This window comes from Paenibacillus sp. J22FR5 (assembly GCF_059691975.1).
The window spans coordinates 1-57,671 of sequence record NZ_JCAUAN010000007.1 but is presented as its reverse complement, the minus strand read 5'-3'; the positions used below and the strand labels follow the sequence as shown (position 1 = coordinate 57,671).

Annotated in this window: 56 protein-coding genes, 1 rRNA gene and 1 riboswitch (1 of these 58 running past the window's edge); of the genes, 34 read left to right on the top strand and 23 right to left on the bottom strand. The window is 45.3% G+C overall.

The window, feature by feature from the left end; all coding sequences use genetic code 11:
• Both AC58P7_RS12215 and dnaI read left to right on the top strand, forming a co-directional pair.
• A protein-coding gene (locus AC58P7_RS12215) for a replication initiation and membrane attachment family protein (protein ID WP_497343135.1) crosses the window boundary here: on the top strand, nt 1-1,248 show its 3' portion. The gene continues 246 nt to the left of window position 1, outside the view; 1,248 of the gene's 1,494 nt are visible here — the last part of the coding sequence; its start codon lies off the left edge, out of view; the stop codon is at nt 1,246-1,248.
• A 66-nt stretch (nt 1,249-1,314) separates the two neighbouring features.
• Nucleotides 1,315-2,268 carry a primosomal protein DnaI gene (gene dnaI / locus AC58P7_RS12210; RefSeq protein ID WP_497343133.1) on the top strand — a complete coding sequence of 318 codons (954 nt, stop codon included), beginning with the start codon at nt 1,315-1,317 and terminating at the stop codon, nt 2,266-2,268.
• A 120-nt stretch (nt 2,269-2,388) separates the two neighbouring features.
• Here dnaI and AC58P7_RS12205 read toward each other — a convergent pair whose 3' ends face one another.
• Nucleotides 2,389-2,529 carry a YqzM family protein gene (locus tag AC58P7_RS12205; protein WP_497343131.1) on the bottom strand — a complete coding sequence of 47 codons (141 nt, stop codon included), beginning with the start codon at nt 2,527-2,529 and terminating at the stop codon, nt 2,389-2,391.
• Between the two features lie 212 nt (nt 2,530-2,741).
• Between AC58P7_RS12205 and AC58P7_RS12200 the strand changes: the two genes are divergently transcribed.
• The 3 genes from AC58P7_RS12200 to uvrC all read left to right on the top strand — a co-directional run bounded on the left by AC58P7_RS12200 (nt 2,742) and on the right by uvrC (nt 5,612).
• Nucleotides 2,742-3,125: a MerR family transcriptional regulator gene (locus AC58P7_RS12200; protein WP_056613610.1), complete on the top strand. Its 384-nt coding sequence runs from the start codon at nt 2,742-2,744 to the stop codon at nt 3,123-3,125.
• Nucleotides 3,126-3,284: 159 nt separating this feature from the next.
• Nucleotides 3,285-3,599: a thioredoxin gene (gene trxA, locus AC58P7_RS12195; RefSeq protein WP_056613612.1), complete on the top strand. Its 315-nt coding sequence runs from the start codon at nt 3,285-3,287 to the stop codon at nt 3,597-3,599.
• A 114-nt stretch (nt 3,600-3,713) separates the two neighbouring features.
• On the top strand, nt 3,714-5,612 hold the full coding sequence (uvrC, locus tag AC58P7_RS12190) for an excinuclease ABC subunit UvrC (RefSeq protein WP_497343129.1): 1,899 nt from the start codon (nt 3,714-3,716) through the stop codon (nt 5,610-5,612).
• On the opposite strand, the gene AC58P7_RS12185 is transcribed toward uvrC, so the two are convergent.
• Entirely contained in the window at nt 5,572-7,212 is a 1,641-nt protein-coding gene (locus AC58P7_RS12185; protein ID WP_497343127.1) for a CPBP family intramembrane glutamic endopeptidase, read from the bottom strand. The genes uvrC and AC58P7_RS12185 overlap by 41 nt on opposite strands.
• 207 nt (nt 7,213-7,419) lie before the next feature.
• On the opposite strand from AC58P7_RS12185, the gene AC58P7_RS12180 reads away from it, so the two are divergent.
• The 3 genes from AC58P7_RS12180 to AC58P7_RS12170 are packed head-to-tail and all read left to right on the top strand — an operon-like array spanning nt 7,420 to nt 10,264.
• Nucleotides 7,420-8,772 carry a TrkH family potassium uptake protein gene (locus AC58P7_RS12180; protein WP_497343125.1) on the top strand — a complete coding sequence of 451 codons (1,353 nt, stop codon included), beginning with the start codon at nt 7,420-7,422 and terminating at the stop codon, nt 8,770-8,772.
• A gap of 12 nt (nt 8,773-8,784) precedes the next feature.
• On the top strand, nt 8,785-9,447 hold the full coding sequence (locus AC58P7_RS12175; RefSeq protein ID WP_497343123.1) for a potassium channel family protein: 663 nt from the start codon (nt 8,785-8,787) through the stop codon (nt 9,445-9,447).
• 55 nt (nt 9,448-9,502) lie between these two features.
• Nucleotides 9,503-10,264 carry a response regulator transcription factor gene (locus AC58P7_RS12170; protein WP_497343121.1) on the top strand — a complete coding sequence of 254 codons (762 nt, stop codon included), beginning with the start codon at nt 9,503-9,505 and terminating at the stop codon, nt 10,262-10,264.
• A gap of 11 nt (nt 10,265-10,275) precedes the next feature.
• Here the strand turns inward: AC58P7_RS12170 and AC58P7_RS12165 are convergent, their stop codons facing one another.
• A complete protein-coding gene (locus AC58P7_RS12165) occupies nt 10,276-11,172 on the bottom strand; it encodes a LysR family transcriptional regulator (RefSeq protein ID WP_497343119.1) in 897 nt (298 codons plus the stop codon).
• A 275-nt stretch (nt 11,173-11,447) separates the two neighbouring features.
• On the opposite strand from AC58P7_RS12165, the gene AC58P7_RS12160 reads away from it, so the two are divergent.
• From AC58P7_RS12160 to AC58P7_RS12130, 7 genes are all read left to right on the top strand, one after another.
• On the top strand, nt 11,448-12,104 hold the full coding sequence (locus tag AC58P7_RS12160; RefSeq protein WP_497343429.1) for a succinate dehydrogenase cytochrome b558 subunit: 657 nt from the start codon (nt 11,448-11,450) through the stop codon (nt 12,102-12,104).
• 16 nt (nt 12,105-12,120) lie between these two features.
• Nucleotides 12,121-13,884, top strand: coding sequence for a succinate dehydrogenase flavoprotein subunit (sdhA, locus tag AC58P7_RS12155; protein ID WP_497343117.1), 1,764 nt, complete (start codon nt 12,121-12,123; stop codon nt 13,882-13,884).
• Between the two features lie 2 nt (nt 13,885-13,886).
• On the top strand, nt 13,887-14,651 hold the full coding sequence (sdhB, locus tag AC58P7_RS12150; protein WP_497343115.1) for a succinate dehydrogenase iron-sulfur subunit: 765 nt from the start codon (nt 13,887-13,889) through the stop codon (nt 14,649-14,651).
• 490 nt (nt 14,652-15,141) lie between these two features.
• Nucleotides 15,142-15,251: riboswitch (guanidine-I (ykkC/yxkD leader) on the top strand.
• Nucleotides 15,252-15,317: 66 nt separating this feature from the next.
• Nucleotides 15,318-16,337 (top strand): ABC transporter substrate-binding protein, encoded by a 1,020-nt coding sequence (locus tag AC58P7_RS12145; protein ID WP_497343113.1) that lies wholly within the window; start codon nt 15,318-15,320, stop codon nt 16,335-16,337.
• A 118-nt stretch (nt 16,338-16,455) separates the two neighbouring features.
• Nucleotides 16,456-17,274, top strand: coding sequence for an ABC transporter permease (locus tag AC58P7_RS12140; RefSeq protein ID WP_497343111.1), 819 nt, complete (start codon nt 16,456-16,458; stop codon nt 17,272-17,274).
• A 2-nt stretch (nt 17,275-17,276) separates the two neighbouring features.
• Entirely contained in the window at nt 17,277-18,095 is an 819-nt protein-coding gene (locus tag AC58P7_RS12135; protein ID WP_497343109.1) for an ABC transporter ATP-binding protein, read from the top strand.
• A gap of 159 nt (nt 18,096-18,254) precedes the next feature.
• Nucleotides 18,255-19,316, top strand: coding sequence for a LacI family DNA-binding transcriptional regulator (locus AC58P7_RS12130; RefSeq protein WP_497343107.1), 1,062 nt, complete (start codon nt 18,255-18,257; stop codon nt 19,314-19,316).
• 102 nt (nt 19,317-19,418) lie between these two features.
• Here the strand turns inward: AC58P7_RS12130 and AC58P7_RS12125 are convergent, their stop codons facing one another.
• Nucleotides 19,419-20,387, bottom strand: coding sequence for a cation diffusion facilitator family transporter (locus tag AC58P7_RS12125; RefSeq protein ID WP_497343106.1), 969 nt, complete (start codon nt 20,385-20,387; stop codon nt 19,419-19,421).
• 377 nt (nt 20,388-20,764) lie between these two features.
• A complete protein-coding gene (locus AC58P7_RS12120) occupies nt 20,765-22,030 on the bottom strand; it encodes an erythromycin esterase family protein (protein ID WP_497343427.1) in 1,266 nt (421 codons plus the stop codon).
• Between the two features lie 98 nt (nt 22,031-22,128).
• On the opposite strand from AC58P7_RS12120, the gene AC58P7_RS12115 reads away from it, so the two are divergent.
• Nucleotides 22,129-22,392 carry a hypothetical protein gene (locus tag AC58P7_RS12115; protein WP_497343104.1) on the top strand — a complete coding sequence of 88 codons (264 nt, stop codon included), beginning with the start codon at nt 22,129-22,131 and terminating at the stop codon, nt 22,390-22,392.
• A gap of 18 nt (nt 22,393-22,410) precedes the next feature.
• Here AC58P7_RS12115 and AC58P7_RS12110 read toward each other — a convergent pair whose 3' ends face one another.
• The 3 genes from AC58P7_RS12110 to corA form a co-directional block, all read right to left on the bottom strand.
• Nucleotides 22,411-23,019: a hypothetical protein gene (locus tag AC58P7_RS12110; RefSeq protein ID WP_497343102.1), complete on the bottom strand. Its 609-nt coding sequence runs from the start codon at nt 23,017-23,019 to the stop codon at nt 22,411-22,413.
• A gap of 45 nt (nt 23,020-23,064) precedes the next feature.
• Entirely contained in the window at nt 23,065-23,202 is a 138-nt protein-coding gene (locus tag AC58P7_RS12105) for a hypothetical protein (protein ID WP_497343100.1), read from the bottom strand.
• A 90-nt stretch (nt 23,203-23,292) separates the two neighbouring features.
• Nucleotides 23,293-24,243: a magnesium/cobalt transporter CorA gene (gene corA / locus AC58P7_RS12100; RefSeq protein WP_497343098.1), complete on the bottom strand. Its 951-nt coding sequence runs from the start codon at nt 24,241-24,243 to the stop codon at nt 23,293-23,295.
• Between the two features lie 89 nt (nt 24,244-24,332).
• Between corA and AC58P7_RS12095 the strand changes: the two genes are divergently transcribed.
• Together AC58P7_RS12095 and AC58P7_RS12090 are read left to right on the top strand one after the other, a co-directional pair.
• Nucleotides 24,333-25,091, top strand: a complete 759-nt coding sequence (locus tag AC58P7_RS12095; RefSeq protein ID WP_497343096.1) for a hydroxypyruvate isomerase family protein — start codon at nt 24,333-24,335, stop codon at nt 25,089-25,091.
• A 284-nt stretch (nt 25,092-25,375) separates the two neighbouring features.
• Complete coding sequence (locus AC58P7_RS12090) at nt 25,376-25,741, top strand: group I truncated hemoglobin (RefSeq protein WP_497343094.1); 366 nt, start codon at nt 25,376-25,378, stop codon at nt 25,739-25,741.
• A 48-nt stretch (nt 25,742-25,789) separates the two neighbouring features.
• On the opposite strand, the gene AC58P7_RS12085 is transcribed toward AC58P7_RS12090, so the two are convergent.
• The gene (locus AC58P7_RS12085) at nt 25,790-27,496 is read right to left on the bottom strand and encodes a glycoside hydrolase family 2 protein (protein ID WP_497343092.1); all 1,707 of its coding nucleotides are present in this window, start codon (nt 27,494-27,496) and stop codon (nt 25,790-25,792) included.
• A 119-nt stretch (nt 27,497-27,615) separates the two neighbouring features.
• On the opposite strand from AC58P7_RS12085, the gene AC58P7_RS12080 reads away from it, so the two are divergent.
• From AC58P7_RS12080 to AC58P7_RS12070, 3 genes are all read left to right on the top strand, one after another.
• Entirely contained in the window at nt 27,616-28,428 is an 813-nt protein-coding gene (locus AC58P7_RS12080; RefSeq protein WP_497343090.1) for a helix-turn-helix transcriptional regulator, read from the top strand.
• Nucleotides 28,429-28,446: 18 nt separating this feature from the next.
• Nucleotides 28,447-28,938, top strand: a complete 492-nt coding sequence (locus AC58P7_RS12075; RefSeq protein WP_497343088.1) for a CYTH domain-containing protein — start codon at nt 28,447-28,449, stop codon at nt 28,936-28,938.
• A gap of 253 nt (nt 28,939-29,191) precedes the next feature.
• On the top strand, nt 29,192-29,461 hold the full coding sequence (locus AC58P7_RS12070; protein WP_497343425.1) for an Hpt domain-containing protein: 270 nt from the start codon (nt 29,192-29,194) through the stop codon (nt 29,459-29,461).
• A gap of 71 nt (nt 29,462-29,532) precedes the next feature.
• On the opposite strand, the gene AC58P7_RS12065 is transcribed toward AC58P7_RS12070, so the two are convergent.
• The 3 genes from AC58P7_RS12065 to AC58P7_RS12055 are packed head-to-tail and all read right to left on the bottom strand — an operon-like array spanning nt 29,533 to nt 32,185.
• Nucleotides 29,533-30,387: an SDR family oxidoreductase gene (locus AC58P7_RS12065; protein WP_497343086.1), complete on the bottom strand. Its 855-nt coding sequence runs from the start codon at nt 30,385-30,387 to the stop codon at nt 29,533-29,535.
• Nucleotides 30,371-31,477, bottom strand: coding sequence for a mannonate dehydratase (uxuA, locus tag AC58P7_RS12060; protein ID WP_497343084.1), 1,107 nt, complete (start codon nt 31,475-31,477; stop codon nt 30,371-30,373). Before uxuA ends, AC58P7_RS12065 begins: the two co-directional genes overlap by 17 nt.
• A gap of 30 nt (nt 31,478-31,507) precedes the next feature.
• Nucleotides 31,508-32,185: a GntR family transcriptional regulator gene (locus AC58P7_RS12055; protein ID WP_497343082.1), complete on the bottom strand. Its 678-nt coding sequence runs from the start codon at nt 32,183-32,185 to the stop codon at nt 31,508-31,510.
• Between the two features lie 192 nt (nt 32,186-32,377).
• Between AC58P7_RS12055 and AC58P7_RS12050 the strand changes: the two genes are divergently transcribed.
• Nucleotides 32,378-33,859, top strand: coding sequence for an amidase family protein (locus AC58P7_RS12050; protein WP_497343080.1), 1,482 nt, complete (start codon nt 32,378-32,380; stop codon nt 33,857-33,859).
• Nucleotides 33,860-33,899: 40 nt separating this feature from the next.
• On the opposite strand, the gene AC58P7_RS12045 is transcribed toward AC58P7_RS12050, so the two are convergent.
• On the bottom strand, nt 33,900-34,979 hold the full coding sequence (locus tag AC58P7_RS12045; protein WP_497343078.1) for a ParB/RepB/Spo0J family partition protein: 1,080 nt from the start codon (nt 34,977-34,979) through the stop codon (nt 33,900-33,902).
• 94 nt (nt 34,980-35,073) lie between these two features.
• On the opposite strand from AC58P7_RS12045, the gene AC58P7_RS12040 reads away from it, so the two are divergent.
• The gene (locus AC58P7_RS12040; protein ID WP_497343076.1) at nt 35,074-36,330 is read left to right on the top strand and encodes an MFS transporter; all 1,257 of its coding nucleotides are present in this window, start codon (nt 35,074-35,076) and stop codon (nt 36,328-36,330) included.
• A gap of 98 nt (nt 36,331-36,428) precedes the next feature.
• The gene (locus AC58P7_RS12035) at nt 36,429-38,744 is read left to right on the top strand and encodes a bifunctional diguanylate cyclase/phosphodiesterase (protein WP_497343074.1); all 2,316 of its coding nucleotides are present in this window, start codon (nt 36,429-36,431) and stop codon (nt 38,742-38,744) included.
• 78 nt (nt 38,745-38,822) lie between these two features.
• Here the strand turns inward: AC58P7_RS12035 and AC58P7_RS12030 are convergent, their stop codons facing one another.
• Nucleotides 38,823-39,629, bottom strand: a complete 807-nt coding sequence (locus AC58P7_RS12030; RefSeq protein WP_497343072.1) for a histidinol-phosphatase — start codon at nt 39,627-39,629, stop codon at nt 38,823-38,825.
• 53 nt (nt 39,630-39,682) lie between these two features.
• Entirely contained in the window at nt 39,683-40,585 is a 903-nt protein-coding gene (locus AC58P7_RS12025) for a LysR family transcriptional regulator (RefSeq protein ID WP_497343070.1), read from the bottom strand.
• A 265-nt stretch (nt 40,586-40,850) separates the two neighbouring features.
• On the opposite strand from AC58P7_RS12025, the gene AC58P7_RS12020 reads away from it, so the two are divergent.
• Entirely contained in the window at nt 40,851-42,377 is a 1,527-nt protein-coding gene (locus tag AC58P7_RS12020; protein ID WP_497343068.1) for an MDR family MFS transporter, read from the top strand.
• Nucleotides 42,378-42,389: 12 nt separating this feature from the next.
• Nucleotides 42,390-42,968 (top strand): PadR family transcriptional regulator, encoded by a 579-nt coding sequence (locus AC58P7_RS12015; RefSeq protein ID WP_497343067.1) that lies wholly within the window; start codon nt 42,390-42,392, stop codon nt 42,966-42,968.
• A 230-nt stretch (nt 42,969-43,198) separates the two neighbouring features.
• On the opposite strand, the gene AC58P7_RS12010 is transcribed toward AC58P7_RS12015, so the two are convergent.
• Both AC58P7_RS12010 and AC58P7_RS12005 read right to left on the bottom strand, forming a co-directional pair.
• Nucleotides 43,199-43,978, bottom strand: a complete 780-nt coding sequence (locus AC58P7_RS12010; RefSeq protein ID WP_497343065.1) for a TIGR01457 family HAD-type hydrolase — start codon at nt 43,976-43,978, stop codon at nt 43,199-43,201.
• Complete coding sequence (locus AC58P7_RS12005; protein ID WP_497343063.1) at nt 43,975-45,654, bottom strand: PAS domain-containing sensor histidine kinase; 1,680 nt, start codon at nt 45,652-45,654, stop codon at nt 43,975-43,977. Before AC58P7_RS12005 ends, AC58P7_RS12010 begins: the two co-directional genes overlap by 4 nt.
• Nucleotides 45,655-45,937: 283 nt before the next feature.
• Between AC58P7_RS12005 and AC58P7_RS12000 the strand changes: the two genes are divergently transcribed.
• Nucleotides 45,938-46,396 (top strand): chemotaxis protein CheX, encoded by a 459-nt coding sequence (locus AC58P7_RS12000; protein WP_497343061.1) that lies wholly within the window; start codon nt 45,938-45,940, stop codon nt 46,394-46,396.
• Nucleotides 46,397-46,467: 71 nt separating this feature from the next.
• Nucleotides 46,468-47,244 carry an SDR family NAD(P)-dependent oxidoreductase gene (locus AC58P7_RS11995; protein WP_497343059.1) on the top strand — a complete coding sequence of 259 codons (777 nt, stop codon included), beginning with the start codon at nt 46,468-46,470 and terminating at the stop codon, nt 47,242-47,244.
• On the opposite strand, the gene AC58P7_RS11990 is transcribed toward AC58P7_RS11995, so the two are convergent.
• Both AC58P7_RS11990 and AC58P7_RS11985 read right to left on the bottom strand, forming a co-directional pair.
• A complete protein-coding gene (locus AC58P7_RS11990; RefSeq protein ID WP_497343057.1) occupies nt 47,230-47,385 on the bottom strand; it encodes a hypothetical protein in 156 nt (51 codons plus the stop codon). The genes AC58P7_RS11995 and AC58P7_RS11990 overlap by 15 nt on opposite strands.
• 10 nt (nt 47,386-47,395) lie before the next feature.
• On the bottom strand, nt 47,396-47,653 hold the full coding sequence (locus tag AC58P7_RS11985; protein WP_497343055.1) for a DUF2573 family protein: 258 nt from the start codon (nt 47,651-47,653) through the stop codon (nt 47,396-47,398).
• Nucleotides 47,654-47,852: 199 nt separating this feature from the next.
• On the opposite strand from AC58P7_RS11985, the gene AC58P7_RS11980 reads away from it, so the two are divergent.
• The 3 genes from AC58P7_RS11980 (at nt 47,853) to AC58P7_RS11970 (ending at nt 50,545) form a co-directional block, all read left to right on the top strand.
• Nucleotides 47,853-48,428 (top strand): RNA polymerase sigma factor, encoded by a 576-nt coding sequence (locus AC58P7_RS11980; RefSeq protein ID WP_497343053.1) that lies wholly within the window; start codon nt 47,853-47,855, stop codon nt 48,426-48,428.
• A gap of 86 nt (nt 48,429-48,514) precedes the next feature.
• Nucleotides 48,515-49,954 (top strand): DEAD/DEAH box helicase, encoded by a 1,440-nt coding sequence (locus AC58P7_RS11975; protein ID WP_497343051.1) that lies wholly within the window; start codon nt 48,515-48,517, stop codon nt 49,952-49,954.
• Nucleotides 49,955-49,999: 45 nt separating this feature from the next.
• Nucleotides 50,000-50,545 carry a hypothetical protein gene (locus tag AC58P7_RS11970; RefSeq protein WP_497343049.1) on the top strand — a complete coding sequence of 182 codons (546 nt, stop codon included), beginning with the start codon at nt 50,000-50,002 and terminating at the stop codon, nt 50,543-50,545.
• 166 nt (nt 50,546-50,711) lie between these two features.
• On the opposite strand, the gene AC58P7_RS11965 is transcribed toward AC58P7_RS11970, so the two are convergent.
• The 4 genes from AC58P7_RS11965 to AC58P7_RS11950 form a co-directional block, all read right to left on the bottom strand.
• Nucleotides 50,712-51,893: an MFS transporter gene (locus AC58P7_RS11965; protein ID WP_497343047.1), complete on the bottom strand. Its 1,182-nt coding sequence runs from the start codon at nt 51,891-51,893 to the stop codon at nt 50,712-50,714.
• Nucleotides 51,890-52,714: an HAD family hydrolase gene (locus AC58P7_RS11960; protein WP_497343045.1), complete on the bottom strand. Its 825-nt coding sequence runs from the start codon at nt 52,712-52,714 to the stop codon at nt 51,890-51,892. Before AC58P7_RS11960 ends, AC58P7_RS11965 begins: the two co-directional genes overlap by 4 nt.
• A complete protein-coding gene (locus AC58P7_RS11955) occupies nt 52,707-53,483 on the bottom strand; it encodes a DeoR/GlpR family DNA-binding transcription regulator (RefSeq protein ID WP_497343043.1) in 777 nt (258 codons plus the stop codon). The genes AC58P7_RS11960 and AC58P7_RS11955 overlap by 8 nt, the downstream gene beginning before the upstream one ends.
• 151 nt (nt 53,484-53,634) lie before the next feature.
• Entirely contained in the window at nt 53,635-55,290 is a 1,656-nt protein-coding gene (locus tag AC58P7_RS11950) for an FAD-dependent oxidoreductase (protein ID WP_497343041.1), read from the bottom strand.
• A 211-nt stretch (nt 55,291-55,501) separates the two neighbouring features.
• Here AC58P7_RS11950 and AC58P7_RS11945 point away from each other — a divergent pair, with 211 nt between their 5' ends.
• The 3 genes from AC58P7_RS11945 to AC58P7_RS11935 form a co-directional block, all read left to right on the top strand.
• The gene (locus tag AC58P7_RS11945; protein WP_497343039.1) at nt 55,502-56,701 is read left to right on the top strand and encodes an S-layer homology domain-containing protein; all 1,200 of its coding nucleotides are present in this window, start codon (nt 55,502-55,504) and stop codon (nt 56,699-56,701) included.
• Between the two features lie 160 nt (nt 56,702-56,861).
• Complete coding sequence (locus AC58P7_RS11940) at nt 56,862-57,140, top strand: hypothetical protein (protein ID WP_497343037.1); 279 nt, start codon at nt 56,862-56,864, stop codon at nt 57,138-57,140.
• A gap of 336 nt (nt 57,141-57,476) precedes the next feature.
• A 16S ribosomal RNA gene (locus AC58P7_RS11935) occupies nt 57,477-57,671 on the top strand; the annotation flags it as partial.

The following is a 57,671-nucleotide window of genomic DNA, read 5'->3' as shown; positions in this document are numbered from 1 at the left end:
CGGAAATATTTGATTGAACAATCCTCCAAACTGGAAGCGATTGGTCTCCTTCAGACGACTCGCAAGTTTATACCGGAAGAAGAGGATTATGTTTTCGTCTATACGCTATTTGCCCCCCTAGGGCCGAATGAGTTTTTCCGAAATCAGCATTTAACGCTGTTACTGCGCGATAAGGTTGGCAAATTCATGCTGCTGTCGCTCCGAGAAGACTTGCTTTCGCCTGAACCTGAGGAGTGTCGTGAGGCGACCGAGGAGAACTTATCGGTTCCTTTCTATGAACTATTCCGCTTGAATACGCAGGTCGTGGATTATGAGCTGGAACAAGCGCTTTATGAGGCTTCTGCGAGCAAGCAAGGGGACGCTCGGATGGACGTGACGACCAAGGGCTTTAAGTACGCGGATATTATTATGAGATTTCCGCGTGGAGCGAGTAATCGCGTATTTGTTGAAGCACTGAAGCACAAGCCAGAGCATATGGTAGCCATCAATATCGTGGCGAAGAAATACAACCTTTCCCTGCAAGAAACGTGTCGCTTGCTGGATGAGGATGGCGTGTTCACCGAAGAGGGTGAGCTTGTCATGGACCTTATGCAGTATAATGCGAATCTGTTCTACAGACAGAGCAAGAAACGGGATGAGGAGCGGGAACGGACGACAACGAAATCCGAGGATGGCGCCCAAACGACGGAGGAACAGTCCGTTGAGATGGCGTATTACTTAGAAGTTCCTCAGCAGCTGCGCGGCGAATGCACAGATCATCAGTACAATTACATCATGCGAAATGAGCCATACACGGCTGTGCTGAAAATGTTTTTCACACAGGGTTCGATACCTGATGGCGTACTTAATATTTTCGAGAAAATAGATTTAAATTATAAATTGAAAGAGGAAGTCATCAATGTTCTGATTCACTTTCTGCACATTGATCGTCGCTCTTGGGCGAAATCCTCGATTGAGGCTGTAGCCTCAGATATGCTAGGAAAGCAAATTAATACGTATGAACAAGCGGTTGAGTATGTACGTGAGAAGATTAATTATAAACTGAAGGCAGCATCTAAGGTGGAAACAGCGAAGGCAAGCGGGGGCTCGGCAACGCGCGGACGTCAGGGTAAAACGCAGAAGCCTCATATTCCTATTGTATTGCCTGATACGGGAACAACATCGTCAACAAGGCTGTCTGCTGAGGAACTCGAGGCTGCTAGGCGTATGGCACAGAAGTTGGATGAGCGATTTAACCGTAAGAGCTAAAGCTTAGTACTGGGGTCTTCGGATTTGAATATGGAACTGTAAGAACTGTAAGGAGGTGCCAAACGGATGGAATCCTTGTCGCATTTACTCAAATCATTGCCGGATACAGAGTGGAAAAGAAAAGCTGAAGCGAAAATACAAGGGGTTCTCGTGGATCCTTTGATTGTTAAATTTCGTCAAAAGTATACGTTCGTCGATGATTATGCGATTAAAATAAATATGAACAAGCTGTATCAGCATGTAACGGAATTTAAACATTGTTCCAACTGTCCAGGCTTGGACAAATGTCCTAATGATATGACCGGGCATTATACGATGCTCTCGGCCGAATCCGTGGAAGGACAGGCAGCTTTTATCCATGAGGAGAAGGTTGCTTGTAAAAAGTTCATTGCCAAGGGGCAACAGGATGCCATAAGCAGCCGGATTCGCACCTTCCATGTGGATCCGCGGATGATTTCGCGAAGCTTCTCTTTTGGCGATATTCTGGAAACGGATCTTGATCGTGCGAAAGCTGTTATGCAGATCAATGATTACGTGAGCTTGACTATTGAAGAGGGGCTCCAGACACGCGGACTATACTTATCGGGATCATTTGGCACAGGGAAAACGTTCTTAATGGGGTACATGCTGCATCAGCTCGCAAAGGTTGGGATGACGGGTGCAATCGTCTATATGCCAGACTTTGCTGAGGACTTGAAGGGGATGTTCCAAGAGCCCTACAAGCTGAAAGAGACGATAGACCTTCTAAAGGAAACGGATCTGCTTGTTTTTGATGATATTGGGGCAGAGAATTTGAACCCATGGTTGCGAGATCATGTGATCGGTGCGATCGTCAATCATCGGATGAATCGCAAACCCACATTTTTCACTTCGAATTATACGTTGTCTGGCCTGGAGAAGCATTTCAGCTTCACGAACAAAGACGGTGACGAGGAGTATAAAGGACAGCGGATTATGGACCGTATACGTCCATTCGTAGATGTGGTTGAAGTGACGGGGACGAACAAACGGGGGATATGACGAAAGAGCTGTACAAATGGGGGTGTGAATCAGCCCACGTTGGTACAGCTTTTTGTGCTAAGAAGACATATGAAAAACTGCCTTGCACAATGTGCAGGGCAGTTCATGAAACGTTCATGCTTATTTCATCACTTGGATGACGGTAGCAATGGCTGCAATGACGAACAATACGCCAAAGAATGCGCCAAAACCGATGCCTACATCCATGAAATCATTACGCGGTTCTTCGTACACGTGATGCTCAGGGTGTTGATTGCTCATGTGGTTACCCCCTAACGTCCGACATTCGTATTTGTAAGCCTAGTATACCCAAATTCGTCGAAAGTTGTAAAGCTTATCAAAGTGACAATTATGCAAACAATCGCAATAACACACAGAACAGGCAAAATATCACTTGACTCTGACATTAGTGTTATGGTTTACAATAAAGACATCCCCACCACGCAAGTAGGAACAAGAAAGAAGTGAAGTCCATGCGGATTAGTGAGTTATCCAAGCTTACCGGAGCAAGCATTCGGTCCTTGCGCTACTACGAAGCCAAAGGGCTGATCGCAACCCAGCGTGAAGAGAATGGCTATCGGGTTTACAATCAAATGGTTGTTGAGCGTGTGAAGACCATTCAATTTTATTTGAGTCTTGGCTTTACAACAGAGCAAATCGAAAGTTTTCTCAACTGTGTGATGAAGAATCAGGAGTCACAGTGTGATGATTTGCTGCCGCTCTATACCGAGAAGCTGCAAGAAATCGAGAAGCAAATGGAGATGCTGCAGCTGCTCCAAGCGAATCTCAAGGATCGTATTTCCTATATTGAGGAACAGCGACGCCAAGGGCTGCCTGTCGGACTACCCTCGATATAGACCAAAGGATACCCGTTTTACTAACTTATGGCTTGGTTGAAAAGGCACATGAGTGTGGTATACTTTGTATGTTGACGTGATGCGAAGCAAGTTAAGTGACTAACTTAATCTTACTTTTCACCTTATAAATCAAATTCATTCTTAGAAGGAGGAACTATCATGGCAATCGTGAATGTTTCTGACAACAGTTTTAAAGCAGAAGTTGAAGGAGAAGGTACAGTACTTGTAGACTTCTGGGCACCTTGGTGCGGACCTTGTAAAATGATCGCTCCTGTATTGGAAGAGCTGGATAAAGAAGTTGAATCTTTGAAAATCGCAAAAGTAAACGTGGATGACAATCCGGAATCCGCTGCTCGCTTTGGCGTTATGAGTATCCCAACCCTGATCGTTTTCAAAGACGGACAACCGGTTGATAAAGTGGTTGGCTTCCAATCTAAAGATGCGTTGAAAAACGTCGTTTCCCGTCATCAATAATTGGTACCTGTTACAAACTAGAAACAATTGTTCGTGAGAAAAAGCTCTTTTTCTGCTATGCTGAGAAAGAGCTTTTTTTCATGCAACGATTTTTTCTGAAAGGAGATTGGAGTTATGACTGACTTTGAGCAAGAGGACGCTGACGTCCGCGAACAAAGCCTGGAAACGATCAGGCACAAGCTATCTTTACTACCGGATAAGCCGGGCTGTTATATTATGAAAAACCATCAAGGCACGATTATTTATGTGGGTAAGGCCAAGGTATTGAAAAATCGTGTGCGCTCCTATTTCACAGGGAGTCACAGCGCAAAAACGCAAAAGCTAGTCAGCGAAATTCGCGACTTTGAATATATCATTACCTCCTCGAATATGGAGGCTTTAATTCTCGAGTGTAACCTGATTAAGCAGCATCATCCTCGTTATAACGTGCTTCTGAAGGATGATAAGACGTTTCCGTACATCAAGATTACACATGAAGAGCAGCCGCGTCTGGAAGTCACGCGGCGCGTGTACAAGGATAAGGGAAAGTACTTCGGCCCTTATCCCAATGCCTTTGCGGCCCAGCAGACGAAGAAGCTGCTGGACCGGTTGTATCCGCTGCGCAAGTGCAAGACCATGCCCGATAAAGTATGCCTATACTATCATATGGGGCAATGTCTTGCGCCCTGCGCATTAGAGGTATCCGCGGAGACGAACGAGCGGATGGTGCAAGAGATCAGTCGTTTCCTGAACGGGGGACACGACATCATTAAGGAAGAGCTGACGACCAAGATGTTGGCGGCAGCGGAAGAACTGAACTTCGAGCGCGCGAAGGAGCTGCGCGATCATATCATGAGCATCGATGCGCTCATGGAGAAGCAGAAGATTACGACGGCCGACGCGCTTGACCGCGATGTATTCGGCTATGCCGTGGACAAAGGCTGGATGGCTGTGCATATCCAGTATATGCGTCAGGGCAAGCTGATCGAGCGGCACGTTTCCCTATTCCCTTACTACGGGGATGAGTACAATGATTTCATGACATATGTCACGCAGGTATACAGCGATAATCCCGCATTGCCAAAGGAGATTTTCTTGCCAACGATGCCGGAGCCCGAAGCTCAGCAAGAGGCTTCAGAAGATGTGTTAAGGCGTACGGAGGGTGACGAGAAGGAGATTCGCGAAGCCTTGGAAGGTTGGCTCAAGGTGAAGGTACACATGCCTCAACGTGGGCTGAAGAAGCAAATGGTCGATATGGCCAGGGACAACGCAGTGAACGCATTGGATGAGAAGTTCCGTTTGGTCGAGCGCGATGAGCGTCGTACAACGAAAGCGGTCGAGAACCTCGGTGAATGGCTTGGGATTGGTACAATACGCCGAATTGAGGCGTTTGATAACTCCAATATTCAAGGAACGAATCCGGTATCGGCGATGGTTGTTTTCGTAGATGGTAAGCCGGATCGCAAGGAATACCGGAAATATAAGGTGAAGACCGTTGTCGGACCCGATGATTATGAAACGATGAGGGAAGTTATCAGACGACGCTATGAGCGTGTCCTGAAGGACAATCTGACGATGCCTGATTTGATCGTTGTCGATGGCGGGAAAGGGCAGATTTCTGCCGCGATCGACGTTCTTGAGAATGAATTAGGTTTGTATATTCCGATTTGCGGTCTTGTGAAGGATGCTAAGCATAAAACAGCTCAGCTCATGATCGGCGATCCTGCCGAAATTGTTCCGTTACCGCGGGATAGCCAGGAGTTTTATTTGCTGCAGCGCATTCAAGACGAAGTCCATCGCTTCGCGATCACGTTTCATCGGGAAACGCGGGCCAAATCGATGGTCGTCTCGCAGCTTGATGCGATTCCAGGCGTTGGTGAGAAGCGACGTAAGGCGTTGTTGAAACATTTTGGCTCCGTGCGAAAAATAAAAGAGGCTGAAGTCGCGGACTTCAAGCCTCTGGGTATTGGTGAGAAATTGGCAAACGACATTATCAAAGCACTTCAAGGCGAGGCGGCGGCTCCCCAGGAATAAGGGGCCTTCGCCTTTTTCCGTGTAACCAAGCTAATCCCCATCCAACCAGACCGGGTAGAACGAGATACAGAATACCGGCGAGTATATTGCCAACATGCCCCAAGGAGAAGAGTGACAATCCCATCAGGATGCTATCCATACACGCGTGAGCGAATACGGCCGTAATGAAACCAAACTTAAGGAATACATAGCCAAGTATAATGCCGATAATGGTGACCTCTATGAGACGAGTGTAGACAGGATAGATCGGATATTGCGTATGACTGGCCGCCCAGATCACACTAGGGAGCAGGATAGCAATAAAGTTGTTGCGGAACAGCTTTTTGAAAAGGATGATACCCAGCAGTCTGAAGGTTGCCTCCTCGGAAATGGCAGCAACCCACGCCATGAGGGGGAAGAAGCGCGGCTCTAGCATATTAAGAACCGAATCCGTCGGATCATTGACGGACCACACATCAAATTTCACTTCACCTGCGTAAAATAACACCTGCTGGATGCCGAGGATGAAGAGTGCAAGTAAATATCCCCGTCCCATCCCATAGTAGACCTCATGACCGAAAGTGTCATCTTTCCAAGTTGGCCATTTTCTTTGGCCGATGGCTCTCCAAAGTCCAGCGCCAGCGACCAAAGAAAGGTAGAGTGAGATCCCTAGCAGGACAGTTACTACGCTCATGAAAATAATGGTGAACCTTACGGTCAAGTCACTGTTCGTATCACCGCTCATGGCACGGAAAGCTGGATACATATTTACATTATTTACAATATAAATGATGAGGAAGATTGTTGTTAAAAGCAAACCTCTACTGAATTTCATATGTTTCCTATATATAATGGCAAAAACAATCGCAGCAAGCGTCATCAGGGCTGTGAAGCCCATGGAAATCCAAGTCATGAGTGAGGCGGAGTCGTCCTGCTCCGTAAGCCATTCTAAGTGAGACGCAGGGAGCTGAAAGCTGACATAAAAACCGGTGAGATTTACTTGATCGAAATCCGTGTGAACTTGAAGCTTGGCTTCACCAATTGGATTTGAGAGCTTTTCATATTGAAGCGTCGTTTGTCCTTCGGAATTTTCATTATCGGTATGCTCTACAAGGGTAAAGTCCTGAGGATCAAACCCCATCTGACGAAGTTCCAGCTTCGCTAGCGTATCTGCCTTTGTCTGACTCATCGGCGATACCTGCCTCGTTTTGGAGATCGCTAGATTTTCATGCCAACCCATGATCTTCGCATTTGTGTAATTGACATCCACTTCAAACTGCCGTTTGGTAAGGGGGTCTTTTACACTGACTTGATAATAGTCGATTGGAAACCGTTCCCCATACTGCGTCGTATAAGCTTTTAGTAAATGCTCTTTTTGAAGATAACCATTTCGTTCTTTTTTGGATTGATAGACTACGTAGGTTTGCGGGTTGTGCAGCTCGTAGCGTTGACGGATGAAATCGGCTGCACTGTCTGCTGCTTGCTGTTTCGTGATAGATGGATGGTCCGCTGTTGGCGGTTCTTCTGCTCGCAGTCCATAAAGGAGTGAAATACCGATATATAGGGACATACCGATGCAAGCCAAGAGGAGGAGAAAACGATTTAACTTCAGCCTTAGCATAGTGAGTTCCCTTCTGAATTCTTGATTCTCAAATCACTTCTTAACGTTATCATAGATTAAAAAGAAAGCCAATTTACTGGTAAAGATTCAGAAACAATTATATAATACCTATCAATTACTTATTAGCCGAATTTCTACATGTTAACGGGGGAACTCTATCGTTACAGCTTGGAGTCCGATAATTTTCTTACATACGCGGGAGGCACGATGAATAAAAAATTGAATATATGGCAACTAACCCCCCCTCAAATACTGGTTCTAGGCTTCGCTGTCATTATTTTCATGGGAGCAGGGCTCTTGATGCTGCCATTTGCATCGACGACAGGACTTTCGATGTCCTTCATTGATGCTCTTTTTACAGCGGTGTCGGCAACCTGTGTAACAGGGCTTGTTGTCGTAGATACAGGCAGTGCGTACACGATTTTTGGACAAATTGTTATTGTCGCTTTGATTCAAGTTGGTGGGCTTGGTTTTATGACCATGGCCACGTTAGTCGCTTTTGTTTTTCGTAAAAAAATCACCTTAAAAGAGAGGCTTGTCTTGCAAGAGGCCTTTAATCAAGGCAGTATGGAAGGTATCGTCCGTTTAATCCGCAAAGTTATCATTTATTCGTTGACCATTGAAGCTATTGCTGCTGCCATTTTTACGATTCGTTTTTCGTTTGATTTTGGCTTTACGAAGGCCCTTTATTTCGGTATTTGGCATTCGGTATCCATGTTTAATAATGCAGGCTTTGATTTATTCGGTACTGTAGATTCGCCATTCGTTTCTCTGACCGGATATGTTGGTGATTTTGTCGTGAATTTTGTAGCGATGATGCTGATTATCCTTGGAGGAATTGGTTTCATTGTCATCTCCGATCTGATGGAATTTCGTAATAAGAAGAAGCTTTCCCTTCATTCAAAGGTCGTTTTAAGCATGAGTGGACTGCTTCTCCTTGTAGGAGCACTTGGTATTTTTATATTCGAATTTACAAATATCAGAACCCTAGGTTCCTTGGATTTTGGTGCGAAAATATTATCTTCCTTTTTTCAATCTGTAACGGCACGGACAGCTGGTGCCAATACGGTCGATATTGGTGCGCTTCGTCAAGCCTCCCAATTTCTCATTATCATTCTTATGTTTATCGGTGCTTCTCCAGGTTCTACGGGTGGGGGGATTAAGACAACTACCTTTACGATTCTGATTAGTGCGATTATCACGATGATACGAGGGAAAGAAGATATCGTCATCTATCGTTACCGCTTAGCAAAGGATCGTATTCTTAAAGCGATTACGTTATCCATGATGGCTTTATTCTTAGTTATTATTGTTACGATGATTTTATCCACGACACAGGATTCGTCATTTATCAAAATCTTGTTTGAAGTCACGTCCGCCTTCGGAACCGTGGGGTTATCCATGGGTTTGACGCCGGAATTAACAACCTTCGGGAAAGTGCTTATTTGTATAACGATGTTTGCTGGACGATTAGGAACAATTACGCTTGCCTATGCCTTGCAGCCTAAACAGGAAAAAGAGTTATTTAGATACCCTGAGGGGAAAATTACGATTGGATAGGGGTCAAGCAAGATGAAAAAGAATCAGTATGTAGTAGTTGGACTCGGGCGATTTGGGTCAAGTCTTTCTAAGGAGCTTATGAAACTCGGTCATGAAGTATTAGGCATTGATCTTGATGAGGAAGTCGTTAACGAAATGAGCGATCAGCTGACACATGCTGTTGTCGCGGATGCAACGGATGAGGACGTGCTGAAATCATTAGGCATTCGAAACTTTGATTGTGCGGTTATTGCGATTGGGGATGATATTCAATCCAGTATTTTGACTGCGATCGTGATGAAAGATTTAGGGGTCAATCAAGTGGTGGCCAAAGCCTTATCTGAACTTCATGGAAAGGTTCTGACAAAGTTAGGCGTTGACCGCGTTGTCTATCCAGAGCGAGACATGGGCATTCGCGTTGCACATCAATTGGTAACCCCTAATTTGTTGGATTATATTGAAATATCCAAGGATTACACGATTGTGGAGCTCTCTGTACCCAAACGTTTATGTGGCTATACCATTCAACAATTGGATCCGCGCGCTAGGTACGGGTGCAGTGTTGTGGCGATTAATAAGCAGACGGGCATTATCATTGCGCCTACGGCAGGAGACATCGTGAATGAGAATGACGTTATGGTGATTATTGGAACCAATAATCAAATAGATGAATTTGAAAGTCAAGTTATCGGGTAATCCGAACAAGTCCATGTCCTGCAGCAAGAGAATTCCAAATGAAGGTGGACACCGCATGTTTAAGGTACTCATGATCGAAGATGATGCGATGATCGGTGATATGGTCACCATGTATTTAAAAGAAGAAGGATTTCAGGTCATCCGTGAAGGGAATGGGAAAGGGGGGATTGCGGCGATACCGCAATTTCAACCGGATCTTATTCTATTGGATTGGGTGCTGCCAGATATGGACGGACTAGCGATTTGTCGTCAAGTTCGAGAAACCTCCAGTGTACCGATCATGATTATTTCAATGAAAAATAAAATCGTTGAACGTGTCACTGCCTTAGGAGCGGGTGCAGACGATTTCATGTGTAAGCCTTTTAGTATGCATGAATTGATAGCTAGAGCCCATGCACTTATTCGCCGAGCACAGATGTATCAAAGGATACATCATTCGTCTACTCCAGAGTTGATACACCAGGAAGAGGAAATGGAACCGCTGAATGAACCCAAATCGGCTTTGATTGCAGCTGTTATGGATAAGCAAGAGAAAATTACGCTGAATCAGCATACACGATCTATGTGCGTCTATGGCGAAATTGTGGAGACGACCTATTCCGAATTTGAAATCATGAAATGTTTCATCAACAACCCTGGACGTGTGTACAGCCGCGAAGATTTATTGCAAACGGTCCGCGGTTTCGATTCTTTTGTTACGGATCGAGCTATCGATGTACATATCGCGAATCTCCGTAAGAAAATTGAAGACAACCCCAAAGAGCCGAAGTGGATTCGGACCGTTTGGGGTGTTGGGTATAAATTCGTGCGCATGTAATGTGAAAAATCTTAGCGGTGTTTGGCAAAATATTTGATCGCCTGTCCGACGAACTTCATGGATTCTGCATTATCAGCAGAGTGATCAGAGTAGATGAGCGAGGTCGTTCGTTTCGTCTGTTCCAATTCTTGAAGCTGCCGTAATATTAATTCATTATTCTGAATTAAATCTTCTCGTAAATAGGATTTGGGCAATAAGGTGGCTGTTTTGCAGGTGGAAACGAGCCGAATAATGGCTTCGAAGGAATCGATCTCCATTTGAACATTGGGAAATATGGTGAAGCGGTTGAATAACTCATCCATCATAATGCGGTACCAAGTCCCCTTGGAGAAGAGAATCATCGGTAGTTCATTCAAATCCTGCATCGTAATCACCGTACGATCTACTAAGGGATGTCCTGACGGTAGTACCAGGCAGAGATGATCATCGAACAAAGGCTCGCAGTGGAGGCTTGTCGCATTAATTTGCGAGGCTACGATACCAATATCTACTTTGTTGTCTTTGACCATGGACACGATCTCATGTGTTTTACCGGTAAGAAGCTTAATATCAGTCAGCGGATAATCCTGCAAGTAATCCGTAATGAGATCAGGCAGCGTCGCTTGAAGCGTTGTTAGTGAGGCGCCAATTGTAAGTGTCGAATGACTGCCTGCAGCTTTATACATATGAATTGCTTGCTTGAATTTGCGCTCCAGATGGCGCTTCTCTAAGGCATGGTCATAGCAAATTTGCCCCGCTTTGGTCAACTCCAGTCTTTTTCCCTTCCGGATAAAAAGCTCCACACCCAGCTCATCTTCCAGCTTCATAATTTTACGCGAAAGCGCAGGTTGCGAAATGTTTAACAATTGCGAAGCTTTATTGAGGCTGACTTGTTCGACAACGATAGCGAAAACATCTAAGAGCTCCATGCGTTTATTCTCACCTCTTATGTGAAATAGTTATAAGTAGATATAAAAAAACGGCACTTCCATTATAAGCGTGAAAGAGGTACGATGTACATGTCACAAATTATCTATATTTCGTGAACCTTCGCGTATAATCATTGACCGAATTGGCAAAATAGGCGTGGATGATTATGGGTTGACGCTCGTTTGCGGCGAGAGTACAATGATATGTGGCTTGTTTTGTCTAAACTTGTCGGATGTTATTTGGATTGAATTTTGTTGAGGGGGGAATTGGTTACATTATGAGTAATTCGTATTACTTTCGAAAGATCCACTCGTTACTAGGTGTCATTCCGGTGGGCTTCTTCCTTATTGAGCATTTGCTCACTAACTATGAGGCAACCAAAGGACCTGAAGCTTTCGTGGATCAAATTAACTGGTTGAACGGTTTGCCGTTAGTATTGCTCATGGAAATCGTGGGGGTCTGGCTTCCGCTTCTTTATCATGCCGTTTATGGACTCTATGTAGCGTATCAATCACGTAACAACGTTTCAAGCTACGGGTACTTCCGTAATACGATGTTTATGTTGCAACGTGTGACAGGTGTGCTTACGTTCTTGTTCGTTGCTTGGCATTTGTTCGAGACTCGTATTCAAGTTGCCTTAGGTAACGTGGCACATGAGGATCTCGGTATGACGATGCATGATATTGCAACGAATCCTGTCTTGTTTACGGTTTATCTTGTTGGGATTATTTCTGCAACGTTCCATTTCACAAATGGCCTTTGGTCATTCCTAGTGAGCTGGGGCATTACTGTTGGACCGCGTGCGCAACGCATTTCATCTATTATTTGGATGACAGCTTTCGTGGTGATGTCCGTGATGTTTATTATGTCGTTGACTGCATTTACAGATACGCAATTTCAGGTTCCAGTAGAAGTGCATACGGGGCATTAAGGGAGGGTGAACAGAAGTGGCTAATTCAAAAATCATCGTCGTCGGCGGAGGCCTTGCGGGACTCATGGCGACAATTAAAGCAGCAGAGGCCGGAGTTCATGTGCAATTGTTCTCCTTGGTTCCTGTGAAACGTTCCCACTCCGTATGTGCGCAAGGCGGCATCAACGGTGCGGTGAATACGAAGGGTGAAGGTGACTCCACATGGGAGCACTTTGACGATACAGTTTATGGTGGAGATTTCTTAGCGAATCAACCGCCTGTTAAAGCATTATGTGACGCGGCTCCAGGGATCATTCACTTGATGGATCGCATGGGCGTTATGTTTAACCGTACACCAGAAGGTTTGCTTGATTTCCGTCGTTTCGGTGGTACCAAATATCACCGTACAGCATTTGCAGGCGCAACTACGGGTCAACAACTCTTGTACGCGCTCGATGAGCAAGTACGTCGTTGGGAAACAGCAGGTCTCGTAACGAAATTCGAACATTGGGAATTCCTTGGTTCGGTTCTGGATGACGAAGGCGTGTGCCGTGGTATCGCAGCACAAGATTTGCGCAGCATGGAAATTCAAACATTCCCTTCTGATGCCGTGATCTTGGCAACAGGCGGTCCTGGTATCATTTTCGGGAAAACAACGAACTCCGTTATTAACACAGGTACAGCAGCAAGCGCGGTTTACCAACAAGGTGTTAAATATGCGAATGGTGAGATGATTCAAATTCACCCTACGGCGATTCCGGGAGACGACAAGCTGCGCTTGATGTCCGAATCTGCACGTGGTGAGGGCGGACGTATTTGGACATACAAAGACGGTAAGCCTTGGTACTTCCTAGAAGAGAAATACCCAGCCTACGGTAACCTGGTGCCTCGTGATATTGCAACACGTGAGATCTTCTCCGTGTGTATTGATCAGAAGCTAGGTATTAACGGCGAGAACATGGTTTACTTGGATCTTTCACATAAAGACCCGAAAGAGCTTGATATTAAGCTTGGCGGAATTATGGAAATTTACGAGAAATTCATGGGCGACGATCCACGTAAGATTCCAATGAAGATTTTCCCTGCAGTTCACTATTCCATGGGCGGCATGTGGGTTGACTATAACATGATGACGAACATCCCTGGCCTATTCGCAGCAGGTGAGTGTGAGTATCAGCATCACGGTGCAAACCGTTTGGGAGCGAATTCCCTCGTTTCCGCGATCTATGACGGTATGGTTTCCGGTCCTAAAGCGGTTGAGTATATTCGCGGCTTAGAGAAGCATGCGGACGATACATCCTCAATCATCTATGATCGTGAGAAGAAGCGTCACACGGATCGTTATGAGAGCTTGCTCAAAATGAACAACGGTACGGAGAATGCGTACGTACTTCATAAAGAGCTTGGCGACATGATGAATGCGAACATGACGGTTGTACGTTACAACGATCGTTTAACAGAAACAATTGGTAAAATCAAAGACTTGAAAGAGCGTTACAACAACATCAACATCACAGATACAGCGCGTTGGAACAACCAAGGTGTTGCGTTCACACGCCAGCTTTGGAACATGTTCGAGCTTGCTGAAGCGATGACGGTTGGTGCCTTGATGCGTGATGAAAGTCGTGGCGCGCACTACAAGCCTGATTTCCCAGAGCGTGATGATGACAACTTCATGAAAACGACAATCGCGGATTGGACGCCAGATGGTCCTAAGATTTCGTATGATGAAATCGATGTTTCGTTGATTAAACCGCGGAAACGTGACTACTCCACGGAGAAGAAAAAGGAGGGATCCTGATCATGGCGGAGACACTAAGCGCACAAAAAACCGTGAAGTTTATCGTGACTCGTCAAGAGAGTCCTGATTCTAAACCGTACACGGAGGAGTTTGAAATTCCTTACCGCGCGAACATGAACGTGATCAGCGGTTTGATGGAGGTTCAGCGTAATCCTAAGAATGCTAAAGGCGACAAAACAACACCTGTATGTTGGGAATCCAACTGTCTGGAAGAAGTGTGTGGCGCTTGTTCCATGGTCATTAACGGAAAGCCGCGTCAAGCTTGTTCTGCACTTGTAGATAAGCTGGAGCAGCCAATTCGTGTAGCACCTATGAGCACGTTCCCGGTTATGCGTGACCTTGTTATCGACCGTGGACGTATGTTCAACGCGTTGAAAAAGGTTAAAGCATGGGTTCCAATCGACGGAACGTACGACCTTGGTCCTGGACCGCGTATGGCCGAGTCGAAGCGTCAATGGGCTTACGAGTTGTCCAAATGTATGACATGCGGCGTGTGTTTGGAAGCTTGTCCGAACGTGAACGACAAGAACTCGTTTATCGGGCCTTCTGCGCTTTCCCAAGTTCGTCTATTCAATGCTCACCCAACAGGTGAAATGAACAAAGACGAGCGTTTGGATACGTTGATGACAGATGGCGGTATCGAAGGCTGCGGTAACTCGCAGAACTGCGTACGCTCCTGTCCAAAGGGCATTCCGCTTACGACATCAATCGCAGCGTTGAATGCAGATACGACGAAGCACCTGTTCAAGAAATGGTTAGGCGTGTAAGAACCGCTGAAATGAAGTCCGGCCTCCCAGTAATGGGAGCGTCGGGCTTTTTGTTTTTCGTATGTATGCGCGGAGGTATCCGAACAAAAAGACCTGAGTCAGAGTCTCAGGTCATCTTCATCATGTGTAGAGGTTAGTGAGCTGCGGGGGCATGGAGTGGGTTCATATTCGTGCTTATTTATAGGGGAAATCAATTGAGGATGCTGGAAAGTATGGCTCGGCGTAGTGAGATCGGCATATCGTGGTGAAGATCCCTCAGCTGGTTTCATGGCCGGGGCGGGTTGAATGTGCTTTTTATCTAACATGTGAATGTGGAAATGAATCGAATACATCGCGACACCTCCGTTTGGAATCTTTAGATGTTATATAATATTACGTATGATCGCATTTTGACAACCTATTATTTATTTGTGTTATATATATTGACATCATTGATCAATCTAAGTATGATATAGACAAAAGTAAGACAACGAAGAAACAACCGCATAGCAAACTTGTTTTCTAGGGTTCCGCGACAGTAGTGTTGGCTGTTGGTCAGGTCCAAGAGAAGACACACGATGAGCTTCATCGTGCACACGGAGGGATAAAAGCCCGGGAGGATATCAGAATATGATATCATTCCGGGCTTTTCCTTTTATCATTTTATAAAGAGAGGGAGTTCGGGGCATGAGACAAAAAACAATAGTTCTGATGTTAGCGGTATTATTAACTTTTACAGTCATTATTAGCGGGTGTGGAAGCAAAGAAGCGAGTACGAAAGCGGGAGGCAGCAATGAGCCAATCAAATTGGCGCTAAGCCCATGGCCGGGCTGGTTCGTCTGGTACCTCGTGAAGGAAAAGGGCTTTTTCGAGAAAAATGGCGTGAATGTGGACTTAGTTTGGTTCCCAGTTTACAGTGACTCCTTATCCGCACTTGCTTCAGGTAAAGTAGATGCAAATAGTCAGACGTTAAGTGATACACTGGCACCGGCAAGTAAAGGCATTAAGCTTAAAGCCGTTCTAGTAAATGATAATTCCAATGGCGGCGATGGCGTTGTTGTGAAGCCTAGCATCAATTCCTTGAATGACTTGAAAGGCAAAAAAGTAGCAACAGAGCTTGGAACCGTCGATCATCTTCTTATGCTGACAGCACTTGAGAAAGCTGGGTTAGCAGAGAAAGATGTCTCCTATACGAATATGACAGTCAACGATGCAGGACCGGCTTTCATCTCAGGTAACCTGGATGCTGCCGTACTATGGGAGCCCTTCTTAAGCAAAGCGATTCAAGAGGGGAAAGGGAAGCTGCTCTTCTCATCCAAGGATACACCGGGATTAATTCCAGATCTGCTCGTCTTTAAAGAAGAAATTACGAAGAATCGCCCAGACGATGTTAAGAAAATTATCAATGCTTGGTTTGATGCTTTAGATTACTGGAAAGCCAATCCAGAAGAGTCCTTGAAAATTATGGCCAAAGCGGCAGAGACTCCAGTCGATGAGTACAAAGCGGGCATAGACAGCGTGAAGATTTTCCAACTGGAGGATAATATCAAAGCTTTTGCAAAAGCAGATTCATTAGAATCACTTGCCTTTACTTCTGGGAAAACAGCCGAATTCCTTAAAGGTTTGGATATGCTCTCGACAATACCGAAACCAGAAACCTTCTTGGATGGCCATTTTGTGGAAGAAGTCATGAAGGAGCGCAAGTAAAATAAACGGCTACGCCGTCCTACTAGGACGAGTGCGTTTATCCAAAAATATAGCCAATTTATCTAGTGAAACATATATATTCTGATATTTAAATAAAGGCGGAACAGGAGGACTGCAGATGGAAACGCAGATAAAAAAAAGACGCAAGTCCACGTTGTTTGCCATAAGGGGCGAGATTAGTCGTAAATCCTATATGTCTGGCGTCGTGCTTATCGTTGCGGTTGTGTTATTGTTCTGGAGCGTGATGAGCTACGGCGAACTCGTCAATCGTACCTTCCTCCCGACACCGGATCAAGTACTCCGGCAGTTTGGGATTCAACTACAGAACCCTGTGTTCTGGCATAATGTTTGGATTAGTATTTTCCGAGTTGGCGGTGGATTCTTGCTCGCTTGCTTAATCGGGATTCCACTTGGGATCTTGGCAGGTACGTTTCGTTTTGCAGAAGCGCTGATCGTGCCGGGGGCGGAATTTATTCGGTATATGCCTGCGACAGCGTTCATTCCTTTAATCATGGTATGGGCGGGGATTGGTGAATGGGCGAAAGTACTCGTTATCTTCTTGGGATGCTTCTTCCAGCTGATGCTGATGGTTGCAGATAATACCCGATCGGTATCCAATGATCTACTGCAAACCTCGTATACACTCGGGGCGAAACGTTGGCAAGTGATCGAAAAAGTGCTGATTCCTGCACTGCTCCCTGATTTGATGAATACCCTGCGCCTAATCATTGGCTGGGCTTGGACGTATTTAGTCGTAGCTGAACTTGTTGCGGCAAGCAGTGGACTTGGATTCTCTATAATGAAGGCACAGCGGTTCCTGAACACGGATCAAATTTTTGTAGGCATCATTGCGATTGGTTTGCTAGGCTTGCTGACGGATCGCACATTTGCATATTGTCATAAGCGATTTTTCCCATGGCTGGAAGGAGGGCGTTAGATATGGAAGCATTGAATTTGGATTACAACAGCGTGCCCTCCAGCGAAAAAAGTGTGAGTGTACGGAAAATCGATGCTGTCGATGTTACGAAGGTATACAGCACGAAGAAGTCCCAATTCGTAGCATTGGATCGCGTATCCTTTCACGTGGATGCACATGAATTTGTCAGCTTTGTCGGTCCTTCGGGCTGTGGAAAGTCATCCTTATTGCGTATTATTGCAGGATTAGAGCCTTTGACGATGGGGGATTTGAGTATCTCCGGTCAAGAAATTGACGGTCCTGGGGCTGACAGAGGTATGGTGTTCCAGAGCTATACGTTATTCCCATGGCTAACGGTAAGGGAGAATATCGAGTTCGGTTTAACACTGAAGGGCGTTCCTCTTTTCGAAAAGAGAGCGATATCCGATCACTTCATGGAGCTAGTCGGCTTGCATAAATTCGCGAAGTCGCTGCCGAAGGAGCTTTCTGGCGGTATGAAGCAGCGGGTTGCGATTGCGCGTGCCTTAGCGAATAATCCTGAAGTGCTGCTGATGGACGAACCGTTCGGGGCACTTGATCCGCAAACGAAGAATTCGATGCAGGAGCTGCTGCTGCGAATATGGGAAAAGGAGAAGACCACAGTCGTCTTCATTACCCATGATATTGAGGAAGCGATTTTCTTATCGCAAAGGGTATATGTGATGCAGGCGCATCCAGGAACGATCCGCAGTGAGATTGTGATACCTCGCGGGCTGCGGCAGGTGGAAGATGTGAAGGATTCGGAAGCTTTCGTAAAGCTGAAGAAGCAGATCATTTCGTTGATCGGGCATCATGACGAGTAGCGGCTAATTATTAGGTAAGAGGCGGGTCCCGTAAGTAGAAGCATCTACTTAAGGACTCGCTTTTTTGCGCTTTGTATTTTTGCAAAAGAGGCAGGGATTTGACGAGCTATTTGCTTCTAGCTACAATGAGTTTAAGCGTTTTAAGAATGAGGGCATGGGATGAAAAAAAATAAACAAGCTACCATCGTCGATGTTGCCTCGGAAGCAGGTGTTTCCATTGCGACGGTGTCGAATGTAATTAACCGAAGGAAGGTTCCGATGTCACCGGAGACGATCCGCAAAGTGGAAGAGGCGGTTGTGCGACTAGGTTATCGCCGGAACGTCATGGCAACGAATTTAAGTCGGCGTCGCTCGAATGAGTTAGGGCTGATTCTCCCGCATTTTGGCGGGTATTACGGCAGATTTGCTGAGAAGCTGGAACAGAAGTTTCACAGCTATGGTTATCATTTATCGGTATTTTCAGCGGCAGGTATGGATCCTGAAGTTGAGCAAAGGCATTTAGAGCATTTGTTGCAAAGACGCGTGGATGGCCTAGTGAGTCATGGCTTGGCGATCAGCATGCATTCCACGCAGCAGTTGGTTGGCGAGGGAACGCCGCTTGTCATTTTTAATGGCTGGGGATGGCCCAGTGACATTACGAAGTTGGCGGTGAATTTGGATTTCGCGAAGGCATCGAGCCAGGCTGTGCAGTATTTCCTAGAACATGGCTGCCAAGCTGTTTTCTATGCTGGCAGACGTAAAGGTATGGGAGCGAATGAGCAGCGGATCGACGGTTTTCTCGCGGGGCTAGGCGATAAGGCTGAGACAATCGTGCATGCGCTTTTGGATGCCGGAGAGCTGGGCGTAGCTGGCACCTTGGATGAGTCGCTGCGCGTGAGCGGTGAGTTACGGCCAATCGGCATTTATACGTTCAATGATGCGCTAGCGCTTGAGTTCATTTCGGAGTGCCATGATCGAGGGATTCGAGTTCCTGAAGAGGTACAGCTCATTGGGATGGATAATGAGCATTTTGCGAAGGCAAGCTTTCCTTCCATTACGAGCTTCGAGATGCCAGTTGAGCTGCAAACGAGCTTAGTCGCGGCTTTCCTGATGCGGCAGATGGGGGAAGAGCTGGATGAGGAGAGCGCCACGCTGCTTGACTCTTATCTCGCGCAGATGAAGGGGCATGAGCTGCTCATCGATATGGAGATGATTGTGCGTAAATCTACGCATAATAAATAAAAACCGTTGATCACTTTGGGAGAAGTGATTAACGGTTTTTATTTGTCTTATATTGCGGAGGTTACTACTAGTAACCGATAAATGCACTGGCAAAGCGATGAATCAGGCGTCTGTATGACTTTGATGTTTTATTTGCTTTTGCTGCCGCAGAAAGTCTTTCCCATACTCCCCATGTGGATTAATGCCCGCGTGCTCGATCTGAATCGTGGCATGCTCGATCCCATACTTGCTTTTCAACGTCTCATTGATTGCCAAAATCACACAGAACGGTTGGATGTTCGAACTAATGAACACATGCGCAGTCAGTGAGTAGTGATCGGTCGAAACCGCCCAGAGATGCATTTCATGCACATCTTCTACCCCTTCCACTTTCGCAATGACGGCACGAATTTCGTCTAAATTAAACTTTTCGGGGACGGATTCCATCAGGATCATGAAGGATTCTCGGATGATTTTGCCCCCGCCTGTAAAAATAATACCCCCGATTACCATCGAAATCAGTGGATCGAACCAAAGAAGACCTGAGTAGTAAATGACAATGGATGAAAGGATGACACCTACCGAACTGAGTAAGTCGCCAAAAAAGTGCCAGAGCGCGCTTTGTACATTGAGATTGTCTTCCTCCTTGACGCTGTTATGGAGCACCAACGTAAGCACGAGGTTAACAACGAAACCAATCGAGGCAATACCCAGCATAAGTCCCAACTGTATGGGTTGCGGGTGAATGACACGCTGGATACCTTCAATAAAAATCCCAACTGCGATAATACAAAGCGCTAATCCATTTAGAAATGAAGCAACAATTTCAAACCGCAGGAATCCAAAAGTGAACCGAGCATTAGGCTGACGTGTAGCGAGCTGCAAGGCAACCATGCTGAGTCCCAACGCAATAACATCTGAAATCATATGGGCAGAATCGGATAAAAGAGCAAGGGAATTCGAAAGCACCCCACCGACAATTTCTACAATGGTAAAAAAGGCAGTTAATATGAGGGTGACCCACAGGGTTTTTCTTGACTTACTTTGTTCTTTCACATGGTGGAGATGGTGATAGTCATACTCGACGCTCATAGGGTTCCTCCTTATTTAGAATAATTCTAATTAATATATACCTAGTATATGCTACTTGGGTGAAAGGTGCAACTGGATTTGTGGAAGAAATTTGAAGTAAGGGGACAAGGACAAGGACAAGGACAAGGACAAGGACACAAAAAATAAAGCGTTTTCAATTTTGTAATATAAATGAAATATTCCTGTTATGGTACCATAATGTTTACTTGGTAATATAATAAACAAGACCCCCTTTTTAATATAAACTTTTAGAACCCGGCCCCGTTGGCTGGGTTCCTTTTTTTGTGTGTAGCACCAGAAACACTTTCGAAGATGCCGTTGAACTTCTAATTTCAAGGAATAATCACCTTGGTTACAAAAAAAGTGCTTGTGTGAGTTCACACAAGCACTTTTTCTATGGTTAGTGGATGAAGCGCATGGCTTTCATCCACATGCACGAAGGCGTCATACCGCCGGGCCATCACCGAGGGAACGTAGTTCCCTCGCTCAGAAGTGGGGCGGTACACGACACCAATGGCACGGTGCCCCAGCACCTCGTGCCCCAGTAACGGATCCTCCTGGCGTAGCAGGAGGATCTGATCGTGCGCGCCGGCGCGATGCATAAGCTCCTCCCAGCTGCCTGGCTGGGCAGCTGGCACTTGCATCGTCGCCATCGGCGAGCCCCAAGATTTCGCGGCAATGACGGTGCCGCGGTAAGTGCCGAAGCCGATGGCACATACATCGGCTTCGCCGTGCGCTTCGCGCACAAGCTGGCCGACGTTGACCATGCCGTCGGCCAGCATATCGGTTGCACGCGCATCGCCGATGTGCGTGTTATGCTCCCAGACGATGACCTTGGCGTCTGGGCCATGGTGGTCGACGAGACGGCGCAGCGCTTCGACCATGTGTCGGTCGCGGACGTTCCACGACTCCGCGTCGTGCCTGACCATGGTGCTGTAATAATCCTCCGCGTTTACGGCAACAAGCGCGTTCAATTCCGCACTGAGGGCAGCTTCGCTATCTTCGTCATAACGCACGCGTTTCGCGTGAAGCTCCTTCAACAGCTTCACGACATCGTCCTTGCAGCTTTCGCCGTAGAAAGCCGCGGATACGCCGTAGTTTTGTCCCTCTTTTTCATAAGAATCGAAGCACTCAAAGGCTCTACGGGCTATAGCTAACTGCTCGGGCGTGCCTTTTTCCTGAAAATAGCGTTCGATTTCTTCCAAGGACTCCCATAAACTATAAACGTCTAGTCCATAAAAACCGACACGCTCTTCCATCGGTTTATCTTCATTATGTTTTTTTAGCCAATCCATCAATTCCCCAACCTCTTCATTCGCCCACATCCACGTTGGCCAGCGATTAAATGTTTCCATAACCTCACGGGCGTTTCGCTTCGCATCCTTATAGTGCTTCACATAACGGTTAACCTCATAGCAGGAAGGCCAGTCTCCCTCAACAGCGATAAAAGAAAATCCCTTCGTCTCAATTAATTTACGACTTAACGCCATGCGCAGCTTATAAAATTCGGAAGTGCCATGCGAGGCCTCGCCAAGTAAAACGTACTTCTTATCGCCAATCGCTTCGATTAACACATCCAAATCGTTTGAGCTGTTCAAAGGTACAGCCTGCTTCTTGATTTGTTCCACAATGAGTTCGTCCATGTTCACTTGTATGTACTCCTTTTCTATAATTTTCATATGTAGTATGCACAAAAAACCGCATAAAAAAAGTCGCTTGGAATCATGAGAGTATGGGACTTGTGACGGTGATTACAGTGGCAGACGGGTTTAACGAGTATGTCTCCTTTAATGTGCCAGTTAACGAGCATGGGAGTAGAGGTGGAGCAACGGTTGTTCTACAGCCGTTCAACCCCGAGGCGCGAAACGAACCGTCTTTTGATGTCCGGCTACATCAGTTTACTGTTTTTGCATTGCTGAATGATTATGCGAATAAGCTTGGGCTGGTCAAACAGAAACAGATGAAAGGTTTGGATGGGTTCGGGGAACTGGAAATGCCGATCTAGAGGTAATAATCTTCCCAACTAACCAAATTGAACTTCCTGATCTAAAATTATTTCTTTCGGCGGAGCTTCCATCGGACTTGCGTAAGGAATTAATGCGAAATGCACGTCATCTATGTTTTCAGGTAAGCGCGGTGTGATGAGGTAAGTGATTTGCGTTCGTCCACCGCCGCCGTGAGAGCCATATCTGCGGACATTAAAGGGCTGATTACCAATGACATCTAAAAGGAGTTGAGGTCGGACGTGACCGATGTGCATGTCATGTTCGATGGGTTTGATTTCAACGTAAACAATACTACTGTGTTGATGCTGCATCGAATGTGTCAACGCATATTCAAAGCCCTCAACGACGGATTTCTTCATAATAGACAAAACATGCACCAAATCGCCTAGCTCAGTCGGCATGACAGGGTAGCTGGTTTCATTCAGACTGTTGAGTAACCAGTTGATTTGTGGAATCTCAATACCGAATCGGGTTGACCATTCTTGGAGGACTTCCTTTTGTGGGTAAAATCGTCTGCCTTTAGCTAAGAATTTACGCTCTGTTAACAGATGAAGAAGGGATTCATCAATCTTTTTCATCTCATCATTGTATTCATTGGGGATCAATTGTAGTTCTGACCAAGCCATAGTCATGCATCTCCACCTTCCAAATGTATCCATTTAGTATAGCGGTTAATGAGGGGATGGGAAAGGAAATTCACAGTGAACGGGATAGGCAGCCAGAAAATGATTCGTATAATCATCAATGGCAATGCTAATCGGTTGCTCTCTCGTTGTTGCATCCATCTGTAGCTCTTGTAATTCCTTCATATGACGAAGTTCCCTTTCTTCCGAAAAAGCGTGTTATGCTCCTTTATTAGGATGCACCCGTTATTTTATTGAAGCGAATTTTAAAACTGCTTATTTGAACCAGCCCTTCTTCCGGAACCAAGCGAACATACCGAAGCCGATGGCAAGCATAATGAGGAGCACCGCGAAATATCCCCATCGCCATTCAAGCTCAGGCATATAGGCGAAATTCATACCATAGATGCCTGCGATAAACGTTAATGGCATGAAAATCGTCGTAATAACCGTCAACGTTTTCATAATCGTATTCATGCGATTGGAGCTGAGCGAGATGTAGCTGTCTCGGATATCCGCCGTGATCTCACGATTAGAGTCAATCATTTCAGATAGCTTGAGCAAGTGGTCATGAATATCCGTGAAAAAGACGAGATGCTCACGCACCTGTTCGATCCGGTCTGTACTGATAATTCTATACAGAAGGTCACGCATCGGGACGATTGTACGTCGTAATTTCAACAGTTGGGAACGGATTTCAAAAACTTGGTTCATCAACGCATCAATGGCTGCGGCGTTCATATTATTTTCGATGTCTTCGAGTTGGTCTTCGATTTGATAGACGCTTGGGAAATATTGATCGACGAGATTATCTAAAATTAAATAGGCCGCATAGCTTTCGCCTTGATTTCGCACACTCTCTTGCTCCGAAACGCGGACCCAGGCATCTTCTATTTCTCTGGATTCATGCAAATGAAAGGTGACGATATAGTTGCTGCCTAGGAACATATCCACTTCTTCCGCATCCAGCGTCTTAGCATTCATTGCATGCATGACAAAGAAATGAACATTGGGATAATGATCGATTTTCGGTCGTTGCATGAAATGAAAGCAGTCCTCAATAGCAAGTGGATGAAAGTGGAAATGGTCCTTCAATTTCGAGGCTTCCGCTTCATTCGGATTATAGAAATCAACCCAGAACCAATGGATGGATGGCGAAGAAAGCTCCTCAAGCGGGAGATCATGAATCACAGCAAAGTCGGTAGTGATGGCTAGCGTTCGTATCATATAAGAGCTCCTAGCGTGATATTTTCTGTAGGCATTTGCTTCATTTTACCATACAATGAGATAAGATTAGAATGGAAAGAAGGGTTAGGATGAAGCTATCCGTTTGTGTGGATGCGCTGTATCAAGGGCGAGATTTTAGAGAAAGTGTTCATGAGCTGAAGGAGATTGGTTACGATACGATTGAGTTCTGGTCTTGGTGGCAAAAGGATATTGATGCCGTAATGGCTGCCGTGACAGAAGCAGGTGTCTCGATTGCGACATTTTGTACGAAATTCGTAAGCTTGGTAGATCCAACTCAACGCAGTGCTTATGTGGAAGGGCTCACCGAATCGATTGCCGTTGCGAAGCGTTTGAACTGCACGAAGTTGATTTCCCAAGTAGGACAAGCACTTGAAGGTGTGTCGAGAGAGGCACAGACACAATCACTGATTGATGGGCTAAGGGCATGTGTACCTCTTTTGGAAAAAGAGGGTGTGACGCTGTTAGTTGAGCCGCTGAATACACGTGTTAACCATCAAGGTTATTTCTTAGCATCATCGGAAGAAGCTTTCCACATTGTGAAGCAAGTTGAGAGCCCTTTCGTGAAAGTGTTGTTCGATGTGTATCATCAACAGATTACAGAAGGCAATCTCCTATCCAATATTCGCGAGAATATGGCGTGGATCGGTCATTTCCATGCGGCAGGATGTCCCGGTAGACATGAGCTGGATAACGGTGAATTGAACTATGAGCAGATCTTCCGTGCCATCGATGAGATTGGCTACACAGGTCATATGGGGCTGGAGTATTTTCCGCTTGAAAAGCCGAAGGTCGGACTTCGTAATCTGATGAAACGTCACAATCACTAAAAATTTGTAACACAATTGGAACATTCCCGTTACAGTCCTCTAACATAGAAAGGGTACTATAATAAACAAGACCCCCTTTTTTAATATAAACTTTGGACCTGGCCCCGTTGGCTAGGTCCCTTTTTTATTTATAACAAATATCCGCTCACACTTGTCGTTCTTTTCTGGAACACGATTTTGAAATCATCTAACAGCCGTTTAAGGCGGTAATAACCCATAAATCAAAGATAATTTCATTGAAAAATGGGTAATATATCCGAATAGTTCTTACGAGGAGGATACATATGGAAACAGAAGCAACACTATACGACAAGCTCGGCGGAGAAGGGGCCATTACGGCTGTGGTGGACTACTTTTATCAGCTGGTTTTGGCGGATGATACGGTCAATCACTTTTTTGAACATACAGATATGGAAAAGCAGCGTAAGCATCAAGCGAAATTTTTTAGCTTTGCGTTAGGCGGGCCGAATCAGTATACGGGGACATCTATGGCTAAAGCGCATGCAGGCATGAATTTGCAGCCAGAACATTTTCAAGCGATTGCCACGCATCTTCATGATGCGCTAGCCCATTTTCAAGTGGGTGAAGGGGAGATCAATCAAGTGTTGGCGAAGGTTTCGACGTTGAAGGACGATATCTTATATAAATGAGTGTTCGTTAAAAAGGGACCCAGCCCGCATAGGCTGAGTCCCTTTGTCTCATCGTTCCGATCGATAAATCTCCTTCACTAAGCGATAAGCCAATTTCGGTTTGCGATACTCGCTGAGCAAGCCTTTGTTATTAAAGCTCCGCGCGCGATCGCGGAAGTAAGGGCGGTCACTCCGCACATCGACGCGAATGTCAGCGAAGTGCCAGATGAGCGTGCCGACGATGCGAGGGTCGTCGCGGAATATTTTCAAAGCACGCGTGACGACATCGGCCTGATAATCTTCGCTGAATAAGCGCAGCTCCCAGCCGGCATCGCCAAAAATCCCCGCCGCGCCGAACTCGCTCATGATAACAGGCTTGCCGCCAGCGCCTTGCTTCTCCGCATTGAGATAGTAGTTCTGCAGCATAGTACTAAATCCATCTACGCTGCCTTCATACCAGCCGTAATATTTATTAATGCCGATAACGTCGAAATAGGAAAGCACAATATCCTGCTCCGGATGCATAGTCGCGTAAGTGACGAGCCTGCTGGAGTCCATGCTGCGGATTTTGCCTACGAAAGCTTTCGTCAGCTCGTGAGCTTCTTCCGTCCGTGTATCAATTTCGTTGTGGGCGCCCCAGAAAATGATGGATGGGTGATGGTAGTCGCGGGTGATCATCTCATCCAACATATGGACGCCGCGGTCTCTAAATATTGGGCTTGCCAGTGTTTCAACACTCATAAAGCAGCCCCACATCGGAATTTCGCTCCATAGCAGCATACCGTGCTCGTCGAGTAAATCGATCCAGAACTGGCTTTGTGGATAATGAGATCCACGTACGATATTGCAACCCATATCGGACAAAATGTCTAGATCCTTCAGCATCAGCTTCGGCGGGAAAGCAAATCCCCACTCTGGATGCTCCTCGTGCCGATTTACGCCTTGTAGGTACAGCTTTTTGCCATTAAGTAGAATGTCGCTGCCCTGAACCTCAACCGTACGGAAACCTGTCCGGTCGATGAGATCGTCTTTGCCTGCCGTAACGGTAAATGTATAAAGAAAAGGTTGGCCGACATCCCATCTCTGAATATCCGCCAGGCTTCCACTTAGTGTGAGATTCGTAGATTGACCCGCAGCGACCAGCACATCAGAAGATGAGAGTGAAAGTCCTTCTGTGGATGCTTTAACCTCTAGGAAGCAATCCTCTTGGCTCAAAGAGATCAACGAAATTTGCAGATGAACCTCTGCCGCGTCTTCCTTCAATGCATAATCAATTTTCATCGAATTAATATAAACATCAGGCAGTTCCTGCAGCTCAACTGAGCGAATGATCCCGCCATAGGAGTGCCAATCAGCAATGTCCGTCGGCAGTGTCTGCCAATCCACCGTATTATCAACACGAATCACGAGTTCATGCTTACCAGCAGCAAGATGGGGCAGAATCATCGCAAACTGTGTGAAGCCGCCAAAATGGTAGCCAATATGCTGACCATCCACGTACACATCTGCATGGTGGAGAATACCTTCAAAGACTAGGCGAATATTCGCATTTTGAAGCGTTTCGAAATGGGTGCGATACCAGGCAGCACCGATATAATCGTAACTGCCTAATTCGTTATTCCAACAGGATGGAACGACGAATTTTCGGGAGCCCGCCGGGAATTGAGTGGCCCAGCCTTCAAAAACACCTTTATTGTCAGGATCCGTAATGAAATCCCATAATCCATCCAAAAGTTGTGTAGGCCGCAGGTTATGCTGTTGAAAAGTACGTATCACGATATACAAGCCCCTTTCATGTATGTTTCGTAAAGCGTATCATAGAAGAAGAGCCAATTTAAATGGATAAACCTCATTTCAATTTGTCAAAATCGCTACAAGGCTGGTGATCTATTCTTTTGAATAACCACCGTATTTATCATCATCGGCTTTCCTATGAGAAGCCTCCCGTTCCAGGCTGGAAAGATATTCGCAACACGACAGATGTACATTCGCTGTATTGGATTATGAGTGGCGAAGGGGAATTTCTCCACGAGATAGGTGAAGAACCACTGCGCGTGCATGCCGGGAATTTGTTGTATTTAAAGCCAGGTTTCACCTTAACAATGACATCTTCCTTGGACAAGCCATTATGTATTAGAATGCTTCTTTTTGATGTATTTGATATTCCCTATGAACAAGAGCATTGGCATAATCCTGTTCGGGTGGACGCGCTGCCGATCCCTTTTTATAAACCGAATTCACCAGAGCAGTCGGATTGGCTAGAAGCTCAGTTTACACGCATCTGGTCAATGAAAGGGACCGATCCTCATGAACGACAGGCGGAATTCCAGTATGTTTTGTCGCGGTTGATTTTTTATATGAAGGATACGAATACGTCCCAGGACCTCTACATGAAAGCCTTTCAGCAAGCGAAGCTGTGGCTGGAAACGTGTTATGATCAGCCCATAAGGCTGGAAGAATTGGCTAAGACCAATCATATCTCCGTATCTCAATTACGCAAAATGTTCATGAAACATGTGGGGATCTCCCCTAAGGAGTATTTAAATAAGGTCCGGAATGAGCAAGCGAAGACGATGCTTTTGCTGACGGATGAGCCGATGAAGGCGATAGCGGATGCTTGTGGATTTGCAGATGAGTTTCATTTTGGTAAAATGTTTCGAGTATGGAACGAGATTTCACCGGCTCGTTTTCGCACAATGAACAAATAGAGAGGGGCTAACCGAATTATGGGTGCCGAAATTGAGAGAAAGTATTTATTGCCTGCGTTCCCTGAGGCTGAACTTGCGAATAAGGAACTAACGTTGGTGTCCAAACAATATATTTATCAAACGTATTTGGCCTTCTCCGATGATCAAGAAATTCGAGTACGCGAGCTCGTAGATCGTTCAGGGGAGTCAAACTATACACATACCTTCAAATCGGGTCATGGGATGGTTCGAGAAGAAGTCGAGTATCGCATTACTGAACCGATTTACAAGCAGCTGTTGGAGCGAACGGGACTAATTCCGTTAGAGAAGATTCGTACAACGCTTGAAGCGGACGGGGTTACATTTGAAATTGATGAATATAAACAAATCGATCTTCTGGTCGTTGAAGTCGAGTTTGCCGATTTGGAGGCAGCACAGCGTTTTGAAGCACCGTCCTGGTTCGGAAGAGAGCTGGGTTCTGAGGAAGAGTTCCGAAATAAGTCGATGTGGGTTGCCTTGCAGAAGCGCTAATTGTTGGCTCATTCATTAGCGAAGTATGAGCAAAAAACATGCTTCGCTAAAATTCTAAGTAGAAGTTTTTTATCGATCGTAGCTGCCTTTGTTTTTGTTTCCATTCAAATTTGGCTACCTTCATTGGCCTGATGGGCGGAGTACTGAAAGCTGAAAGTGCAGTTGGCAAGGGCAGTCGCTTCACGTTTACCTTACCATTCCAAGTTATTGAACAAAGTGATCCCCTTTTGTAGAAAATCCTTACTATAAGCGAATCCCTTCAATAGACTGGGAAAGTGCACTAGCCCGTGTTGAAGGGAAAGAGAGTATTAGGGGTCATCAACGTGAGAGGGATTGGGTCGCTGCTAAAAGAGCTGCACATACGCTCATTGGTGTAGCAGGCAGTCTGTCGGCCGATGCGTTGCACGCGGGAGCAGAGAAGCTTCAATCGACGATTCTCCTTAAGGAAAACTATGAGGAGCAGCTTGCCGAGATCGCAGCAGAAATTGAGCGTAATATCGTTTGTATTCCGGATGAAGTTTAATTCTTAAATGAAAAGCTACTCTCTTTCAGCTGAGGCTGAAGGGGAGTAGCTTTTTAAATGCAATAATCCTGCTAGACGCCCGAATATGCCATAAATCCGCCATCCACAGGGATCGTTGTTCCTGTCACGAAGCGGGACATGTCCGAATCAGCCAGCCATAGCAAGGTGCCTAATAAATCCTCCGGCTTGCCGAATCGGCGCATCGGGGTATGGGCAATGATTTTATGAGAGCGATCGGTTAGTGTTCCGTCTTCCTTCATTAACAATTTGGCATTCTGCTCTGTCAAAAAGAAACCCGGTGCTATGGCATTCACGCGAATGCCGCTTTCTGCCAAATGAACTGCCAACCATTTCGTAAAGTTATCGATAGCTGCTTTCGCTGCGCTGTAGGCAGGCACTTTGGTCATGGGTGAAGGTGCGCTCATGGATGAGATATTGATAACCGTCGCACCTGCTTTGCCGTGCATATGTTTGGTGAAAACTTGGGTTGGAATTAACGTACCCACGAAATTAAGATCAAGCACGTTGCGGAACCCAGGAATACTTAGATCATAGAAGGATTGTATATCTGGATTCGCCATATCCTCCAACTTGAAAATTTCATTCGTCGTATTCGCACTGGCGTTATTGCCTCCCGCGCCATTAATCAGGATATCGCAAGTGCCCAGTTGTTCCGTGACGGAGGCTGCAGCTTGCTCTACACTTTCTGCCACGGTTACATCGCAAGCAACCGCAATCGCTTCGCCACCAGCTGCTTGAATTTCATGAACGACAGCCAGCCCTTTCTCGTGGGTGCGGTTCAGAATGGCAATACGCGCGCCTTGTTTAGCTAACTCCATTGCCATCACACGGCACAGTACACCAGCGCCCCCTGTTATCACAACGACTTTCCCTTTCAGGGATGGAAAATTAGTTAATCCGCTCATAATCAGTGACAGCTCCTTCTTGTAAAGTAACTCCTTGGCGACACATCATGTCCCAAAGTCCCCATAAATACATGATACCTAATGCCCGATCATACAGCCCGTATCCAGGCCGGCAACGCTCATCCCAAATATGTCGGCCATGATCCGGACGGCAGAAGCCTTCGTAATTGTTCTCATGCAGTGCCTTCACAATACCTGAAATATCAACCGTGCCATCCTGAGTTCGATGAGAAGTCTCGATGAAATCGCCATTCTCGAACACGCGGACATTCCGAATATGCGCAAAAGGAATCCGATCCGCGAATTCATGCACGATCGCGACAATATCGTTACTCGGGTTAGCACCGAGTGAGCCGCTGCACATCGTAAGCCCGTTATATGGGCTGTCGTGGAGAGCTAAGAAGCGGCGAATGTTCGCTTGGCTCGTCATTAACCGCGGAAGCCCGAATACGGACCACGGCGGATCATCCGGGTGGATGGCCATTCGAATGCCATATTCGGCGGCAACCGGAATAATCTCATTCAAGAAATACTTGAGGTTCGCCCAGAGATGCTCTTCGGTGACATCCTTATAGGCCTCGAACAGCTCCGTCAAATGAGCAAGCCGCTCAGGCTCCCAGCCCGGCATACTGAAATCAGGGTTGGCATTAATCCGTCCAACATGCTCAGCGAGATCGAGGTTGGCTATTTTACTTTTTTCATAAAATAGTGCCGTTGAGCCATCTTCCAGCTCTTTATGTAAATCCGTACGTACCCAGTCGAACACAGGCATGAAATTGTAGCAAATCACTTTGACACCGACCTGTGCTAAAGTGGCAATCGTTTTCTTATAATTAGCGATGTAGATATCGCGACTTGGAAGCCCTAATTTAATATCCTCATGGATGTTGACACTTTCAACAACCTGCATATGCAGCCCAGCACGATCAGCCTCGGCTTTGATCTTCTGGATTTTGTCCATCGGCCATTCTTCACCGGCAGGAACATCATGCAGTGCCCAGACAATGCCTTCAACACCGGGAATTTGTTTAATTTGCTTAAGAGAGACCGTATCATTGCCCTCTCCAAACCAGCGGAATACCATTTTCATAGATGCACACTCGCCTCCATTTTGACTAACCTATTTGAAATACGTGGGAAACTTCTCTTTCAATAATGCCTGATCGGAAATACCAACTTGAAGATGAGCGCGTATGATTTGCTCTGCTCGATCTGGCTGTTGCTCTTTGATGGCGTCAACAATCTGCCCATGCTGTGCATACAGCTCATCCCAATGATGATCGGTGGCTAGTCGAAGCATGCGGGTACGGTTCAAATGTACATTAATTTGTTGGATGACCGCCCAAGTGTTCATTTTGTTACACCCTTCGAAAATCGTTCGATGAAACTCCTCATCAAGCTCGAACATTCTCTTGTAGTCTTGATCTTCCATACAGACTTTTTGAGAGGCTAAGTTCATCTGAAGCAAGCGCAGTGACTCTTCTGGAAAAGTATTGCAGGCTAAGCGGATAACGGCGCTTTCCAGATGCTCTCGTATGAAGCGCGCTTCATCAACGAGCTCCAAATCAATGAGGGAGACAACTGTGCCGCGTTGCGGATAAATGTCCACCAAACCTTCTTGAGCTAATTGCACGAAGCTTTCCCGAACGGGCGTTCGACTCACGTTGAAGTTTACTGACATTTCTTTCTCCGAGATGGCGGCGCCTGGCAGCAGGGTAAGACTAAGAATTTGAGCCTTCAGCGTGTGATAGACGGCATCTCGTGTCGAACTGATAAGGGGTTTCTTATACAAATCCATAGTTTTCTCCTTTGGTAAATGAAGCATAAATACATACTACCATACTTGTATGGTAGTATGGTAGTGGTAACTCAGGATTGAGAGTTCAGAGCCGATAGTTACTTATAAGTAAACTCGCCGACTTCCTTTTATAGGAAACGAATAGCGTTTAGAGAATTGTATATACCACAGAAAAGTAGAGGAGTACCACATATGGAGAACATGTTAGAGAAATGGATCATCGAAACCGATATCACGAACATGCAGGAAGCGATGGCGGCGGGGAAAGTTACCTCGGTACAGATCGTGCAAACGTATCTAGCTCGTATTGAAAAGTATGATTCCGTTTTACATGCGATTTTGGAACTAAATCCAGATGCACTCTGCATAGCGGAAGCTTTAGATAAAGAAAGAAGTTCACAGGGATCGCGCGGGATGCTGCATGGTATTCCTATTTTATTGAAGGATAATATCGATACGCATGACAGGATGCATACGAGTGCAGGCTCACTCGCCCTCGCGAATTCATTTGCTGCTGAGGACTCTTACGTGGCGACTCAACTTCGAGCAGCTGGGGCAGTTATTCTTGGCAAAACGAATATGACCGAGTGGGCTGGCTTCATGTCTGGAGAGATGTGGGCGGGCTACAGCGCGAGAGGAGGCCTCACTTTAAATCCCTACGGGCCAGGGGAACTCTTCGTTGGCGGTTCAAGCTCAGGCTCTGCCGTAGCGACGGCGGTTCATTTCGCAGCGGCTGCAATTGGCACCGAAACCTCAGGTTCGATTATTAGCCCTGCCAGTCAGAATAGTGTTGTTGGTATTAAGCCAACCTTAGGGCTTGTTAGTCGAACAGGGATTATCCCGATTGCTCATAGTCAAGACACAGCAGGCCCAATGGCAAGAACAGTGCGGGATGCAGCGATCGTACTCGGAGCATTAACTGGACTTGATGTTAGGGATGCAGCCACATTACCAAGTAAAGGGCATGCTGTTCAAGATTACACAACCTTCCTTGATGACAATTACTTGCAGCAGGCTCGTATAGGAATTCCCCGTTTTTATTATGAGCATTTAGATGAAGCAAGACTTGAAATCGTTGAAGCGGCTATTGCCGTGTTGAAGCATAAAGGCGCTACGATTATCGATCCCGTCGTGCTCCCGTGTGAACGAACAGATTGGGATAGTAACGTCATGAGATACGAATTTAAAAAGGATCTGAATGCCTATCTCGCTACGCTATCAGAGAGCGTACATGTTCATTCCTTGGCTGAAGTGATTGCTTTTAATAATGAGCATGCACCAAGGACACTGAAGTATGGCCAAGGAACCTTACTATGGTCAGAGCAAACAAGCGGGACATTAACGGAACAAATATATGCGGATAGTCTGAGGAAAAATAGGGAGAATGCACGCACGCTGGGCATTGATTATGCACTAGAAGAGCATCAGCTGGATGCGCTCTTGTTTCTGGGTAATGAAGGCGGTGCTGATCTAGCCGCAAGAGCCGGCTATCCTTCCATAACGGTACCTGGAGGCTACGCCTCTACGGGCGTTATTGCTCCAGGAGGCTATATAACGAAAGGCATGCAAGGGATTACTTTCGTTGGAACGGCGTATAGTGAACCTACGTTGATCCGAATTGCCTATGGGTTTGAACAAGCAACAAAACACCGCATGCAACCCGCGCTATCCTAACTAGGAATAACACGAGTCACAATGCGGTGTCAGAATGCCATTATCGTGAAACAGCTAGTACTTGAACCTTTTTCCAAGCTTCCAATTGTTTTTCTAGATGTTCCACGAATGTCGAGACGTCTTGTGAGAACTTCTCTTTTTCTTGTTCATTCATCTCATCCTGCTCCATCTGAAGCTCACTTGAAGTGGGAGGAGCTGGGATCGTACTTAGCAATTGCTGCAGTTTAGCTTGAAGTGGCTTTCCAGCAGCTTCGAGAACCTTAACTTGTGGAGCTGAAACCATAGTTGTAGCTGCCGTAACGTTGTTGATTTCATCTTTAACTTTCTCAGCAGCCTCAACGTCGTTAACCCCCACTTTAACCTTCTCCGTCTTGGAAGGAGCTTTGGCCGCTACAGGCTTCGCCCGTTCTGCGCGATTGTTCTGGAAGGTGGACCAGGTCTCCACTAATTCAGGCCCTGATTTATAGAGCAACTGGCCTTTAATCCTTTCAGAAATGTCCTTATCCTTAAACATCTTAGCAATTTTCTTCACATCACTAACGGGCATCTCATCACGTGCCATAATCAGTGCTAAGGGATCGCGATGCTCCATCGGCAGATCCTTCAGAGGCAGTAATTGATCCTCAGTGAGCTTATCTTTGCGAATCTCGGTTCCAGAGGCGATGAGCTTCTTAACGGCGTTCCCAAACTTGAGCAGCTCACACTTGTTTTTGATATAGGATTCGGGCTTGCCAAGTTTACCGGAAAGATATTTAATAGAGGAACTAAACTTCGCGTCATGCATGAGCTTATGAAACGCCTCGGCTTCCTCAATCGGAGAGAAGCCTTCTCTTGTTAAATTTTCTGCAATCTGCTCCAGATAGATTTCCATTTCATCCGTCACAGTGGAAACGATACAAGGCATTGTCGGAAGACCAAGCATTTTACTAGCCTTATACCTGCGATTGCCATAGATGATCTTATACCGATTGTCGGCTGTTGTTCTTACTTTAATCGGGGAGAGTATGCCAATTTCTCCAATGCTTTTCATTAATTCTTGCAGTGCTTCTTCATCGAATTGATAGCGGGGCTGGTCCGTATCCTCATCAATGAGGTGCATAGGAATGTTATGTATGTCCATCTTCTAATCTCCATTCGTTCAGGTTTAACTAGCTTAATTATATATCAAGGTTTGAATCGTGGGAATGCATATCCGTTAGAGGGGAGTTCTTGTAATGGGATCAAGAGGTAAAAATAGTACTTGGTATTATGGCTGGGTTGTTGTTGGCGTTACTTTTCTAACGCTGATTGTGTCCGCAGGAATTCGTTCCATCCCCAGTATTTTCATGCTTCCTTTCGAAAAAGAGTTCGGGTGGGGGCGGGCTGATGTATCTTCGGTGGTCTCTATAAATATTTTGCTATACGGCCTGATGGGGCCTTTCTCCGCGGCACTCATGGAGAAGTTCGGGACACGTCGCGTCATGTTAACCTCGCTCATTTGCATCGGAGCTAGTCTAGCCTTAACGCCAACGATGACAGCCCTATGGCAATTCGATATCCTCTGGGGTGTCATGGTGGGGCTTAGCACGGGCTGCCTAGCTAATGTGTTAGGGGTTACCGTTGCGAATCGCTGGTTCGTGCAGCATAAAGGTGTCGTGGTTGGGATCCTCACCGCAAGTGCGGCGACAGGGCAACTGCTATTTCTACCTCTGCTGGCTAAAATAACCGTGGAGATCGGCTGGCGGTATGCCATTTTCACCGCTATTGCCGTCATTGCTTGTTTGATTCCAATTGTGGCAATTTGGATGCGAAACAATCCTTTTGATGTTGGTGCTGCTGCATATGGCACGGACCAAGTGGTGGCCCCGGCACCATTTAGGGGCAATCTATTTCTTACACCGCTGCGTACACTGCGAGAAGCTAGTAAGCACGGAGCCTTTTGGCTGCTTGCCGGGACTTTCTTTTTCTGCGGTTTCTCTACAAATGGATTAATTGGCACACATCTCATTCCTGCTTGCGGAGACTTCGGAATTCCAGAGGTGACAGCTGCGGGCTTACTAGCTCTCATGGGGATTTTCGATCTTGTCGGCACAACCTTATCAGGGTGGTTGACCGATCGCTTTGACGGTCGCTGGCTGCTGTTTTGGTACTATGGGTTGCGTGGGATCTCGCTCATTTTTCTGCCGCAGGCGCTTGGATTGGGCTATACAGAGCTGCTCATTTTTGCAGTCTTCTATGGCTTGGATTGGATTGCAACAGTTCCACCTACTGTGAAGATTACTTCGGACATTTTTGGTAAGGAAAAATCTGGTATGATTTTTGGCTGGATCATAGTTGCTCATCAATTGGGGGCATCCTTTGCGGCGTTTCAAGCAGGGCTACTACGGGATTGGCTGGGCAGTTATACGCTTCCATTTATGATGGCAGGATTTGTATGTATGATTGCAGCTATTATGGCTATTCGTATTCGCAGACCAGAAGTTAGGCTGTAAATAAATAAATATATTGCCAGTAAGGGAGAGGAGATGAAATAATAGAGAAGGATGTCGAATGATGACACTGCTTCTAGTTGAATTGGGAGGAAAGACCTATGAAAAAAATGCAGTATTCCTTCTTATCCCTCATCTTTGTCCTTCTCTTTTCTTCATCTGAATCGGTTCTTACTACCTATAAAACATCGTTGCTTCATGAACTGCAAAGCACGGAGAATGCTCAATTGTCCGCAAAAGCCGTTGCCTTGCAGTCCGTCATTAATCACAATTTTAATTTAATAGTAAGTCTTGAAGCGTACGTTAGTACCAGTTACTTACAAGACAAAAATGATCAAGAGGTTCAGGCATATATCAAAGCCTTGTACGCTGGTTCACAGGCGTCTGCCTATAATGTCGTTATTGCACCACATGGGGTTATGAAGTTCGTCTATCCCTTGAAAGGGAATGAGAGCATCATCAATTGGAATCTGCTAGAGGACCCGCGTCAGAACATACAAGGTCAAGTTTTGCGCGCTTTACATACGAAGAAATTGACAACAGATGGCCCATTTATACTACTTCAAGGTATTAATGGTTTGGTTGCCCGCAAAGCACTATTTAAGGATGGTGTTTTCTGGGGCTTCGTTTCTGTAGCCATTAACATGGATGAATTACTTATCGAAGCCGGGATTAAAGACAATGCCTCGGAAGGACAGAGAATGGCTATTCGAAGCCCAGGCATGCCGGTATTTTATGGAGAAAATGCGACGTTTGATCAGTCACCTTTGATCACGGTGATCGATCTTCAGGATTCGAAATGGGAGCTTGCAGCGACCCCACCCGCTAATGCTGTAGAAGCGATCAACGAACAAATTTTCATCATTCGATGTGCCATACTCCTCGTTTTGATTCTAGGCATGTTCTTCATCATCTATATCATTCGGCAGCGTGATCGTTTAAGTCAGGCTGTCAACGAACGAACACAAGAGCTGCAGATTGCGAATGAAGATTTGAAGGCTGCGAATGAAGAGCTGATCGCAGGGCAGCAGGAGCTGCGGGAATCTACGAAGCGAATGCAAGAATCCGAGCATATGTTATCATATATGGCCTACCATGATGTACTGACAGGCATACATAATAGAGCCCATTTTCAATTGATTTTGAAAGAGCAAATTGAGCAAAATCAGAAGAAGGGGAAGTCACTAGTCGTATTGTTCTTTGATCTCGATAACTTCAAAATGGTAAACGATTCGCATGGCCATCATATGGGAGATCATATGCTCCAAGAGGTTGTTCATCGCATTAGACAGTCTAATTTGACCTATCATACCTTTGCCCGATTTGGTGGAGATGAATTTGCGATTTTGTTGGAGGATTGCCCCAGTGAGCAGCAAATTCAAGCCTTTTGCGGGCAAATTATAGATGTTTTGAAACCACCTTGTATATTGGCGAATCGCGCTTTCTTTATTAATGCGAGCATAGGCATTGTACAGTTTCCTCATGGCGGCGCTACCTGGGATGCATTGCTGAAGAATGCAGATATCGCGATGTACATGGCTAAGAATGAAAGCGGCAGCTCCTTTTGCTTCTTCAACCAGCAGATGGAGATGCTGTCCATCTCGAAGCTGGAAATGGAGAATCATCTCCGTCAGTCTCTTGACCGGAATGAACTTGAAATCGTGTATCAGCCGCAGATCGATTGCTTGAAAGGAACCCTTATTGGCGTCGAAGCACTCTTGCGTTGGAATCATACGACGAAAGGTTACATCTCACCCTCAGATTTCATTCCTTTGTCGGAAGAGCTTGGTCTAATTTATTCGATTGGTGAATGGGTGCTCCGCGGTGCATGCAGGCAGATGAAGACATGGCATAGCCTTTCAGATGAAGACTTGATGATCTCCGTCAACATTTCTGCCAAACAGTTGAATGACGAACGTTTTGTAGATAAGGTCATTGCGATTCTAGCGGAAACAGGACTGGAAGCGAAATACTTAGAGATGGAAATCACGGAGAATGTAGCTATGCAGGACGCTCAGATAGGCGTGCTACATAGACTTCGCCAACTTGGTATCTCCATTTCGGTTGATGATTTCGGTACGCATTATTCGTCCCTCAGCTATTTGAAAAGGTTCCCGGTTACCAAAATTAAACTTGATCAATCGTTTGTCCGCGGCGTACAAACGGATGGGAAGGATCGAGCGATGATCAAAGCGATCATATCCGTAGCGAATGCTTTTGGGCTGCAAATCATCGCAGAGGGAGTCGAAACCGAAGAGCAAGCGGATTTCTTAGTGGAGAATGGATGTAGTCAAATTCAAGGCTATTATTTTTATAAGCCAATGAAGCCTGAGCAGTTACAAGCCGTATGGCAAGAAGGATTACAAGAGAAGCTCGCTTTCTTAGGCTCTAAGTTCATTGGCAGTTATGAAATATGAATACTTTGAATTAAACAAAAAGAGGTGCCCATTTACTACTTGGGTCACCTCTTTTTGTTTTGGGAAACCCAATGGCCACTAAATTGCGACGATTTGCTTCTGCTTATTTTCGAAATAGACCCAGTGCTGGAATCCAATTTCCTTCAAGGTTTTCCGGACCTCTTCCCAATCGTCAGCAACGCGACTAGGAACATGCGCGTCAGACCCGAAAGTAACTTCGACACCATAATGTAGAGCACGCTCTAGAATTTGGTGTGATGGGTACCAGCCGCCAACGTCTTTCGTTTTGCCCGATGTATTAATTTCGATCGCCACACCGGATTCTCCGATGATTTTCAGCGTCTCATCCACCTTGGGCGTCGAGATATCGGAAAAAGCAGGGTAGAAGCCTTTCATTGCATCGATATGTCCAAGAATTTGGAACATACCTGATCGTGCTGAATCAGCGATTAGACGATAATATTCTTCCTTGTGTTCAACCTGCTCAGCTGCGTTCAATTTCTTCCATCTGTTGCGATTGAAGATACTCACACCACCGGAGAGATGAACTGAGCCTATGATATAGTCGAACGGATATTTCGCATATTCTTGACGATAGATCTCCACATGCTGAGGGAAATAATCAGACTCGACGCCTAAGAGTACATTAATTTTGCCAGCATACTCTTGTTTGAGGCGAAGTACTTCCTCGATATATCGGGGAAATTCGCTTTTGGCCATGGCGATTGCAGGTTGTGCACGATCTTCTGAACTTCCAAAATAAGGTGAGTGATCCGAGATTCCAATTACCTGAAGGCCGCCTGCAATGGCTGCCTCAATATAGTCACGTATGGTATCTTGCGCATGTCCGCACCGATCATGATGCGTATGTAAGTCGAATTTCATTGCAAAGCCTCCTAAAAGTATTGCTTTAGCAATACTAGCATCGTAAGCGTAAACTATTCTGAACCGATAAATTGCGTTTCCGGCATTCCTTTAAGATCGCGAAGAAATTGTTGCATAGCAGAATTCAAGTAACGTCCTGACTTATATACTACGCCTACCGGATGAGTAATATCCAGCTCGTTCACTTTTACCATCTTCAATGTGCCATGCCGCAATTCATCAGCAACAGACATCTTTGATATAATCGCAACACCCAGATTAAGCTCTACCATGCGCTTCACTTCCTCGCTGCTAGACAGCTCCATGACGATATGAGGTGAGACGTCATACGACTTAAAGATTTGATCGACGAAACGTCGACCTGCTGTTTCCGGGGATAGCATGATAAACGGAATGTTCTTGAGCTTTTCGATAGATAAGTGGGTGAAACGACTAAGCGGATGATGCGTGGAGACGATGAGTTCAAAATTATCATAGTAAAGCACGGACGTCTCCAGTGCTGGATTCTTCTCGAATAAGTACGTGATGCCAATATCAATGTGGCCGCTTTCCACAGACGTCATGATCTGAGAGGAGGTCATGGAGTGAATTGTTGTTTTGATCAGCGGAAACTGGTCTTGAAAATACGAAAGTACCCTGGGCAATATCTGCATGGCAATTGAGGTCGTTGTGCCAATATGGATATGACCCTGAGGGGTTTGACTTAGATCGGAAAGACGTTGTTTAAGATCATTTGTGATCCGTAATATTTTCTCTGCATGCTCCAAGAAAAGCTTTCCACTATCCGTTAACGTAACAGGCTGATTGCGATCAATGAGAATCGTGCCGAATTCGTCTTCAAGACTTTTTATTTGCGCGGAAACGGCAGGTTGGGTCAAGTTAAGAATCTCGCCAGCTTTACGAAAGCTCATCGTTTTGGAAATGGTGAGCAGGGTCTCTAACTGGTTCATATTCATGAGATTTACCTCCTGCATGTTAGATTTTTGGGTATAAAGGTACAAATAAAATTTATCGAAATTGTAAAGGGCATAAAAAGCTTTTCTGACTTTATTATATGATAGGAAGAGCTACATAGGCAACATGGCAGGATAATTGCTAGTTTGTGGGTGCATGCTACCGAGGAGAGAGAGACTACTTATAACTGAATATTATCTTTTCAAATTACTCAAATTTGAATAAAATAATTTATGTATTAAAATAACGATTGAGGGGACTCCACTTATGTCTTTGACACGTAAATCAAATCCAACCTGGACAGTTGTGGCCTTGATGCTGGGGCTCTTGCTGGCTTCGCTCGATCAAACGATCGTTTCGACTGCGATGCCAACGATTGTATCGAAGCTGGGCGGCTTCAGCCAATTCGTTTGGGTATTCTCGGCCTATCTGATTGCCAATGTGGCTGCAATGCCGATTTTCGGAAAGTTATCCGATATGTATGGCCGTAAATTATTTTTCATTATTGGGATCGTCGTCTTTATGATTGGATCTGCGTTATGCGGAACTGCGTCGTCGATGACACAGCTCATCATTTACCGTGCAATTCAAGGTATTGGTGGAGGTGCCCTGATGCCGATTACCTTTGCCATTATTTTTGACATTTTCCCTCCAGAGAAACGGGGTAAAATGCAAGGCTTGTTCGGCGCTGTATTCGGTTTATCAAGTGTACTTGGTCCCATCATTGGTGCTTACTTTACGGACCATGTAACGTGGGAATGGATTTTCTATATCAACTTGCCTCTAGGTATTGTTTCCTTGATTATGATTATTTTCTCGTATCACGAGTCCGTGGAACATAGTAAGGCGAAGATTGACTGGGGCGGTACGATTGTTCTGACCGCGGCTATCGTTTCGCTGATGTTCGCATTAGAATTTGGCGGTAAAGAGTACGCATGGGATTCACTGCAGATTATTGGTTTATTTGCTGGATTTGTTGTGTTGTTGGCAGGCTTTATTCTCATAGAGAAAAATGCAGCAGAGCCAATTGTACCACTGGATTTGTTCAAAAATCGTTTGTTTACCTCAAGTATGGGAGTAAGCTTCGCGTATGGTGCGGTGCTTATCTCGGCGGGGACTTACATTCCATTGTTTATCCAAGGTGTATTCGAAGGCTCTGCAACATCGGCTGGTTCGACGTTAACCCCAATGATGCTAGGTGTCGTTGTAAGTAGTGCCCTAGGTGGACGCTTTATCGGTAAATTCTCTTATCGGAATGTGTTACTTGTATCTGTAGCGCTCCTCTTGGTAGCGACATCGCTTCTTGGTGGGATATCCATTGATTCAGAGCGCTGGGTTATAACAACCTACATGATTATACTGGGACTAGGGATTGGCGCTTGCTTTCCGATTACGTCGATGTCTGCACTTCACAAGGTCGATTTCCGCCGTCGGGGTACGGTAACTTCCTTAGTAGCTTTCTTTCGTTCTGTTGGTTCTGCCATCGGCGTTGCGATATTCGGGAGTATTCAAGTGAACGCTTTGAAAGACAATATCACGACTTCACTGAACGACCCAGCTATGGCTGAGAAGTTTCATGACGCACGCATGCTGCTTCAACCAGAGGTGAGAGCGAATATTCCAGCGGACGTATTGCATAAGCTGCTTACAGCGTTGGCCGATTCCATTGCCGTCGTTTTCCAAACAACGATTGTGTTAGCCGTATTAGGCCTTGTGTTCATTTTATTAATGGGAAATGCTAAACTGGAAGTTGGTAAAGCACCTGTTAAAGGAGATGTACCAGTAGGGCACTAGGAGGTTACACAGATGTCGATGAAGCTGGTCATTCTCGGATTATTGATGGAAGCCAATCGGCATACCTATGAGATTCGACAAACGATGAAAGAACGTGGCATGACGAACTATATGAAGCTGCAGGATGGCTCGCTATACTACGCAATGGATCAACTGCATAAGGATGGTCTTGTAGAAGCTTTAGAAGTCGTACGGGATACGAATCGACCCGAGAAGACGATCTATCAAATCACGGATGCGGGTAAAAGGAAGTTTCAAGAGCTGCTATCTCATCAATTACATGAGGAGATTAAGCATTATCATCCGCTCTATGTGGCACTGCCTTTTACCGTTCATGGTGATCAAGCCAAGATTGCTGATATTCTTGAGCATAAAATTTTGGAACAGAAAATGATTATGGATAAAATGAAAAGCTTGTACAACGAGCATTTGACCATTGTTCCACGTGTCGTCTTGCAAATGATGGTCGGCAGCTATAAGCGTGCGTTTACCGAGCTGAAATGGTTAGAAGAGCTGCAACGGGATGCCCGAGAGGGGCGGTTGCAGGAGAAGGATTCGGAGCTCGATGTGGATTGGGATCGGATTGAGTGAGGAAATTGGGAAGTGAAGATTGAAAAGGAAAGATCGAATGAAGAGAAACAGCGCTATCTTGGATGTCAAGGTAGTGCTGTTTTTTTGTATAACCATAATAAACCAGCCGCCTATCCCAAGAATAAGCGTTCTTTGTGTAATACACGCCATAGAAAACGAAAAACCTGCGAATATGCAGGCTTTTCAGAGGTTTCCTCAACGAAATAAGTAATAACTACACATCTTCAGGCTTATTTAGCCAGCTGCGCAATGAAATGCGGCAAATCCGTGCAGACCAAGTCCGGCATCAAGCCCGCCGACGCCAGCTGCTCGTGCACATTGTCTGGGGTGGCGACGCCCGTCAGCACGAGTGCCGTGCGGCATCCCGCCATCGCGCCTCCGCGGATGTCGGTATGCACGTTATCGCCGATGACCCAGACATCGGCGGCAGGCAGTCCGAGCCGCTCAATGGCGTACGCCATAATGATCGGCGAAGGCTTACCGATCACCACCGGCTCCACGCCGGAGGCGGCGGTGATCGCAGCGGCCAGGGAGCCAGCCCCTGGCATAAGCCCGCCATCCGACGGAAGCATCCGGTCGGGATTGGTTAAGACATAGGTCGCGCCATGCTTCAGATGGCGGACCGCTTCCGTCAGCTTCCCGTAGGTGAAGCTGCGGTCAATACCTTGGACGACGTAATCTGGCGTCGTCTCATCTACGGCGAAGCCGGCTGCGTCTAGAGCAATACGCAGACCGTCTTCGCCGATCATATGCACACGCTTACCTGAGCGTTGCTCGGTTAAATACTGCGCAGCCGCTTGTGAGGACGTATAGACGGCTGCCACGGGTACTTCGATGCCGAGCGCTTGCAGATGCTCGGCAACCTGTTCAGGGGTGCGGGACGAATTGTTCGTCACCAATAGGTAGGGCAATTGTTCCTTTTGCAACCATTGCAGGAAAGCTGCGGCACCAGGAATTGGCTCATGCCCCCTGTAAAGTGTACCATCTAAATCAATAAGAAATCCGTTCATCTTGTTGCTACTCCTTTGGGCTGGTAAGTTGTTGTGGGAAGTGTAATCTCAACGACTGTACCTTCCCCTAATGTACTGCGTATTTTCATGAAACCGCCATGCGCTTCAATGATGCGATAACAGACCATAAGACCAAGACCTGTTCCTTTTTCTTTCGTGCTATAGAAGGGCTCTCCAAGCTTGGGAAGACGCTCAGGTGCAATCCCGCAGCCCTGATCCACGAAGCGAACCATAATTTGTTCGCCCGAACCTTTCAGCTCTGCCTGGATTTGCAGGGTTCCACCTTGCGGCATGGCTTCTAGCGCATTTTTCATAATGTTAATAAAAACTTGTTTGATTTGATTCTCATCACATGTAACTGGTGGAAGCCCCGAGTCAATCTCAGCTTCAATATCGATATTACCGAGCAACGCTTGAGGTTGAAGTAACTCAACGGTGCTCATTACGATGGTATACAAGGTGCTGGTTACGAAATGAGTAGCCTGTGGCTTGGACACAAACAAGAACTCATTCACAATAAACTCTATACGCTGTAGTTCTTTTTGCATAATCTCAATGTAGTACTGCTCTTTCATCGAATTGCTTTTTAGCAGCTTGAGGAACCCCTTCAATGCAGTCAATGGATTGCGGATTTCATGTGCAACACCTGCAGCCAACTGTCCAACCGCAGACAGTTTATCTGATTTGATTAGTAATTCCTGTGTCTTCTTCAATTCTGTAATATCGCTGAATGTAATAACGGTACCTAGCAGCTGCCCACTTCCCTCAAGCATAGGACTAGACATGTATTCAACTGGAAAGCTGGTTCCATCCTTTTTCCAAAACACATCTTCATTCATAATCGAGCCTTCACGCTGCAGCATCGTATTTACTGTCGAGTTTTCCTCTGGTATGACAAAAGTACCATCACTATGAACAGGTCGAATGAGATTATGTATACGTCTTCCTAGCATCTCGTCCACTTTCCAACCGGTGATCGCTTCTGCTGCCTTGTTCCAGAATATGGTTCGTCCATTCGTGTCTATCCCATAAATGCCTTCAGAGACAGAGTTCAGAATAAGTTGATTTTGTTTGTAAAGCTTATCAATTTCCTTTTTCTGTTCTCTGAACTCGGTTAAGTCTTTGAGAATGGCATAAACCCCAACGATTTGGTTGCCCACCTTGGTGGGAACGAAAGTTACATGAGAAGGGATGGGAAATCCATTTTGGTGCAAGAATGAAGCTTCGAAATTTTGGGGCATTCCAGCAGAAGCCACTTGGAAATGATGCAGCGTTTTGAGCAGATCAGGCGGATGGATCATGGGAAGAAAGGAGGTTGATCTTGAAGTTTCCTCACCTAAACCAAGTAAACTTTCAAGTCGGTGATTTGCGGAAAGTACTTCGCCGTCCAAGCAAAAAGAAATGATGGAATCGGGATGGTTATCAAAAAGTGATTTATACCGTTCTATGGTTTCCGAAATCGTGTCTTCACGTTGCCAGATTAACCGCATGCCTAAGTAGGTAAGAATCATTAATACGACGAACAAACCACAATCGAGGGCCATACTTGCCAAACGGTTATGTTGAAAATAGGATAAATCATTTAAATAAAATAAATAGATACCAATGAGAATGAAAGTACCTATAAGGTACAAAACAAATTTTCTGGCACGCGTAGGAGGGGGGTTCATCGTCATTGACTCTCATCACTCCTTTTTGAGATTCTCTATTAAGTTTAACAGGATTAGACACTATTTTGTATAATTTTCCATCCATTTTTATTTTCCAAATATGCAATTAAAAATTCGTATTTTTTTCTTCGACAATTTAAGTATGAAGGTAGAATGGGGGGTGTGTATCTGAGTAGTTAGAACTATTTTTGTTAAATTGACAGTATACTTGTCCTAAAATTTTATGTATAATGTTGAAAAAGGTCGTTTTTCTGTGGAACTTATTCACAAATGAGATCGGAGCGGAGCTATGAAGGCTGAGTACATTGATCCTTTTTTGGAGTCGGCTAGAATCGTCATCGAGCAAGTTGCTAACATTCGCCCAACAACAGGGCAGCTCGGCATTAAAGACGTCAAATTTGTGGAAAAGTATATCTGGATCCAAATTGGGATGACTGGGCAAATGGAAGGCGACGTTGTCTTTGGCTTAGCTGAAGATGTTGCTTTGAAAATGGTATCTGCCATGATGGGCGGATTCGTCATCACCGAAATGGATGAAATGGGAAAGAGTGCCATTTCTGAGCTGGGCAATATGATTAGCGGCAATGCGAGCACGATGCTTTTCAATCAAGGAGTACGGGTAGACATCACGCCACCTAAACTTGTCCAATCTGCAACGGCAGCAGGATTTGTGCCGAAGAAAGCGTTAACCATTCCATTAATCATGGATGGCATTGGTGAATTAGACATTCAAGTGTTAATTACGTAATATAGGTTGAACGTGTGGAGTACCTGCTATATGGTAACTCCATTTTTTTTGTGTGAAAGGAGCGGAATAGGTTGAAAATCATGAACAAGGTCGTCTTGATTACAGGTGCTTCAAGTGGCATAGGAGCTGTGATGGCGCAGCAATTTGCCGCAAAGGGAGCTATTCCCGTGCTGACAGCACGAAGCGCGGATAAATTGAAGGAAATTGCTGCAGGCTTGCAAGGACGGCATGGCGTCTATGCGATGGATGTTACGAAGACGGAAGAAGTTAATGAGGTAGTAGCTCAAATTATGGCTGACTTTGGGCGTATTGATATACTGATTAATAATGCTGGGTTTGGGATTTTTGAGGCATTTGCCGAGGCGCCTCTTGCTCATTTTGAAGAGATGATGAATGTGAACTATCTTGGATTAGTGAGATGCACGCAAGCCGTGTTACCTCATATGTTGGCGGCAGGAAGCGGACATATCGTTAATATTGCGTCGATGGCAGGGAAAATTGGCTCAGCCAAATCGACAGGTTACTCTGCAACGAAGCATGCGGTGCTTGGCTTTACAAATAGTTTACGGATGGAACTATTGAGGACGGGCGTTTCAGTTACCGCCATTAACCCAGGTCCAATCGCGACACCATTCTTCGATAAAGCCGATCCGAGCGGCAATTATGTTAAGAACATTGCATGGTTCATGCTCAAGCCAGAAAAAGTCGTTAAAGAGCTTATACATGCGATTGAGAAAAATATTCCGGAGAAAAACCTTCCTTTTGTAGCGGGCGTAGGAATCAAATTGTTTCATATGTTCCCACGGATGTTCGATAAAATAGCATCGGGGATATTAAATAAGAAATAAAGCGGCTTCCAATCGGATGATTGGGCCGCTTTTTTTGGGTTGGAAATCGGCATAGATCGCTCGCTTACGGACATAGGAGACGTTATTTGGCGAAAATGAGAGGAGACGATCCTTGCCTGTGTGAGCTGAAGGTGACTTCAAGGAAGTACGTTTACTCTTGATCAGGCTTCGCTGCTTGCTTGGCTTGATTGAGCGCTTTAATTTCTTCGAAAATGCGGCGCATTTCCGCTTTTCCTTCTGGATGTGATTGGTTCCAGTGGGAGGCAAGAGCAGGAAGGGCTTTATGAACGTGGTTAAAAAACGCCCAAACCTTGATTTTCTCGATCATTTCTGGAGAAGTATCACCCGTAATAAGTTCAGCTGTTTTGGCAACCAGCGTATTAAAATCGTTCTCGAAATCGGTATTCATTGACTTCATCCCTTCGGATGGAAATAGGGTTATTGGAGCACTTTTAAGTTTAATGGATGATAAGGCGACTGTCAAAATTGAAAGTGTGAGGAAAAATTTTCCGATTATTTTCCGTTAACGATTGTTTACTCCCTCTTTTTATCCTAAAATAAGGTAGAAATAGTATAGGTCTTTTTACCTGTAGGCTAGGGGGGAGTACATGAAGTCTCTGAGAGAGATATTTAACAGCGACTTTAACACATTAGATAAAGGCATGCAGGAACAGATTTATAAAGAATTTTATCTGCTTGTTTATCCGATGATTAACTTTATTTTGAGAGATCACGCGACTGTGGAAGACATCATTCAGGAGTCCTTTCTTCGTGCGATTCACAAAGCCCCATTATTAACAGAGATCGATAAATATGAAGGCTGGCTCAAAAGACTTACCCGAAACGTAACACTAAATCATTTGCGCAAGCATAAACGAAATCGTGATGAACTCGAAAGTGAGATCATGTTCTCCTTGAAGGAATCAGCCCCAACTTCGGACTATTCGGCCACCCCAGACATAGAAGTCGAAATAAAGGTCATGCGAGAAGCCGTTATTGCTTATATCAATCAACTGAACCCTTCCTATAGGCAAATTATCGCCATGAAATGGATTCATAATTTATCCTACAAGGATATGGCAAGTGAACTCTGTGTGACAGAGGGCGTTGTGCGACAAAGGTTGTTTCGGGCGCGCGATGCTATTAAGCAGAAGTTTTTGGAGGAGTGGGGATCAGACCGATAGCGGAATAACGTGTATATATTTGTTTGCTGGGTCACTCTAGCATATAATATGGGCATGAGGTTGTATGAGAAAAGGGGTATATAGCATTGAGCACGAGTTTTGAACAGCTGCAGATTGCACAGACATATTTAGATAAATTACAACAATTAGGGATTGGCGAGCCGACTCCGATTCAAGCGGAGGGCATTCCAGTTCTCTTGCAAGGTAAAGATGCGATTATCCAATCCCAGACAGGAACGGGTAAAACATTAGCTTATTTGCTTCCCGCTTTGGAGCGAATCGATCCTGCACAAAAACAATTGCAAGTGTTGGTTGTCGTTCCTACGAGAGAGCTAGGCATGCAGATTATGCAGGAAATTGAGAAGTTGACGAGTGGTGGGCCTATTCGTTCTCAATCGTTGATTGGGGGAGCGGCTGCTGCTAGACAGGTAGAGAAGCTGCGACTTCATCCGCATATTGTTGTTGGTACGCCAGGACGTTTGCTTGAATTGATGAAAATTCGGAAGCTTACGCTGCATCATGTGAAAATCGGCATTGTGGATGAAGTTGACCAAGTCTTTGAACTTGGCTCTATGCAGGATGTTGAAGCGGTCCTTAAGGGTATGCTTCGTTCCAGTCAAATGGTGTTTGTCTCGGCTACAATTCCCCAAAGCACGGAGCAAGCGGCAGGCAGATGGCTGAAGGATCCGGTTATTATCAAAATTAACCCCTCACAGCGCACCGCTGAAACGCTGGAGCATCACTATGTTGTGTGTCAGGAACGGGAAAAAATTGATACACTACGAAGACTTGTACGCATGATTAAGCCAACTTCTGCGATTGTGTTCATTAACGTGACCGACGATATCGCACAAGTCGTCGGCAAGCTGCAATATGTGGGCCTTTCTATTGAAGCTCTTTATGGAGAAGCGAGCAAACAAGATCGCGCCAAAGTCATGGGTAATTTCCGTGAGGGGAAATTTCAATTATTGTTGGCGACAGACGTTGCGGCCAGAGGGCTTGATATAGAAGGCGTAACCCATGTCTTCCATCTGGATGTGGCTACGAATGCGGAGTATTACCTTCACCGTGTAGGTCGAACAGGCAGGATGGGCCGCGAGGGAACGTCGATCTCTATCGTGACCACGAAGGAGCTCTTCATCATCGAGAAATTCGAGAAGCAGCTCGGCATCACGATTGAGCCGAAGGCGATGTACGAAGGCCGGTTAGTCGACCCGGCCCAAGACCGCAGTGCGGCTACGATGCGCAGCCGCCGTGAAGCCGCGCGCCCGAGCGGCTCAACACCTTCGCGCAGCGGCTCCGCCAGCGCGCGTGAAGCTGCTGCGCCAGCGGGCGCGGTGCGCGTAAGTGCCGCGGTGCCAGAAGCGCGCGGCCAGCAGGGCGCTGCTCCGGCGAAGCCGGCAGCGCAAGGGAAACCGGCTGCCACTGGCAAAACCGTCAGCAAAGCGCAACGCGAGCGCGATCGTAAGAGCAAGGGAGCTCCGCGCTGGCTGAAAGAGAAGCAGCAGCAGAATAAAGAAGAGTAGCTTGCTCCTTAAGGAAGGCTACTAATCATCTGCGGGGTGTATAGCATGCTGAAGAAAATAATGATTACACTTGTGACACTGGCTGTCATCTCTGTGGTGATGCTAGTCATCGTCATTCAGTATGTGAAACCAACGGAATCACTTGATATGCAATATACAGAGATTTCAATTAGTAACAAAATTGCAGAAATGATCCTTTCCCGAAAGCTGGACGTTCGGCTCTCGGAAGAAGATGTGAATAATTTGCTCAAGAAGCAACTAGCTTCACACAGCGTGCTGCCGCATGACTTCCGAATGGTAGGTGCTAAGTTGAACCTGCAAGGCTCCATGATCGAAGCGGATGTTAACGTTAAGTGGCACGAACGTATCCCGGTTGGTGTTCACACGATGTTTACATTAGCGTGGGTTCCGCCTAACTTAATCATTCAACATGTGAATACACAGATTAAGAGCTGGCATTTACCAAACGAGTGGCTTCAGCTAGCTCCTGTAGAAATTCCATTGCAATCCTATTTGCCTAAATTAATTGGCATCAAGAATGTGGTGTTTGAAGACAAGGCCATTGTGATTCAACTTAAGGCATTTCAGTAAAAACGAATCCCCCTTCAATTCCACGTAAGTGGATCTGAAGGGGGGTTCGTTTTTCGCTTTTTGCTTTTCTTCTTTCATCTTTCATCTTTCATCTTTCATCTTCATCTTCAACTTGTATCTGCATCTTTCATTGGGAACAATGAATTCTGGATATATAGAGAGAACATCAAGCTTTTGCTCTCAGCACAGGAACCTGCCATCTACGTGTATACATAATAATGCCAAACACAACACACATGCTGATCAGAACAAACCAAATCGAGACACCTACATGGAAGTGATCCATGCCCCAACCGACACCCAGTGGCAGGATGGCTCCGCCTAAACCGCCTGCGGCGATAAGTGCACTCGTTGTTTGTTCCGTACGTCCTGGCAATAGTTGATTTGCATAAATAAGTGCTACCGCGAACATGCCGGACATGAATAAACCGAGCAAGAGAATTACGGCAAAGGAGCTCCATAGATTGGTGCTAAACACCCAAACGAATACGGTGAGCAAGCTTAAGGCAAAGGAGAAGGCTAGATACTTGAAATATGTCATCTTTTCAGCAAGTACGCCAGCAAATAAACGTCCTACAACCATGGTCACCCAATAAGCGGTAACGCCAAGAGAGGAGATGGAGCTTGAAGCATGAAGCTGGTCCTTGAAGATCGACGGCAAGAAATTAACAATCGTATTTTCCATGCCGCAATATAGGAAGAAAACGGTCATCAGCAAGCATAAAAAGATGAAGGAGCTTTTGGTAAGAACAGGAACTCGATCTGCTTTCTGAGTACGGTCCGCTTTATGTGCAAGTAATTCATCATGCTTTCCTAATGAAAGCTTAGACCAAATGATGCCTGTCGCAAGTGCGCTTACCCCTAGCAGCATGAAAGCATATTTCCATAAACCATTTGCAATAAGTAGACTGGATACAAGCGGCATAAATAAGGCGCCGAGTCCAAAGAAGACTTCAAGCTTGCTGAAGGCAACCGCTTGTTGATCTTTGGCAGCCATGAGGATAAAAGTGCTTATGCTGGACTCTACGAGTCCGAAAGAGATGCCCGCAATGAAGGTCAACCCTACAACTATTGGCCAGGGAGGCAGTATGCCGATAGCAAGCATAGCGATAAACAGAAAGCTAAACGCTAGTGTAATCGTACTTCGACGACTAATGCGACGGATGAGAGTCGGCATACTAAGTACCCCAAGCATGAAGCCTCCAAACTGTAGGAAGACGAGCATGCCGCCGCCGCTGTAGCTTCGACCATAATGGGCTAGTAATTCAGGCAATACTGCACCAAAAATAACATGCGTACAGCCTGTTAATAAGTAAGATAAGCAGCCCATGATCAATAATCTTTTCATAATGCGGCGCTTCCTTTAGGTTCAGTCGTAAACTTTTCATTATAAGCAAATACGTGTGCAATCGCTTCGGAAACGGATTCGACTGTATAAGCGGCATGCTTTTTCACATCTTGATGAGCAGTATGCATGGCGAAACTATGCGGAGTAATGCCGAACATAGAGACATCATTAAAAGAATCTCCAAAACAGGCGATCTCCTCAGGCTTCACATTTAAATGAGTAAGCAGTGTAAGCAAGGAACTCCCTTTCGATACTTGGTGAGGCATAATGTCGAGGCAATCTGTATCGGCTAAATAGATGTCCAATTGGTCGCCAAGCTCTTTTTCCAACAAGGCTTTAATTTCAAGTAACTTCTCTAAACTCCCGAATAGTGAAAATTTACATATCGGAAACCCATCCTTTAAGGATTGCTCTATGTCTCGATTCACGATAAATGATTCAAACATCCTTGCTTGTATCTCATCCGAAGCTGGACTTAAGCTTTCGATAAAGTTAGCATCGCCAGAGCATATCAGCTTTACCACATCCGAAGGTTTAATTAGTTCATAAACGCGATTGGCAATGGAGGGCTTGAATAGCTTCGATTGCAAAAGTGTACCGTCCACCAAGTGGATGAAGGCGCCATTTTGAGAAACAGAATGGGCTTGGTGATTGATTTCCTGAAGCACTTGCTGCATTTCCAAATTCATTCTGCCTGAGGCTAGACAAAGCGTAATTCCTGCATCTTTCACTTGGCTTAGGGCATCAAGCTCTCGCTGGGCTACTTTCTTATGATGATCGAGCAATGTGCCATCTAGATCGCTTACGATGAGTTTAATCATGGTGGTTATCTCCTCCTGCTAATACAATTTCAACTTCACTAGCTAAAAGTCGTTCTTTCATTTCTTCGCTTAGTGCTTGATCTGTCACTAGAATATCAATGCTTTCAAATCCAACCACACGATGGAACAAACGCTTGCCGAATTTGGAATGATCGGCGAGAACAATGACTTGATCAGCATGCTGCATCATCGCTCTTACCAAATAACAATCCTCTTCGTTTGGGCAAGAAAGCCCATCGTCGGATATGCCACACGTTCCGATAAATAACTTATCGACGTGATACTCTTTTAACATTTCAATGGCCTTAGCCCCGTAGACACCGTGTTGCTTATTATCTAGCACGCCTCCAAGCATATGAATCGTAATTTCATCTTTGCGGGTGAGGATTGCAGCCGTTTCGATGGAGCTCGTGATGACAATATTGTTCTTAGAGGTTAGGGCAGTCGCTGCATGCAATACTGTCGTTGATGCATCCATCATAAGGTAATCGCCATCTTGAACGAGGCCGGCAGCTGTCTTGCCAATCGAAAGTTTGGAAAAGGACTCTTCCTGAAGACGCTGATCGTAATTACCCACTTCTTTGGAAAGTGTGGGAAGTATCGCCCCGCCTCGTGTGCGAACGATCAAGCCTTGTTCTTCCAACTTCACCATATCCCGTCTAGCGGTATCGCGGGAAACTTCATAAAGCTCACAGATCAGATCGACGGTTATACGCTTATGTGATTTTAAGTATTCGAGTATGGAGAAGAGTCTTTCCTCTTGAAACAAGGATATATGCCCCCTTTCGCTTAAGTGTTTGTAAGTATATATAAGTATATCGCTTATTGTATACGCATATTAGGATACTTTCAATACTTTTAAGAAAGAAAAAACCGTGCCCCTCGCCAAAAGAGCGAGTACACGGTCTATACGTAAAATCTTATTTTACAACTGTTTTTTTGCGCGTTTGTATATAACTTGGATAAGTGATTTCACCCGAATCTAATTTACGAATTTCTTCTGCATTCCACCCGGAAATCTTATTGGTAGCCGTTACGCCGGTCAACTTGATTTGATATCGCGTCGCTAAGTACGTCTGGAGCTTCGTCATTTCTTCAGGTGTAATTTCACGAAGTTTCTGCTTCCCATGAAGTTGACCTAAGATGATACCGATGGATTCAGCGGCTAGACTCGTGTTCGGTTGAATACGTGTGCTGCCGTAAGCGATGGCTGAAGATCCGACATTTTTCCCAGCAGCGATAACATTCTCATAATTTTTAAGTAAAAAACTGCGGAGCGGCATGCCGTATTTATCGGGACGTCCCATTTCAATGCCCCACTTGTTGGCACTCGTTCCTTGTAAATCTAGCGGATAGCCGCCTATACTGACATTGTCCCAAAACATCGTACCTGCAAGGAGATCAGATGGTTTTAACGTGTAATCCATTTCATAGTGGTTATATTCACGAATATAGGGATAGGTAGGCAGCTCACCTAGTTCAGCTTTTTCCCAGCCAGGCAACGTTTTACGGAAATGCTGCAAAATCAGGGCCGTTTCTTTATTTCCTAAATTAACAGCTTCTTGTACAGATGCCTCCTTGGCAGGATCCACCGTATAAACAAGCAGGGCATTTATAAGTACATCCCCGTCACGTTGATTCACAGCATTCAACCCTCTAAGGAAAACACGATCATTCGTAGGATGATAAGCCTTCGTCATGCCGCTAAGTCCAATTGCGAAACTATCGTTCACACTCCCGCCGCCAAATTGCTTTGCTTTATCCTCAGGCTTTAATGCGTTAAAAGTCGTATTGAACTTCTTCCAATCTACGTTTTTGAACTTCATCATCATGCCAGCGCTCATGTACTCAATGTCTTTCTGACCATAGAACATCTCAAGTCCTGGTAAACGTTTAGCTTCTAATCGGCTAATTAATGCCGCAAAATCACTGTTATCTACCCAATAGGAAGCTGTTATTTTCTTCACTTCATTTTTGTTCGTACGATATACAATGGATGGAATTTTGTGCATATAATCAGGCGTTTGTATCTGTTCAATATCTTGAATCGTGATGCCAGACTCAATAGGGATATCTTTACTTAGCTTATTCATATAAGTAGTGAATTCAGAAAGCTTTCGAATTTTGGCATTTCGGAAGCCATCGAAAAGTTCTTTTGCCCGGCCCTGTACGAGAAGATGTCCATGTTCATCGCGCGTTTCATCCAGAAACAGCATCTGACTTTGAAGAATTTGACCGCCAAACGCTTGATGAGGATCCAGTATTTTCACTTTTAAACCTTCATCCGCGGCTGCTCGGGCTAAATAGAGGCCTTCAAGCTCGCTTCCAATCACGACAACATCTACGTTTTCTGTTGGATATGTGGCCAAGCTCTCGTTTTTCGTCTCTTGAAGAGGAACTGATGACGGCGCTTCACTCACTTGTGGGGTGTCTTGATGTGTAACGGTTGGAGCTACTGCGGTTACGTTAATGCTTCCTTGCTTAAACCAAATCTTGCTGAGCGAGAAGGCTGATACAAGGATTAAGAGTACAGCTAGAGCAATAACGAGTTGAACTCGCGGGTTTCGTAAGCGCATACACAAGCTCCTTTAGCGTTAAACTATATGGTCTCAGTTTAGCAGTTTCAGGGTGGATTTAATAGACTTTTGGAGTTAATTTTAAAAGATTTCCAAGCTCTACCCCCAAAAAATGACACGCAATGGCGAATCCTTGTAGCATAACCAGGAACCCTTCGCGAAGGCTCCATCTTATGTATAAAACCATTATAACTAAGGGAGAGATTTTTAAATGAAAAAGAATCTAATGAAAAAATTCGTAGCTACAGGTCTTGTATTAACAATGGTAATGGGTGGCGGAACTGCCGCATTTGCTAATGGCAATCATAATGATCGTGATAACAAAGGATCTAAAAACAATACCACTTATAACCAGAATGTTTTCAATGGAAACGTTACTATTAACATTAATTTCAACGATATGAAGAATGCACAATGGGCAATGCGTTATATTGCAAGCCTAGCGTCCAAACGTGTTTTCGAAGGATATGAAGATGGTAGCTTCAAGCCGGAAAAAACAGTTACTCGTATTGAAGCGATTACAGCGGCTGTTCGTTTGATGGGATTGCGTGAGCAAGCTGAATCCGACGCTGAAAAGTCAACAAAATTGAATTTCAAAGATGCTGACAAAGTTCCTGCATGGGCAGTAGGTTATGTTGCTGTAGCACTTGAGAATGACCTATTCACTGAAAATGATGATAGTGTTCAGCCAAATGAAGATGCAGATCGTCTATGGGCAACAACACTTTTAGTGAAAGCTTTGAAACTAGAAGCTGAAGCAAAAGCAAAAATGACAAGCACGCTTACATTTAAAGATGCGAAGAAAGTCCCTGCTGGATCCGTAGGTTACGTGAAAGTAGCCGTTGATAAAGGTTTAGTTAACGGTTTTGAAGACAATACGTTTAAGCCAGATAAAAGTGTAACTCGTGCGGAATTGGCTGCTCTATTAGATCGTACAAACGACCAATTGCCTGATCAAGATCAAAACACAAACTCAGGCACAGTAAGCACGGCTGTATACAACAATGTTCTTTCCCTAACTAAAAATGGAACAACAACGACGTATACAATGCACCCAGATGCTTTCATTTTACGTAATGGTGTAAAAGTAGCTGCTACTGAAATTGCTGTAGGCGATACTGTGAAAGTTCGTACATTCAACAACACAGTTGTGTTTGTAGAAGTTACAGGTAACGCTCCAGTAAATACATCATTCGACATTTTGGGTACGTTGACTGCAACTACAATTAACGCGCAAGGTAAAATTGCAACAATCACGATTACACAAAATATCAATGGTGTTGATCAATCAACTACATATAATGTGTCATCGACATTCGCTTTGACAGGTAACCTAGCTAACTTCACAGCTGGTCATTTGATTCAACTTAAAGGCCAAGCTCAAACTGTTACAACAATTGACGTGAAATAAAGTTAAGCAATTATGCATAACTTCTAAAGAGAAATGAATTAGGTTAGCTCCACACATACAAGCTCCTTGCTTATTAGCAGGAGCTTGTTGTGCTTTTAATTGTATAATTTGGCAAGGAAGGTGGGAAACTATGCTATATCTTGAGAGGAGTGGATTTAGGATGGAAGAAAGCTTGATGGATACGTTTAAACGGTATTATGCTGATTATAGAGGAGCAGAGGGGATTGACCAAAGCTTCACGGATGCTTATCAGGCCATGGCGTTCCATGTCATTAATCAGACGGAGCACTATGTTCAACAAGGCAACTTAAATGAGATTCAGAATTTGATACGTGAATTTAAAGAAATGGGGCTTTCGATTTCACCTAGTAATGATTCATTAAAAGAGCAATTTGAGCAAGAACTTGTAGAGCAAGAGCTGAATCGATATTCTTTTTAAAAAGGTGTTGCATAATCCCAATGCCCGTGGTATATTACTCTTCCGGCCAAAACGGGCTGCAATTTTTATCGAAACTTGTAAAAATAAAGCTTGCATCTGGTTGGGTGATTATGCTATATTGTAGTTCCGACCTTGAGATTAGGGTTGGAAAACGAAAGAAATTGATCTTTGAAAACTGAACAACGAGTGAGTAAGCACGAACGAGAAATCGTTCAAAAAAAGAGATTGCAAAATCTCGCTAGCAAGTCAATGAGCACAAATCAGCAAACCCTTAGGGGTCCCCGGAAAGTAATCGGAATTCTCTTCGGAGCTTTCGCTTCACTTTATGGGGAAAACTTTATGGAGAGTTTGATCCTGGCTCAGGACGAACGCTGGCGGCGTGCCTAATACATGCAAGTCGAGCGGGTTTATCCTTCGGGGTAAGCTAGCGGCGGACGGGTGAGTAACACGTAGGTAACCTGCCTTTAAGACTGGGATAACTATCGGAAACGATAGCTAAGACCGGATAACTGGTTTTCTCGCATGAGAGAA

Bases quoted from the DNA above. Each gene is read 5' to 3' on its own strand.
- AC58P7_RS12005 (WP_497343063.1), bottom strand. From the start codon at position 45,654: ATGACGATGAACCCCCCTCCTACGCGTGCCAGAAAATTTGTTTTGTAC.
- AC58P7_RS12125 (WP_497343106.1), bottom strand. From the start codon at position 20,387: ATGAGCGTCGAGTATGACTATCACCATCTCCACCATGTGAAAGAACAA.
- AC58P7_RS12045 (WP_497343078.1), bottom strand. From the start codon at position 34,979: ATGGACATACATAACATTCCTATGCACCTCATTGATGAGGATACGGAC.
- AC58P7_RS12180 (WP_497343125.1), top strand. From the start codon at position 7,420: ATGAATAAAAAATTGAATATATGGCAACTAACCCCCCCTCAAATACTG.
- AC58P7_RS12170 (WP_497343121.1), top strand. From the start codon at position 9,503: ATGTTTAAGGTACTCATGATCGAAGATGATGCGATGATCGGTGATATG.
- AC58P7_RS12050 (WP_497343080.1), top strand. From the start codon at position 32,378: ATGGAGAACATGTTAGAGAAATGGATCATCGAAACCGATATCACGAAC.
- uxuA (WP_497343084.1), bottom strand. From the start codon at position 31,477: ATGAAAATGGTATTCCGCTGGTTTGGAGAGGGCAATGATACGGTCTCT.
- AC58P7_RS12145 (WP_497343113.1), top strand. From the start codon at position 15,318: ATGAGACAAAAAACAATAGTTCTGATGTTAGCGGTATTATTAACTTTT.
- AC58P7_RS12000 (WP_497343061.1), top strand. From the start codon at position 45,938: ATGAAGGCTGAGTACATTGATCCTTTTTTGGAGTCGGCTAGAATCGTC.
- AC58P7_RS12130 (WP_497343107.1), top strand. From the start codon at position 18,255: ATGAAAAAAAATAAACAAGCTACCATCGTCGATGTTGCCTCGGAAGCA.
- AC58P7_RS12035 (WP_497343074.1), top strand. From the start codon at position 36,429: ATGAAAAAAATGCAGTATTCCTTCTTATCCCTCATCTTTGTCCTTCTC.
- AC58P7_RS12090 (WP_497343094.1), top strand. From the start codon at position 25,376: ATGGAAACAGAAGCAACACTATACGACAAGCTCGGCGGAGAAGGGGCC.
- AC58P7_RS12205 (WP_497343131.1), bottom strand. From the start codon at position 2,529: ATGAGCAATCAACACCCTGAGCATCACGTGTACGAAGAACCGCGTAAT.
- AC58P7_RS12025 (WP_497343070.1), bottom strand. From the start codon at position 40,585: ATGAATATGAACCAGTTAGAGACCCTGCTCACCATTTCCAAAACGATG.
- corA (WP_497343098.1), bottom strand. From the start codon at position 24,243: ATGATACGAACGCTAGCCATCACTACCGACTTTGCTGTGATTCATGAT.
- AC58P7_RS11985 (WP_497343055.1), bottom strand. From the start codon at position 47,653: ATGAATACCGATTTCGAGAACGATTTTAATACGCTGGTTGCCAAAACA.
- dnaI (WP_497343133.1), top strand. From the start codon at position 1,315: ATGGAATCCTTGTCGCATTTACTCAAATCATTGCCGGATACAGAGTGG.
- AC58P7_RS11960 (WP_497343045.1), bottom strand. From the start codon at position 52,714: ATGATTAAACTCATCGTAAGCGATCTAGATGGCACATTGCTCGATCAT.
- AC58P7_RS12165 (WP_497343119.1), bottom strand. From the start codon at position 11,172: ATGGAGCTCTTAGATGTTTTCGCTATCGTTGTCGAACAAGTCAGCCTC.
- AC58P7_RS12055 (WP_497343082.1), bottom strand. From the start codon at position 32,185: ATGGATTTGTATAAGAAACCCCTTATCAGTTCGACACGAGATGCCGTC.
- AC58P7_RS12140 (WP_497343111.1), top strand. From the start codon at position 16,456: ATGGAAACGCAGATAAAAAAAAGACGCAAGTCCACGTTGTTTGCCATA.
- AC58P7_RS12120 (WP_497343427.1), bottom strand. From the start codon at position 22,030: ATGGACGAACTCATTGTGGAACAAATCAAGAAGCAGGCTGTACCTTTG.
- AC58P7_RS11970 (WP_497343049.1), top strand. From the start codon at position 50,000: ATGCTGAAGAAAATAATGATTACACTTGTGACACTGGCTGTCATCTCT.
- AC58P7_RS12135 (WP_497343109.1), top strand. From the start codon at position 17,277: ATGGAAGCATTGAATTTGGATTACAACAGCGTGCCCTCCAGCGAAAAA.
- sdhB (WP_497343115.1), top strand. From the start codon at position 13,887: ATGGCGGAGACACTAAGCGCACAAAAAACCGTGAAGTTTATCGTGACT.
- AC58P7_RS11950 (WP_497343041.1), bottom strand. From the start codon at position 55,290: ATGCGCTTACGAAACCCGCGAGTTCAACTCGTTATTGCTCTAGCTGTA.
- AC58P7_RS12040 (WP_497343076.1), top strand. From the start codon at position 35,074: ATGGGATCAAGAGGTAAAAATAGTACTTGGTATTATGGCTGGGTTGTT.
- AC58P7_RS12200 (WP_056613610.1), top strand. From the start codon at position 2,742: ATGCGGATTAGTGAGTTATCCAAGCTTACCGGAGCAAGCATTCGGTCC.
- AC58P7_RS12010 (WP_497343065.1), bottom strand. From the start codon at position 43,978: ATGAACGGATTTCTTATTGATTTAGATGGTACACTTTACAGGGGGCAT.
- AC58P7_RS12015 (WP_497343067.1), top strand. From the start codon at position 42,390: ATGTCGATGAAGCTGGTCATTCTCGGATTATTGATGGAAGCCAATCGG.
- AC58P7_RS11940 (WP_497343037.1), top strand. From the start codon at position 56,862: ATGGAAGAAAGCTTGATGGATACGTTTAAACGGTATTATGCTGATTAT.
- AC58P7_RS12110 (WP_497343102.1), bottom strand. From the start codon at position 23,019: ATGGCTTGGTCAGAACTACAATTGATCCCCAATGAATACAATGATGAG.
- trxA (WP_056613612.1), top strand. From the start codon at position 3,285: ATGGCAATCGTGAATGTTTCTGACAACAGTTTTAAAGCAGAAGTTGAA.
- AC58P7_RS11965 (WP_497343047.1), bottom strand. From the start codon at position 51,893: ATGAAAAGATTATTGATCATGGGCTGCTTATCTTACTTATTAACAGGC.
- AC58P7_RS12185 (WP_497343127.1), bottom strand. From the start codon at position 7,212: ATGCTAAGGCTGAAGTTAAATCGTTTTCTCCTCCTCTTGGCTTGCATC.
- AC58P7_RS11945 (WP_497343039.1), top strand. From the start codon at position 55,502: ATGAAAAAGAATCTAATGAAAAAATTCGTAGCTACAGGTCTTGTATTA.
- AC58P7_RS12095 (WP_497343096.1), top strand. From the start codon at position 24,333: ATGAAGCTATCCGTTTGTGTGGATGCGCTGTATCAAGGGCGAGATTTT.
- AC58P7_RS11980 (WP_497343053.1), top strand. From the start codon at position 47,853: ATGAAGTCTCTGAGAGAGATATTTAACAGCGACTTTAACACATTAGAT.
- AC58P7_RS12105 (WP_497343100.1), bottom strand. From the start codon at position 23,202: ATGAAGGAATTACAAGAGCTACAGATGGATGCAACAACGAGAGAGCAA.
- AC58P7_RS12030 (WP_497343072.1), bottom strand. From the start codon at position 39,629: ATGAAATTCGACTTACATACGCATCATGATCGGTGCGGACATGCGCAA.
- uvrC (WP_497343129.1), top strand. From the start codon at position 3,714: ATGACTGACTTTGAGCAAGAGGACGCTGACGTCCGCGAACAAAGCCTG.
- AC58P7_RS12020 (WP_497343068.1), top strand. From the start codon at position 40,851: ATGTCTTTGACACGTAAATCAAATCCAACCTGGACAGTTGTGGCCTTG.
- AC58P7_RS12075 (WP_497343088.1), top strand. From the start codon at position 28,447: ATGGGTGCCGAAATTGAGAGAAAGTATTTATTGCCTGCGTTCCCTGAG.
- AC58P7_RS12175 (WP_497343123.1), top strand. From the start codon at position 8,785: ATGAAAAAGAATCAGTATGTAGTAGTTGGACTCGGGCGATTTGGGTCA.
- AC58P7_RS12065 (WP_497343086.1), bottom strand. From the start codon at position 30,387: ATGAGCGGATTAACTAATTTTCCATCCCTGAAAGGGAAAGTCGTTGTG.